Below are 57,671 nucleotides of genomic sequence, written 5' to 3'. Positions count from 1 at the left end.
TGCTCTACGTTGCGGTGATCGCGAGCATCTTCTTTGCCTTCATCAACGTGTTCATTGGCACATCGGGTTACTGAGGTCTACAGCAGAAGGGGCCCATGTTCACGTGAACTCTTCACGTGAACATGGGCCCCTTCTGGCATTGGCGTGACTACGCGCCGAACCAGATCTTGATCTCACGCTCGGCGGAATCCACCGAGTCGGAACCGTGCACCAGATTCTGCTGCACAGCCAAGCCCCAGTCGCGGCCGAAGTCGCCACGAATAGTGCCGGGCGCCGCCGTCGTCGGGTCCGTTGTTCCGGCAAGGGAACGGAAGCCTTCGATCACGCGGTGGCCCTCGAAGATGGCAGCGACAACCGGGCCGCTGAGCATGAACTCGACCAGCGGCTCGTAGAACGGCTTGCCGAGGTGCTCTTCGTAGTGCTGCTCAAGCAGTTCACGGGTGGCGTTGACCTTCTTCAATTCGGCCAAGGAGTATCCCTTGGACTCGATGCGGGCGAGGATGCTGCCGCTCAAGTTGCGGGCGACGCCGTCGGGCTTGATCAGTACAAGGGTGCGCTCAATGCTCACGGTTGCTCCAATGTTGAGTGTGTGGGTTTCCCAGCCAGTTTACGGGGTTTGGCTCACACGGACTGACCCGTGGCGTCTTCCCCGTGCGAAGCGTTCCACTCGGCTTGCTCGCGATCGCGCTTGGCGTTGTCGCGGTCAATCCTCATTCCGGCGCGGATGCCGTACCACCAGCACGCCGCAAACAAGATCCCCACAACGAACATCGTGGGCTCGGCGAATCCAGTAAGGACAAGGACCAGCTGCAATGCCCAGCCAACTCCGACGCCCCACGGCTTGCTGAGGACAGCACAGGCCAGGACCAGAACCACGCTCAAAGTAATGCCAAAGGTCAGTATCAGCGCCGGCGAGACTTCGCCACGTTTCAGGCCGAAGACCGCCAAGGTGGCGAAGAACGCGACGAAAGCTTCCAGGAGCAGCACGGTCGAAGCGAACATTACCTTCGTGGAGCGGCGCTTCTTGGGCATCCCCGGGCGCCATTCACGCTGGGCTTTGGTGAGTTTGGCCATGGTCAGGAACCTGCCTTCCCGAGGAGCATGCGGGCTTCGGCCACGACGGTGATGGAACCCGTGACAAGTACACCGCCAGCCAGGTCATCGTTGGCTTCGGCACGTTCCACGGCCCACTCGATCGCGTCATCCAGCTTCTCGGCAATGTGGACGTTGTCCGCACCAAAGCCAAGGTCGACGGCGAGATCGGCCAGTTGTGCGGCCGGGATGGCCCGCGGCGAACTGGACTGCGTGAAGCAGAACTCCTCTGCCAGTCCGCCCAGTGATTCCTTGAGCTGTCGGAGGATTTCTTCCGCGTCCTTTTCCTTCAGGACCCCGAGGACCACTACCAGCTTGCTGAAGCTGAAGGCCTCTTCGATTGCCTCGGCTGAGACGCGGATGCCATCGGGGTTGTGGGCGGCATCCACGATGATCGTGGGAGCGGTACGCACCACCTCAAGACGGCCGGGCGACGTGACGTTACCGAAGGCCTCGCGCAGGAGGTCGCCGTCGAGCTCTTTTTCGCCTCCGCCGAAGAAGGCCTCCAGGGCAGCGACGGCGACTGCGGCGTTCTCGGCCTGATGGGCGCCGTGCAAGGGCAAAAGCAGGTCCTCATAGCGGCCGGCGAGGCCCTGGATGGTCAGCACTTGGCCACCGACGGCCACGCTGCGGGACTCGACCCCGAACTCGACACCTTCGAAACGGAACGGCACATCAACCTCGCGCGCCTTCTCCAAAAGCACCTGCGCGGCGTCCACGGGCTGGGCCGCGCTGACCAGGAAACCGCCAGGCTTGATGATTCCGGCCTTCTCGCGGGCGATGTCCTCGGTGGTGTCGCCGAGCAGATCGGTGTGGTCAAGCGAAATCGGCGTCACCACGGAAACCTGGCCGTCGCCAACGTTGGTGGCATCAGTGATGCCTCCGAGGCCCACTTCGATCACGGCGACATTGACGGGCTGGTCGGCGAAAATCGCAAAGCCCAGGATAGTCAGGCACTCGAAGTACGTAAGCCTGGGCTGGTCTTCGTCTTCGAGTTCCTTGTCCACGATCTCGAGGTAAGGCCGGATCTCGTCCCAGATCCGGACGAAGGTCTCATCCGACACGGGCTCGCCGTCGATACTGATGCGCTCGGTGACTTTCGCCAGGTGCGGGCTCGTGTATCGGCCGGTGCTCAAGCCGTGGGCTCGAAGCCCTGCCTCGATCATGCGGGCGGTCGATGTCTTGCCGTTCGTTCCCGTGATGTGGATGATCGGGAACGCCTTGTTGGGCTCCCCCAACACGTCCATCGCACGGTACAGGGGCGCGAGCCGCGGCTCCATCTTGTTTTCCGGGGCGCGGCCCAGGAGTTCGGCGTAGACGCTTTCTACGGAGAATTCATCGCTCATGTACTAGGCCTCGATCTTTGTAACGGTGATCTGCGGCTCGACGGCATCGCCGGAGACGACCGGGTCGAGCTTGAGGGACAGGGTTTCGGTCTTGACCAGGTCTTCATTGGCGCGGAGGGCGTCAACAACGTCGTGGACAGCCAGGACCGTGGTGTGGATGCGGTCGCTGACGTTGAGTCCGGCGTCCTTGCGGGCCTGCTGGATGGCACGGACCATGTCGCGCGCCAGGCCTTCGGCAGCAAGTTCCGGGGTGACCTCGGTGTTCAGGACCACGAAGCCACCGCCCGGAAGGACAGCGACGGCGGCGGACGAACCGTCTGCCGACTCCGCGACCACGGTCTCCAGGGTGTACTCCTGCGGTTCCAGTTCGAGGCCTCCCGCCGTGACCACTCCGGCATCGGAAACTGACCAGTCGCCGGACTTGGAACCCTTGATGGCCTGCTGGACGTTCTTACCCAGGCGCGGGCCCGCCGCGCGGGCGTTGACCACGAGTTTCTGCTCGATGCCGAATTCCTCCGGTGACGCCGTGGCGGCGTCCAGGAGCCGGACAGAACGCAGGTTCAGTTCATCCGCGACGACGGCGGCGAAGCCTTCCAGAGCGTCCGCACCGGGCGCCACCACCGTAAGCTCCTGCAAAGGCAGGCGAACGCGAAGGTTGGCGGCCTTGCGCAGGCTGGAACCCGCGGAGCAGATCTGCTGGACGCGGTCCATGGCCTCCACGAGACCCGGGTTTGCCGGGAACAGCGAGGCCTCGGGCCAATCAGCCAAGTGCACGGAGCGCCCGCCGGTCAGGCCGCGCCAGATCTCCTCGGAAACCAGGGGCAGCAGCGATGCAGAGACACGGCAAACGGCCTCAAGTGCCGTGTAGAGGGCGTCGAAAGCGTCGGCGTTCTCGTCGAAGAAGCGCTGCCGGCTACGGCGCACGTACCAGTTGGTGAGCATGTCCAGATAGCTGCGCAGTTCGTCGCAGGCGCCGGAAATGTCGTAGTCGTCCAGGCTGGAAGTGATGTTGCGGACGAGATCCCCGGTGTTAGCCAGCAGGTACTGGTCCAGGGTGTCCGCGTAGCCGTCATAGCGCAGTGTGGCGTCATAGCCCTGGCCACCGTTCGAGGCGTTCGTGTACAGCGTGAAGAAGCTGTACACGTTCCATAGCGGCAGGATGACCTGGCGGACGCCGTCGCGGATTCCCTGCTCGGTGACCACGAGGTTGCCGCCGCGAAGGATGGGGCTGGACATCAGGAACCAGCGCATGGCATCGGAGCCGTCACGGTCCAGGACCTCGGAGACGTCCGGGTAGTTGCGCAGGCTCTTGGACATCTTCTGTCCATCAGAGCCCAGGACGATGCCGTGGCTGATCACGTTGCGGAAGGCAGGGCGGTCAAACAACGCCGTGGACAGGATGTGCAGCATGTAGAACCAGCCGCGCGTCTGCCCGATGTACTCGACGATGAAGTCGGCAGGGTTGTGGGTGTCGAACCACTCCTCGTTCTGGAACGGGTAGTGCACCTGGCCGTACGGCATGGAACCGGAATCGAACCAGACGTCCAGGACGTCCTCGACACGGCGCATGGTGGACTGGCCCTCTTCAGGAGAGCGCGGATCGTCCGGGTTGGGCCGCGTCAATTCGTCGATGAACGGGCGGTGCAAGTCAACCTGTCCGTCGTTGTTCATCGGAAGGCGACCGAAATCGGCTTCCATCTCGGCGAGCGAGCCATAAACGTCGGTGCGGGGGTATTCGGGATCGTCCGACTGCCATACCGGGATGGGCGAGCCCCAGTAACGGTTGCGGCTGATGGACCAGTCGCGGGCGTTGGCCAACCATTTGCCGAACTGTCCGTCCTTGACGTTGCCCGGGATCCAGTTGATCTCCTGGTTCAGTTCGGACATCCGGTCCTTGAACTTGGTGACCTCCACGTACCAGGAGGACACGGCACGGTAGATCAAGGGGTTGCGGCAGCGCCAGCAGTGCGGATAGCTGTGCTCGTAGCTGGCCTGACGGACCAAACGGCCGCCGGAGCGGAGTGCCTGCGTGATCGGCTTGTTGGCGTCGAAGACCTGCAATCCGGAGATTTCGGCAAGGGGTCCGTGCGCGAACAGGTGGAGGAACTTGGCGCCTTCGTCAACGGAGAGCACCACGGGGATACCCGCATCTTCGCAGACTTTCTGGTCGTCTTCACCGTAGGCAGGGGCCTGGTGGACGATGCCCGTACCGTCCGTGGTGGTGACGTAGTCCGCCACGAGGAAGCGCCAACCGTTCTGCGTGCCGTACTTCTCGGTGTCGGAGAAGTAGTCCCAGAGCGGCTCGTACTCAAGGCCCGCCAACTGGGAGCCCGTATAGCTGGCCGTGACGGCAGCGGTGGCGGCAGCTACGTCGTCGTACCCGAGATCCTTGGCGTAGGTGCCAAGCAGATCGGCAGCCAGCAGGAAGCTGCCCGACACCGGAGCCTCCGCGGAAGCGGCCTTGATGCCGTTCGGACCGGCCGGAACCACCGCGTAAGAGATGTCAGGCCCGACGGCGAGCGCCAGGTTGGTGGGCAGCGTCCACGGGGTGGTGGTCCAGGCGAGCGCCTGCACGCCCTCAAGGGACTTGGAGAGCTCCGATTCCCCCGCCTTGATGGGGAAGGTTACGGTGACGGTCTGGTCCTGGCGGTTCTTGTAGACATCGTCGTCCATGCGCAGCTCATGGTTGGACAGCGGAGTCTCGTCTTTCCAGCAGTACGGGAGGACGCGGTACCCGTTGTAGGTGAGGCCCTTCTCGTGCAGCTGCTTGAAGGCCCAGAGGACAGACTCCATGTACTCGACATTGAGGGTCTTGTAGTCGTTATCGAAGTCCACCCAGCGGGCTTGGCGCGTGACGTAGCTCTTCCACTCGTCCGCGTACTTCATGACGGAGGCACGGCAGGCGTCGTTGAACTTGTCGATGCCCATGGCTTCGATCTGGGTCTTGTCCGTCATGCCCAGTTGCTTCATGGCTTCCAGCTCAGCGGGCAGGCCGTGCGTATCCCAGCCGAAGCGTCGCTCGACGCGCTTGCCGCGCTGGGTCTGGTAGCGGCCCACGAGGTCCTTGGCGTAGCCGGTCAGGAGGTGGCCGTAGTGGGGCAGGCCGTTGGCGAAGGGAGGACCGTCGTAGAAGACGAACTCGTTGCTGCCAGGGTGCCCGCCGGGAGCATCGGCGCTGCGCTGGTCGATGCTGGCTTGGAAGGTGCCGTCTTCATCCCAGTACTTGAGGATGCGCTCTTCGATCTCCGGGAACTTCACGGAGGCGGACACCCCCGTTGCGGTGCCGGACGGAGCTGTGCTGGACAGCGTTGCGGAGGCCTTGGGGTAATACGTCATCTCTTCATCCTGGGTTGAGCCGGTGAACACAAAGTTTCATTCAGGATGCGAGGACGGYGCCAGCCCGTTGTTTCCAACAGTGCCGGTACCGCGGTACCACCTCACTTACCGCCGCTGGCGCGGCCCCTTTGAAGAGGAGCTGTTTCGGCGTCGGCCGCTCATTGCTGCTGTGACGGGCTTACCCGTCCGGTTCTACTGACCCACATGGTGCCGGGGGTGTTCTTCCGGAAGCTCACCGGTGATTGCCGGGTCGAAGCTTGTGCCACAAGTCTAGCGGCAGCGGCGCCGCGAGCTCTACTTGAACTCGCCCCGCGCATGCGGCGGTTGTCCACACCCGCTTAGACTCGGGCACATGACTGTCCCTGATCACCCCCAAGCTGCCTCGCGGTCTGGTCGACGGCAGGCCTTGGCGGTTCTGGCGGGCGTGGCGGCGCTGCCCGTGGCTGTGCTGTCGGTGTTTCGCGCAGTGCCGCTCGAATGGCCGTTGCCGATAGTCCAGGTGCTGTCTTTCACACCGTGGCTCGTGATCCCGGCCGTGCTTGCGGCTTTGCTTGGCCTGATCTGTCGGCGCCCCTGGATGGTTGCGACGACGGCGTCCCTCCTGGCCGTGCAGCTGTTCTGGCTGTTTCCGCTCGACGGCGGTCGCTATACACCCAGCGCCGGTGTCCGGCTGCTGGAACTGAAAGCCATGAACATCAATTCGGAGTTTGGCGGGGCGGATCCTGACGAAATCGTGCGCTTAGTCAAAGAGAACGGAATCTCGCTGTTGAGCGTCCAAGAACATTCACAGGGACTCCAAGACGGACTCGCGGCCGCAGGATTGGCTGAGCTGTTACCCAACAGGATCAGCGATCCCACGGACGATGCGGCCGGCAGCGCCATATACTCCTCGCATCCCTTGCAGTCGCTGGGGATGGTGCCCGATTCGCCCTTCCAGATACCCACGGTCCGGGTAACCATCACATCCGGTGACGCCACGGCTGTGCTGGACGTGACCAATGTCCACGCGCTGCCGCCGGTGGACATCCGCATCGCCCAGTGGCGACGTGATCTCGCCGCGGTGGGGCGTCTGGCTGCCCGGCCGGGCAATCAGTTGCTCATCGGCGACTTCAACGCCACGTACGATCACATGGAGTTCCGGCGACTTGTGGACGGAGGCCCCAACGGTCAAAAGCTGGTGGACGTCGGTATTGCTTCCGGGGGTCGCTTCGTGCCCACCTGGCCTATGAAGGGGAGCAAGCTACCAGGGATCGTGCTCGACCATATGGTCACCACCGCGCGGATCAGCAGCAGCGCATACGCTGTTCACCGCGTCCCCAAAACAGACCACGCGGCCATCCTCGCAACCTTGGGGATCCCGGCAGCAACCTAGCCCTTGCGGATCAACTTGTGGGTAGCAGCCTGCGCCACAGGGCGGACGATGATCTCGTCCAGGTTGATGTGGTGCGGCACTGAGACCGCGTATTTGACAACGTCGGCGACGTCCTCAGGCGTGAGCGGCTTCTCGACTCCGGCGTACACTTTGGCCGCCGCAGTAGCATCCCCGAGGCGGTTGAGTGCAAATTCCTCCGTACGGACGAGACCGGGTGCCACCTCGATCACGCGGATGTTGTTCTCGGCTTCCTCAAGGCGCAGGGCACCGGTCATTGCGTGCTGGGCAAACTTGGCCGCGTTGTAGCCGCCGCCACCTTCGTAGGCGGTGAAGCCGGCGGTCGACGTCAGGTTCAGAACGGTGCCCTCGCCGTTGGCCCGCAGCATCGGAAGAAACGCGCGGGTCAGCTTCAGGGTACCGAGCACGTTGACTTGGTACATCCAGTCCCAGTCTTCGCTCTGCGCATTGGCCACGGTATCCGCGCCCCGTGCGCCGCCTGCAATGTTGATGAGGGTGTCAGCGCCCCCTGCTTCGCTGACGGCAGAGAGCAAGGCGGCGACGTCGTCGTCCTTGGTGATATCCGCTGCGAAAGGCACAGCGCCGGTCTCGGTGCCGAGCGCTTCGAGCCGTTCCGCACGGCGGGCGACGGCGAACACCCTCCATCCGTCTGCAGCGAGGGCCCGCACCGTGGCTTCGCCGATTCCCGTGCTGGCGCCGGTCACTACTGCAGTCTTCGTCTGTGCTTCCTCAGTCATGGCACCACCCTAACGTGGTTCGCCGGGAGAAATCGCGCGGCCAAGCCAGCCGGAAGCCTGCGCGGGTTCTCGGTGCCGCCGCGCAACTTTTGTCTCGGGTAACACCCGGTCGTAGGCCCGCGAAAAGCGCGGATGCTTCGGCGTTATTTATCAGCCGACCCGGCGCCCAGCAAGAATTCCAGCAACACGCGGGCATGGTTGATCTCTGGGTCCCTGGCTCCGTAAAGGAGCGTCACACGCTTCTTGCCTGCCGCCAACTCCAGCAACTGCTCCACGGCGGGGTTCCGTTCCAGCTCGGCTTGGTACGAGCGGCGGAAGTCCTCGAATCGCTCCCGCATATGGGCAAACTCGGTGCGCAGCGGAGGCGAGGGCGCGATCTCCTTCAGCCAGAGATCCAAACTGGCGCGTTCCTTGGATACCCCTCGCGGCCAGAGCCGGTCCACCAGAATCCGGTAGCCGTCGTCGTCGGCTGCCTCGTCATAGATGCGCTTGATCACCAAAACGTCCCTGAGATCCGCCATGGAGTGCATGCTAGTGCAAGAACCTGTGCAAGAAGATGAAACAATTGGCCCATGGCTGAATCAACGCAGGGTACAGACACGCCCGCCACCGCCCCCATCAACGTTCCCGACAAGCCGGCCCTTGAAGGCCTCGAGGCTGCCCTGACGCAGCGCTGGCTGGATGAAGGAACCTACAAGTTCAACCCGGACACCACCCGGGAGCAGGTCTACTCGATCGACACTCCCCCGCCTACCGCCTCGGGTTCGCTCCACGTGGGCCACATGTTCTCGTTCACGCAGACGGACGTCCAGGCCCGCTACATGCGCATGACCGGCAAGAACGTGTTCTACCCGATGGGCTGGGACGACAACGGCCTGCCTACCGAGCGCCGCGTCCAGAACTACTACGGTGTCCGCTGCGATCCCGCCATTCCGTACAACGCCGGCTACCGGCCGCCGGCGGAACCTGCGAAGAACCAGCGGGACTTCGACGTCGTCTCCCGCCAAAACTTCATCGAACTCTGCGAGGAACTCGCCGTGGAGGACGAGAAGGTCTTCGAGAACCTGTTCCAGACCCTCGGCCTCTCCGTTGACTGGGACCTCACGTACCGCACTATCGATGACACTTCCCGTGCGGTGTCCCAGCGCGCCTTCCTCGCGAACCTGAACGCCGGCGACGCCTACATGGCCGAGGCTCCCACGCTGTGGGACGTGACGTTCCGTACCGCCGTCGCGCAGGCCGAACTGGAGGACCGCGAGGTTGCCGGTGCGTACTACCGCTACCCCTTCTTCACTGCCGACGGCGAGAAGATCTTCATCGAGACAACGCGCCCGGAGCTGCTCGCTGCGTGCGCGGCCTTGGTGGCAAACCCCGACGACGAGCGCTACCAGCCGCTGTTCGGCAAGACAGTGACGTCTCCCCTGTTCGACGTCGAGCTTGAGGTCAAGGCCCACCCGCTCGCCAAGGCGGACAAGGGCTCCGGCATCGCCATGGTCTGTACTTTCGGCGACTTGACTGACGTCACCTGGTGGCGCGAGCTGCAGCTGCCCACGCGCGCCATCATGGGCCGCGACGGCCGCATCATCGCCGAGACACCTGAATGGATCACCACCGACGCCGGCAAGGAAGCCTACGCCGCGATTGCCGGCAAGACGGCGTTCTCGGCCAAGGAAGCCGTGGTTGAGCTTCTCGCTGCCGCCGATCTGCTGGATGGCGAGCCAAAGAAGATTACCCACCCGGTGAACTTCTTCGAGAAGGGCGACAAGCCCCTTGAAGTCGTCACGTCGCGCCAGTGGTACATCCGCAATGGCGGGCGGGACGAGGACCGCCGCGAACGATTGATCGCACGCGGACACGAAATCGAGTTCCACCCATCCTTCATGCGCTCGCGTTACGAGAACTGGATCTCCGGCCTGAACGGTGACTGGCTCGTTTCTCGCCAGCGCTTCTTCGGCGTGCCGATCCCCGTCTGGTACCCGCTTGATGCCCAAGGCAACCCGGACTACGAGAACCCGATTCTCCCATCCGACGAGTCCTTGCCCGTGGACCCCGCAGCGGACGCGGCCCCTGGCTTCGACGAATCCCAGCGCGAGCAGCCCAACGGCTTCATTGGAGACGCCGACGTCCTGGACACCTGGGCGACGTCTTCGCTGACCCCGCAGATCGTGGGCGGCTGGAGCCGTGACGAGGCACTGTTCGGCAAGGTCTACCCCTTCGACCTCCGTCCGCAGGGCCACGACATCATCCGCACCTGGCTCTTCTCCTCCGCTGTCCGGGCAGACGCCCTCCAGAACAGCGCGCCGTGGAAGCACGCAGCCATCTCGGGCTGGATCCTGGACCCGGACCGCAAGAAAATGTCCAAGTCCAAGGGCAACGTGGTTGTTCCCACCGACGTCCTTAACGAATTCGGCTCCGACGCCGTCCGTTACTGGGCCGCGTCCGCCAAGCTCGGTGCTGATACCGCCTACGAGATCGCCCAGATGAAGATCGGGCGCCGCCTGGCCATCAAGCTGCTCAACGCCTCCAAGTTCGTGTTGAACCTGGGCGCGACGGAGAACTCCGTTGTCGGCGCGGACCTTTCCGTCCTGAGCAACCCCCTGGACCGTGCACTGCTCGCCCAGTTGGCCGACGTCGTGGCCCAGTCCACCAAGGCGTTCGACAACTACGACTACGCCCGTGCCCTGCAGATCACGGAATCGTTCTTCTGGCAGTTCACGGACGACTACGTGGAGCTCATCAAAGACCGCGCCTACGGTGCTGCCGGCGAGACCGAGCAGGCATCCGTCCTTGCTGCCCTTGCCACCACGCTGGATTCGTTGTTGCGCCTGTTCGCGCCGTTCCTGCCCTTCGCCACCGAAGAGGTCTGGAGCTGGTGGCGCACGGGTTCAGTTCACCGCGCGGCGTGGCCTGCAGCCGTGGAAATCGTCGACGGCGACACCACCATGCTGGGCACCGTCGGCATCGCGCTGAGCGGCATCCGCAAGGCGAAGTCCGAGGCAAAGGTCAAGCAGCGCACCGAAGTTCTCTCCGCAACCATCACGGCTACCGAGTCGTTTGTTGCCCAGCTGGAAGCTGGACTGGGAGACCTGAAGGCCGCCGCCAACGCACAGGAGATTTCACTGGTGGCCGCTGACGGCGAACTCACGGTGAGTGACGTGGTCCTGGCACCCGCCGAAGAGCCCGCGCAGGCCTAATTTCGAATGACCGGGAGTTTCCGGGCAAACCCGGGAGTTTCCGGGCAAAGGGGAAGCCCCATCAGCGTTTAGCCGTTGGTGGGGCTTCGACTTTTCGGCTGTCCGGTGACGTCTTGACAGTCTGGCGGAATCCTCAGACTTTCAGGTCTTCCTACCTCGTCACTGGTAGCTTGTATCCAACTTTGCCGAAGGCTGCGTCAGATACATATCACTGAATCTTTGGTTTCCGTGTCCCACTTCTTTCGAAGTGGGTAAGTTCTATTCTTGACCCGCTCCCCGGTCAGCACAACCCCTCTTCAGGAACTACTGGCATGTAATTCAGGGCCTCCGTGACTGGCCTGCGGGGTTCTGGCGGCTGGGTGCTTTGTGGCACAGTGTTGCTATGCCAGAACTTCCCGAAGTGGCCGGGCTAGCCGCCTTCTTGGGCAGGAATCTTCTCGGTGCCGAACTGACGAAGATCCAGATCACCTCGTTTGCAGTGCTCAAGACCGCCGATCCACCGTATTCGTCCCTGGAGGGTCGCAAAATCCTCCGGGTGGAGCGCTTCGGCAAGTTCGTCAGCCTCGACCTCGGGGGGATCCATTTCATTTTCCACCTCGCCAAGGCCGGGTGGCTACGGTACACCGAGCAGCCGTCGCAGACCCAGCTACGGATGGGCGGCAGCAATATTGCCGCCAGGCTCAGCTTCTCCAAGAGCGATGGCTCAACACACCTCGGCGTGGATTTGACGGAGGCGGGCACGAAGAAAAGCCTGGCCGTATACGTGGTGCGAAGCCCCATGGACGTTCCGGGCATCGCAACGCTGGGTCCGGACCCGCTAAGCCCGGAATTCACTGTGGAAACTTTGACCGGGATCCTGGCCACAAGCTCACACCAGATCAAGGGACTGCTCAGGAGCCAGAGCGTCATCGCTGGCATCGGCAACGCCTATAGCGACGAGATCCTCCACGCCGCCAGAATTTCACCGTTCGCGATCGCCAAGTCGCTGGACAGGAATACCACGCAGGTCCTTTATGAGGCCATCGAAACTGTCCTGGGCGCGGCTGTTGCCGCCGCAACCGGGAAAGCCTCCAACGAACTCAAGGACGCGAAGCGGAGCACCATGAGGGTGCACGGCAGGGCCGGGCAGTCATGCCCGGCGTGCGGGTCCACGATCCGCGAAGTGTCCTTTGCCGACACCGCTTTGCAGTATTGCCCGGGCTGCCAGACAAACGGAAAGATCCTGGCGGACCGCAGAACGTCGCGCTTCCTGAAATAGCCGTGCCAGCGGTCGCGTCAAGCGCCAGCAGCTCAACCACGAGCCCGAATCGGGCCTAGTTGAATTCGGGGCTTTCGGTCCGGCTGCGCTTCAGCTCGAAGAAGTGCGGGTAGCCGGCCAACGTGACCGTGGCGTCCCAGATACGGCCAGCTTCTTCTCCACGGGGAATGCGGGTCAGGACCGGGCCGAAGAACGCAGTGCCGTTGACCGCGACCACCGGAGTCCCCACGTCCTGGCCCACCAAGGAGATGCCGGATTCGTGGCTGGCACGCAGCTGGACATCGTATTCTTCAGAATCGGCAAAGCGGGCCAACTCGGCGGGCAGGCCGGTTTCAGCCAGTGCCTTGGAGATGACCTCGGCGAAATCCTTGATGCCTTCATGGTGGATGAGGGAACCCATCGCGTCGTACAGCGGCTTGATGCACTCGGTTCCGTGCAGCTCGCGGGCGGCAATGATGACACGCACAGGTCCCCAGCCAAGCTCCATCTTCTCGGCGTACTCGGCCGGCAGTTCGCGGCCCTCGTTGAGAACAGACAGGCTCATGACGTTCCAATTGGTCTCGATGCCACGCACGTCTTCCACTTCGCCAATCCAGCGCGATGTCACCCAGGCAAAAGGGCACATGGGGTCGAACCAGAAATCAACCTTGTTTGCGGTCTGCTCGGGCACAGGGAACTCCTCGGATAGGACGTACGGGGGCGCGGCTAGCCGGAAGAATGTGCGTCCGGCACCGACTATGCCAACCTTGGGCTAGGCCGACTTATTCCGCCGCTTCGCCACGACCTCGTGCGCGATCATGGTGGGCTGGCCCTTCTTGTTCACGGCGTCGGCAGTGATGACGACGCTGGCGATGTCGTCCCTGCTGGGCAGGTCGAACATGACCGGCAGCAGCACTTCCTCCATGATTGCACGCAGTCCGCGCGCTCCGGTGCCACGTTCAAGGGCTTGGTCCGCAATCGAGTCAAGGGCGTCGTCGTCGAACAAAAGCTCGACGCCGTCCAGCTGGAACATCTTCTGGTACTGCTTGATCAAGGCGTTCTTGGGCTTGGAGAGAATCTGGATGAGCGCGGAACGGTCAAGGTTGGACACGGTGGTGATCACCGGCAGGCGTCCAATGAATTCAGGAATAAGCCCGAACTTGAGCAGGTCCTCCGGCATCACCTCGCCGTAGCTGTCTGCGTTGTCCTTGACCTCGTTGAGCGGGGCCCCGAAACCAATGCCCTTGCGACCGGACCGCGATCCGATGATGTCCTCAAGTCCGGCAAAGGCACCGGCCACAATGAACAGCACATTGGTGGTGTCGATCTGGATGAATTCCTGATGCGGGTGTTTACGACCACCCTGCGGCGGAACCGAGGCCACCGTGCCTTCGAGGATCTTCAGGAGTGCCTGCTGCACACCTTCGCCGGAGACGTCGCGGGTGATGGACGGGTTCTCACTCTTGCGCGAGATCTTGTCGATCTCGTCGATGTAGATGATGCCTTGCTCGGCCTTTTTGACGTCGTAGTCAGCGGCTTGGATGAGCTTCAGCAGGATGTTTTCGACGTCCTCGCCCACGTATCCGGCCTCCGTAAGCGCGGTGGCGTCCGCGACGGCGAAGGGGACGTTCAAGCGGCGGGCCAGGGTTTGTGCGAGATAGGTCTTGCCGCAACCGGTAGGGCCAATCAACAGGATATTGGACTTGGCGATCTCCACGTCCTCGTGGTGTCCGCCTTCGCCAAGGCCGGTCTTTGGTGCGTGACCTGCCTGGATGCGCTTGTAGTGGTTGTAGACCGCGACGGCGAGGGAGCGTTTCGCCGGCTCCTGGCCAATGACGTACTCCTGGAGGAAATCGAAGATTTCCCGCGGCTTGGGCAACTCGAAGCTGCCCAGATCCGACACTTCAGCGAGTTCTTCTTCGATGATCTCGTTGCAGAGTTCGATGCACTCGTCGCAGATGTACACGCCGGGCCCGGCAATCAGCTTCCGAACCTGCTTCTGGCTCTTTCCGCAGAAAGAACACTTCAGCAGATCCGTGCTCTCGCCAATCCGAGCCATGTGGGAATCCCTTCGTTTCATGCGGGTGGTGCAGCCCCGTACCTATCCGCCAATTTCGCGAGATCGCAGCGGGGGCGCCACCATGACAACTTCCACTGTAGGACACAATGGGCTGCTTGGGTTGAAACAGAACGCCGATGCGGTCCATATTTCCTGAACCGCACCGGCGTCGAGTTTTGGCCAGTTACCTGGCGATCGCCTGGGGCTTGATCTTGCGGGAATCGAGCACCTGGTCGATCAATCCGTAGTTCATCGCTTCAGCGGCGGTGAGGATCTTGTCGCGTTCGATGTCATTGTTGACCTGCTCAGAGGTACGGCCGGAGTGGTGGGCCAGCGTGTCCTCAAGCCAGGTGCGCATGCGCATGACTTCGGCCGCCTGGATCTCGAGGTCCGAGGCTTGTCCGCCCTGGCCGCCGGACAGCGCCGGCTGGTGGATCAGGACGCGGGCGTTCGGCAGTGCGAGCCGTTTGCCGGGAGTACCGGCAGCGAGCAGCACGGCTGCGGCGCTGGCCGCCTGGCCCAGGCAAACAGTCTGGATCTCGGGACGGATGTACTGCATGGTGTCGTAGATGGCAGTCATGGCTGTGAACGAGCCACCTGGGGAGTTGATGTACAGGGTGATGTCCCGATCCGGATCCGTAGACTCGAGCACCAACAGCTGGGCCATGATGTCGTCGGCGGAAGCGTCGTCAACCTGCACGCCGAGGAAGATGATGCGGTCCTCGAACAGCTTCGTGTACGGGTCCTGGCGCTTGAAGCCGTAAGGGGTGCGCTCCTCGAACTGCGGGAGGACATAGCGGCTGGACGGGAGATTACCGGCAGACCATCCAAAGTTGTAATTCATGTTCATTGCTCCTGATCTGAATGTTTCTTGTGCCGGTTACTTCTCGGAATTCGAGGAGTTGGCCGTTCCGCCCCCGCCAGCGACCGATCCAGCGTGGGCTGAGATCTTGTCGAAGAAGCCGTATGCAAGGGCCTCAGTGGCGGTGAACCACTTGTCCCGGTCGTTGTCCTTGAGGATGGTCTCGACGGTCTGCCCGGTCTGTTCAGCGGTCAGCTCGGCCATGACCTTCTTCATGTGAAGGATCAGCTCGGCCTGGATCTTGATGTCCGACGCCGTGCCACCGATGCCGCCGGAAGGCTGGTGCATGAGGATGCGGGCGTTGGGCGTGGCGTAACGCTTGCCCTTGGTGCCCGAGGAAAGAAGGAACTGTCCCATGGAGGCCGCGAGTCCGGTGGCGACCGTCACGACGTCGTTCGGAATGAACTGCATGGTGTCGTAAATGGCCATGCCGGCAGTCACGGAACCACCAGGAGAGTTGATGTACAGGTAGATGTCCTTCTCCGGGTCTTCAGCCGAGAGGAGGAGGAGCTGGGAGCAGATCGCGTTGGCGTTCTCGTCACGGACTTCAGATCCGAGCCAGATGATGCGCTCTTTCAGCAGGCGGTTGTAGATGTAGTTGTCCTGGGCCGCGGGATCGACGGTGGCCATCCTGGGTGCCTCTGCGTGCTGTGACATAAGTACTTACCTCTCGCTGGTGACAGGGCCATTGCTGAACTTGCCATCCCTGATCTTCACTACTTGGACACTAACCGTTTTCGATGGCGTTTTGTTCTCCCAAATCGCGCTGTTCGCTGACGGCGCACGATTGCGGAGCGTCCGGCTTTTCGGCGCTGGGGCGGCTTAAACCAAGCCGCCCCCGGATCGAAGGATCCGGGGGCGGCAAGAGGTAAAACTAGAACTTCACTGCGGCAGGGTCATCGCTCGGAACGACGGCTGCTTCTTCGGCCTCTTCGACGCTGACGGTCTCTTCACCGGCGGGGCGCACGAAGTCGCTGAGGTCAACCTTGTTGCCTTCGGAGTCGACAACCTCGGCCTGACCCAGCACAACTGCGAGGGCCTTGCGGCGGCGGACCTCGGAAACCATCATGGGAACCTGGCCGCTCTGATCGATGATCTGGGCGAATTGGTTCGGGTCCATGCCGTACTGGCTTGCCGTGGAGACGATGTAATCGATCAGTTCGTTCTGGCTGACGTTCACTTCTTCCTTGTCGGCAATAGCGTCAAGGATGATCTCGTTCTGGAAAGCGCGGGCGGTGTTGGCCTTGACCTCGGCGCGGTGTTCCTCGGTGTCGTGCTCGCCTTCACCGTGGGCGTTCTCCGGGTTGAAGTGCGCTTCGAGCTGCTCTTCGACCACGGAGTCCGGGACCGGGACCTCGATGAGCTCGACCAGCTTGTCCAGGACCTTGTCGCGGGCTTCGACGCCCTGGCCGACCACCTTGGACTCAGCAGCCTGCTTGGCAAGGTCTTCACGCAGTTCAGCGAGAGTGTCGAACTCGGATGCCAACTGGGCGAAGTCGTCGTTTGCGTCAGGAAGCTCGCGCTCCTTGACGGTCTTGACAACAACCTTGACCTGGGCGGCCTCGCCGGCGTGCTCGCCGCCAACAAGCGTGGTGTCGAAGATTGCTTCTTCATCGGCAGACAGGCCGGTGACGGCTTCGTCCAGGCCTTCGAGCATGGTGCCGGCGCCAACCTGGTAGGACAGCCCGGTAGCGGAGTCAATCTCTGCGCCGTCGATCGTGGCGGTGATGTCGATGGTCAGGAAGTCACCATCGGCAGCAGGGCGGTCAACCGACTTCAGGGTGCCGAAGCGGCCACGGAGTTCATCCAGGGCCTTGTCGACGTCCTCGTCGGAGGACTCTGCGGCAGCAACCTCGATCTTGATGCCGGCGTAGTCGGGCAGTTCAACCTCGGGGCGGACATCGATCTCAACCTGGAACTTCAGCTCACCGTCGGTTGCGGACGGGTCCGGAACCTCGGTGATCTCAACCTCGGGACGGCTCAGGGGGCGGAGGCCAGTTTCCTGGACGGCAGCCTGGTACCAGCCATTGAGGCCATCGTTGATGGCGGTTTCCAAGACGTAGCCACGGCCGACGCGCTGGTCGACCAGCTTGGAGGGAACCTTGCCCTTGCGGAACCCGGGAACCTGGATCTGCGAAGCAACGGTCTTGTAAGCGGCATCGATGCTCGGCTTCAGTTCCTCAAAGGGAACCTCAACGTTGAGCTTGACCCGCGTGGCGGTGAGGTTCTCGACAGCGCTCTTCACAGTCTAAGTACTCCTGGTTTTGTGGGATGGGGTTCTGCCGCGTCCCGGATCGGGACAGGCACACAGAGTCGGGGTGACAGGATTTGAACCTGCGACTTCCTGCTCCCAAAGCAGGCGCTCTAGCCAAGCTGAGCTACACCCCGTGAATGCACAGGACAGTCTACGGGCATAGCGCCGAAGAATGCACATTTGACACTTGGCCCCTGAATTAGGTTTAGTTATATCCGGCTTCAACAGCCGCCGGAAAGATGCGCGGAACACCTCCAAGGGTGCATGCAGTCTCGCCCGGGGACGTAGCTTAATGGTAAAGCCTCAGTCTTCCAAACTGATTACGCGGGTTCGATTCCCGTCGTCCCCTCCACAGAACGAAGGGCCCCTCAATCGAGGGGCCCTTCGTGTTTCCGCAGGTTTGCAACCGCCAAGGGCGAACTTTAGTCCTGGCAGCCAGGGCACCAATAGAGCTTGCGCGCGCCGATTTCAGCCATCCCCACTGCTTCGCCGCATCGCCGGCACGGCTGGCCCTGGCGTTTGTAGACAAAGTGCGCCTCGCCGTCGAGCGCTCCTGCGTTCCCGCCGGTCCACAAAGCCGTTGGGGTCGTAACAATCCGCCCGTCCCGGACGCCGTCGTTCATGGCGGCCACGGTGTCATCCCACAGAAGTCCGGCAGTTTCGGCGTCCAAGGCGCCGCCCGTAGTCCACGGATCCACGCCCTGCCGGAACAGCACCTCCGCCCGATAGATGTTCCCGATTCCGGCCACAACGGACTGGTCCATCAGGAGGAGCCCCACGGCCGTCTTGCGGCGCCGCAGCCGCCGAATGAACTCGTCCCGGTCGCCCGGGAGGTTGTGGAGGGGATCGGGACCGAGCCGTGCCAGGACAGCTGCCGCCTCGGCCTCGGTGATCGCCGCACACGTGGTGGCGCCTCGCAGGTCCGCCCAGCCGTTGGCCGAGACAAGGCGAACGCGGACAGCCCCCACCGGTTCGGGCGGCCCCGCGTAGCGACTTTCCACATCCGCCGCATCGGGTCCCGCCTCCTGCTCTGTGCCTTGTGAATAGCTCTCCCGCTCGCCGATTCGCCGAGGCGCCCCGATGCTCGAGGCCCCGCGGAAAGATTCGTCGCCGCCAAAGTTCCATGCACCATAGAGTCCCAGATGGACATGCAGAATCACGCCATGGTCAAAACGGAGGAAGAGCTGCTTACCGTGTGCTCTCGCTTCCTGCAGCTTGTGGCCGTCCAGAAGCGCGGCACCCGCCGTGAAACGGCCCTGCGGGCTGGACAGTTCCAGTGTTTGACCGGTAAAGACATCCTGGAACTGACGCGCCAGGCGATGGATTGAATGCCCCTCAGGCACTATTCGACGATTTCGCCGGTGGTCTCGTAGGTGGCGATTTTTCCGATGCGGCGCACGTGGCGTTCGTCGTTGCTGAAGGGTTCCTGCAGGAAGGCCTCAATCAGTTCGGTGGCTTCATCGACTGTGTGCTGGCGGCCGCCGACGGCGATCACGTTGGCGTCGTTGTGCTCGCGCGCCAGTTTCGCGGTGGAAAGGTTCCACGCCAGCGCGGCCCTGACGCCTTTGACCTTGTTTGCGGCAATTTGTTCACCGTTGCCGGATCCGCCCAGGACAATGCCCAAAGCATGGATACCGGCGCTCTGGTCGGCCACAACGGCAGCGGCCGCGTTGATGCAGAACGAAGGGTAGTCATCGAGGGCGTCGTACACCTTGGGACCGTGGTCAACCACGTCGTAGCCTTTGGCCGTCAAGTGGCTTACCAGGTGGGCGCTGAGCTCCATGCCGGCGTGGTCAGTAGCGATGTGGACGCGGGGTGTGGTCACAGGAAGTCCATTCAGTCTGGCACGCGAACGCGGCGAGGCCGGGCGCGGCGGTAAGGGATGCGGTTCCTAGATTACTAGGATCGGACCGTTGCTCACGTCTTAAGACGAAACCGGCAGACGCGGCAAAACTTCGGACCCTCAGGGGGCAGGAGGCTGCTCTCCGCGCTGCGCACGGGCAGCGACGCGGTTCAGGATTCCTGCGAGCCTGTCCGCCGTGGCGGAGGTCCCGGCGCTGAACGCGACCCTGCGGCCACTGACCTGGCGGACGACGACGGCGGGTCCGCTACTCACGAGGACGGCGGTGGCTCCGGCGTGGTGCCGGAGTCCCCAGCCGCCAAAGTCAGCGGCCCTGACTTCTTGTGCGGCCGCTCCGGCGATGTCCACGGCGGGCACGGTCAAAACCTTTAGGACGCCGGCAACGAAGACCTGCACTCCTCCCCGGTCAGCACGCACCCGATCGAAGAGGAAACACGCTCCGATGACTGCGGCCGCCGCGAGCAACGCGCCCAGCCAAGGGAGCGCAATCGCGATCAACAGGGCAGGAAATAGAGTGGCCACGCAGATCATGACGAACACCGAGCTTCTCGCGTGAACCCACAGCAACATGGAATCTTCCGCCAGGCCGGGGTCTTCCTTCAGGGTTACTTCGGCTTCGAGGGCGGCGTCATCCTCCGGCGTCCAGCGTGGATCAGGTTTGAAAACCATCATCATGACCACGCCCAGGGGCAGGGCCGCACCGGCACCGAGCGCGAGGACGGTGGCGTCAACGTGGGAATTGCGGGCATCGGCGAGGCCCGTTTGTCCCACGAGTCCGGCGGCTAGCACGGCGGTAATGAAGAGCGTCACCATGAGACCCAGGCCCATCATGAACCGACGCATGATCACCGGCCTGGCAAGGGGTACGGCTTGGATGAAGACCAACCACCCGGTCAGGACCATGAGGCCGGTTCCTCCAAACACGTAGGCGGCGAACGGCGCAAAGCTGCTTCCGCCGTCGGCGTTCCACGCAATGGCGACGGGCTCGGGAAGGTTGTTGCGCAACATGAGCGCGCACACGGCGAATGCGGCGGCGAGCAGCAGCGGAAATGCCACTGCAAAGCGGAGAGCCCGGAGGTCCAGCGAGTCGCGCATCTTTCCCATGTTCCAACGCTACCCCCGGCCAGCGACACTGTAATCCAGCGTCCTTGCCAAGCCGCGATCAAATGAAAGAATGACTTCACAGCGCCGGCGTTGGCTGAAGTCAGCCGGCTTCCTGCAATCCCTTCTTGGAGGCACCACCTTGCCAGGCCTGAACCTGACGCGCGCCGAAGCCGGGCAGCGCGCAGAACTGCTCACCGTGACCTCGTATGACGTCACGCTCGACTTGACGAAGGGCGCCACGGTCTTCGGCTCCACCACGGTGGTGAAGTTCTCCGCCGTCGAAGGTTCCTCGAGCTTTATCGACGCGATCACGGAAACCGTCCACAGCGTGACGCTGAACGGCACCGAGTTGGATCCCGCAGTTGTGTCCGACGGCGACCGCATCCAATTGCCCGGGCTCGCCGCCGAGAACGAGCTCAAGGTAGTTGCCGACGCCCCTTACATGAACACCGGTGAAGGCCTGCACCGATTCGTGGACCCGGTGGACAACGAGGTCTACCTGTACACCCAGTTCGAGGTACCCGATTCCCGCCGTATGTTCGCTGTGTTCGAGCAGCCGGACCTGAAGGCGGCATTCACGTTCACGGTTACTGCGCCTTCGCACTGGGATCTCATTTCCAACTCCCCCACTCCCGTACCGGTGGAAACCACCCCCGGGGACGACGGCGGTGCTCGCTCGGTCTGGCATTTCGCCCCCACTCCCCGAATCTCCTCCTACGTCACCGCCCTGATCGCGGGCCCGTACCAAGCGGTCCGCAGCAAGGTCACCAGCTCAGATGGCCGGACCATCCCCCTGGGTGTCTTCGCCCGCAAGTCCCTCATGCAGTACTTGGACGCCGATAACATCTTTGAACTGACCCGCCAGGGTTTTGAGTTCTTCGAGGCCCAGTTCGGTTTCCCTTACCCCTTCGAAAAGTACGACCAACTGTTCGTCCCCGAGTTCAACGCCGGCGCCATGGAAAACGCAGGCGCGGTGACGATTCTCGAGGGATACGTCTTCCGGGGCAAGGTCACTGGCGCCCAGATCGAACGCCGGGCCATCACAGTGCTGCACGAGCTGGCGCACATGTGGTTCGGCGACCTCGTCACGATGCGCTGGTGGAATGACCTCTGGCTCAACGAGTCCTTTGCCGAGTACATGTCCCACCTCGCTGCAGTCGAAAACACCGAATTTGACCGGGCCTGGACCACTTTTGCCTCCGTGGAGAAATCCTGGGCGTACCGCCAGGACCAACTCCCCACCACGCACCCGATTTTCGCCGAGATCAATGATCTCCAGGATGTCGAGGTCAACTTCGATGGCATCACCTATGCCAAGGGGGCTTCCGTCCTGCGGCAGTTGGTTGCCTGGGTAGGACCGGAACAATTCATGGCCGGCGTCCGCGAGTATTTCCAGAAGCATGCTTGGCAGAACACCGAATTGGTAGACCTCATGAAGGAACTCGAAGCTGCCAGTGGCCGTGACTTGGACCAGTGGGGCAAGCTCTGGCTTGAGACCGCCGGCGTTAACACGCTTGCCCCGGAGCTCAAGGTCGATGCGGACGGTATCATCACTTCGTTTTCGATCCTGCAGACAGCTATCGACGAACAGCCCACTCTGCGTCCACACCGCCTCGCTGTAGGTTTCTACAACCTCTCCTCCGATGGCAAGCTTGAGCGCACCCACAGGGAGGAGCTCGACGTCGACGGCGCCCGGACCGATGTCCCCGCCCTTGCCGGGCTGGAACGTCCGGACCTGGTCCTGCTCAACGACGACGACCTCGCCTACGCGAAGGTCCGCCTCGACCCCACATCCTTGGCCACCGCGAAGGCCCACCTGAAGGACTTCGCCGGCAGCCTGCCCCGCACCTTGGTTTGGGGCTCGGCGTGGGATGCGGCGCGCGACGGCGAGACTTCGGCCCGCGGCTACGCCGAACTGATTCTGGCGAACATCGCGTCGGAGACCGACTCTTCCGTGATCCTGGTCCAGCTGCGCCAGTTGGCCACGACACTGACCTACTACGTCGCAGCAGAACACAAGGTTGCCGCTACAGTGTCTGCCGCGGACAAGCTGTGGGAACTCTCTTCTACTGCGGCTGCCGGATCGGACGCCCAGCTCCAATTCGTGAAGTCGTTCGCGCTTCTCGCCGCCAGCAGCTCCCAGCTGGACACCGTCCAGGCGCTCCTGGACGGCCGCACCGTCCTGGATGGCCTGACCGTTGCCCAGGACTTGCGCTGGGAGCTCCTCACCTCACTCGTGGTGGGCGGCCGCGAAGGCCAGGACCTGATCGATGCTGAACTTGAGCGCGACCACACGGCCAACGGCCAAAACGCCGCAGCATTGGCGACTGCTGCCCTTCCCACCCCGGAGGCCAAGGCCACTGCGTGGAAGAAGATCGTTGTGACCGGCGAGCTTTCCAATGCCATCCAAAGCTCCGCCGTCGCGGGTTTCACTCGCGTGCTGGACACCTCCCTGCTGGAACCGTACGCCGAAAAGTACTTTGAGGCCGTCCCGGAGATTGTTGCCAACCGCACCCATGCGCTGGCCCAGCAGATCGTCGTCGGGCTCTACCCCGCGCAGCTGACCACCCAGGCCACCGTGGACCGCACGGACAAGTTCCTGGCTGAACTGCCGGCGGACAGCAGCGCACTGCGGCGCATGATGCTCGAAAACCGCGACGGCGTGGCCCGCGCCCTGAGGGCCCGCGCAGCAGACGCCTAAACCGCGAGGCCCCGGTTCCGTATTCCTGGAGCCGGGGCCTCATGGCACGCCTGGCCCGAGTGCCGCCGTTAGACTTTCCGCATGAGCTTGGACGAACACCACTACTCCCTGACAGTGCGCTGGACCGGAAATCTGGGCAGTGGGACCTCCAGCTACCGCGGCTATGCCCGGGACCACGACGTCGAGATCCCCGGGCTGCCCGTCCTGAAGGGATCCTCGGACCCAACGTTCCATGGAGACCGCAACCGGTATAACCCCGAACAGTTGCTGCTCGCCGCCCTGTCCCAGTGCCACATGCTGTCCTTCCTGCATGTCGCGGTCAAGCACGGCGTTGTGGTCACGGACTATGTTGACCACGCCGAGGGGATGATGCGCCTCAACCGCGATGGCAGCGGACAGTTCGAGAACGTCACTTTGAAGCCACAGGTCACCGTTGCCGACCCAGCGCATCTTTCCCTCATGGACGAATTGCACTATGAGGCCAACCAAGTGTGCTTCATCGCCCGGAGCGTCAACTTTCCGGTTCTGCATGAACCGAGCACGACGACGGCGGTCAGCTAAGACGGCTGCCGTCAGCTAATTCGTGCCACCCGCCTTCGCGGCGGATTTCCCGCGGTCGCCGAGCTCCCGCAATTCTTCGACCAGCCGCTGCTCCCTCGCTGGAGTCAGGCCGGCCTTGCGCTCCCTGCCCAGGCCGCGGACGCGTTCGTCCGCCAAGGCGTCGCGCAGGGTTTCCTGCCACGGACGCAGGGCCAAGCCCCTAGCAAGGGCCGCGGCATTCGAGCGCATCGAAAATCCTTCGTAGCCAGGCGGCAGCCAGAGCGGGAAYGACTCGGGACCAGACCAGTACCGGACACCACGCGCCACCAGCCATTCCTCGTCGGCAAACGCTGTCTCCCCCAGCACTCCGGCCTCTTTAACCGCTCCGGCCTCCCCAACCACTCCGGCAAGGCGCCGCGACTCATCGATGTATTCACCAAAAGGGACCACCGTGCCCGTGGCATTGAAAACACCAGTAAGTCCTTGTTCAGCAGAAGCGAGTATCCAGGCGGCGAGATCCCGAACATCGATCACCTGGGTGCTGCGGTCCGGGATGTCCGGCAGGAGAACAGGTTCCTGGGAGGCAGCAAAGCGGGCAGGCCAGTACCCGTAGCGGTCGGACGCATCGCCGGGCCCGCCGATAAGTCCGGGCCGGACAATGAACACTTTCGGCCCGGCCATCCGGGTGGTCAACTGCTCGATAGCGGATTTCGACTCACCGTAGTTTTCGCGGGTAGCAGAGGCGCCAGCCGGCAACGGCGGCAGGAGCCCGGTGTCCTCGTCCGCTCCGGGAGTCGAGTGGTCGGCGTAGACCGAGCAACTGGAAACGAAGCCCCAGTGGGCTGCACGCGGAGCGAGCGCTTCCAAGGCCTCCCTGGCTTGTTCGGGGTCCCGCGCCACGTCCACCACGGCGTCCCAGGTGCCGCCCACCTCGGCATAAGCCGAAACGCCGTCGGAACGGTCGGCGCGGACCCAAGTGGCGCCGACGGGCGGTTGGACGGTTGTGCCGCGAGCAAGGCACGTGACCTCATGCCCGGCTGCAACGGCCTGCCGAGCAATTTCAGATGACAGAAAGGCCGTTCCGCCAAGAATCAGGATGCGCATGCCGTCACGCTACGGCGATAGGGTTGGCTGTGGACAGAGTGTTCAGCGCCCGGCGAAAAGGGCCCGGCGAACAAGTGGATCCAGTGAGGAGCATTGCCCCAAATGAACGTCGCCTCGTCGACCGATACCATCGTGGCCGATGCCGCCAAGATCGATTTCGCGTCAATCTTCGTGACGCTTGGCATTGGATTGGTGGTCTGGGTTGTGGCCCGGTTCATCATTCTACGGATCACCCGCCGCGTAGCCGAGGGCACCAGTTTCTTCAAGAAACCCCATTTCAAGTGGGTCCAGCCGGCCTTCCGGGCGCTGGACCACGAACGGCGATCCCAGCGTGCGCACACCATTGGTTCATTGCTCACGAGTGTCCTCAGCGTCGTGGTGGTGGTCATCGTCATCATCTACGTGCTCAAATTCCTCAACGTGGACATTGCGCCGCTACTCACGAGCGTCGGGATTTTGGGTGTGGCCATTGGCTTCGGCGCCCAACAACTGATCCGCGATTTCCTGTCCGGGATCTTCATCACCATCGAGGATCAATTTGGAATCGGCGATGTAATCGTAACCACCGAAGTGATCGGTACCGTTGAATCCGTGGGACTTCGGATCACCCGGCTCAAGGCCGAAGACGGCGCCATCTGGTACCTGCGCAACGGAGAGATCCTGAGGGTAGGCAACCGTTCGCAGGGCGACTACGTTCCGGAGGAACCCGCTTCACCGGACGACGTTCCGCCTGCACCTCCCGGTACCGCGCCTGCCGAAGCCGCGGCATCCGGTGCGCCTCAATCTTCAAAGGAATCTCTCAAGATTCAAGAGCAGAAAGCCAGTGAGTAACATGGGCGGCCAGCCAGAATCCGCACCACCGCAGCCGGCCGAACGGCGGCAGTTGATGCAAAACGATCCGTTCAGCCAGCCTGCCTATACCGACAGCTTCTATGAGGCCATCGGTGGCCACGAGACTTTCGTGAAACTCATCGATGTCTTCTACGACGGCGTCGCCCGAGATCCGTTGCTCCGGCCCATGTACCCGGAAGAAGACCTCGCTCCGGCAAAGCGGCGATTCCTCATGTTTCTTGAGCAGTATTGGGGCGGCCCGAGCACCTACAGCGAGGAACGTGGGCACCCCCGCTTGAGGATGCGGCACATGCCGTTCCAGGTGACGCCCGAAGCCAAGGACCGCTGGCTCTACCACATGCGCGCGGCAGTGGATTCCCTCGGCTTGTCGCCGCTTCACGAAGGCACGCTGTGGGACTACATGGAGCGGGCTGCCCTCACCATGGTGAACAGCCCGTCGATCCAGCAGCCCTGAGCATAGGCGGCCGGGCCGTGTCGGCTCGGAGTTGGCTAGGGCTCAGTGAGCCTGGAAGGCCAGACCTGATCCGGATCGTGCCAGGATATGGCCCCGGCTTCCGCTGAGCCGGAACCACCGGCCGTTGCGGAAGAGGCGGTGTTCCCCATCGCCAAGGAAGCCGAGCGCCATGGCCGCGAACGCTGCACCTGCGGGCACGCCGTCGAGTCCCGGAATCTCCCGCCCCCACACTGCTGCCCTGGCATTGTTGACGATCAACGCGCCAGGCTGATCCGGAACAATCCCGGCTACCTCGGCGATGCCGGCATTCGCGACAGACTTGAGTTCGACATCGGGAACCGAACCCAGCGGCTCCCAGCCGCTGCGGGGCGCCCCGACTCCCGCCCACGATTCGGAAACGGTCGACGGCGGGATCGGCAGCTCGACGTCGTCGGCGCCGGACCGCGCTAGGCGGTCCAGGACCGAGGACAGCGTCACTGTGACATCCGCGTTTGCGTCATCCGCCAGGGCGATGGTGCGCAGCCCGAGGATAGTGGGGGTCGATTCGCCCAGGAGGCGCGGCCTCAGGACACACACATATGCCGCCAGGACGCGACCGGATGCCTGGAGCCGAATCGCGCCGTCGTCAATGCTCTTGGCACGCGTGACATAGGTGCGCAGATCCGCCAGATCACGGGGATCGACGAAATGGAAAGACTGGGTGAGTACATCGGACACATCATCGACTCTACCGGCATGTCCGCGGTTGAGAGGGGTCGGGGCGGCGTCTAGAGTCGAACCATGACTGACGCGCACGCCGGCCTGGAACATCAGGTTGCCATCGAGGACCCGACATCCACCCTCATCGAGCTGTTGTCCCTGGCCGATTTCGACGGCGCGAGGACAGCCGAGGACATCTTCCTTGGGCCGTCCCAGAAACAGCCGCGACATCGCGTCTTCGGCGGTCAAGTGCTGGCGCAATCACTTGTGGCCGGTATGCGAACCGTGGAGGAGGGCCGAACCGTCCATTCGATGCACGGCTATTTCCTTCGTCCCGGGGACGCCAACCAACCCATCACTTTCAGCGTGGAACGGCTGCGCGACGGACGCTCGTTCTCGGCGCGCCGGGTGCACGCGTATCAAGAAGGCAAACCGATCCTGTCAATGATCGCTTCCTTCCAGACGGAGGCCGAGGGCGTGCAGCACCAGACCGCCATGCCAGCGGGGATCCCGGACCCCGATTCCTTGCCAAGTACGGCGGAACTCCTGCAGAAGTACGACCATCCGCTGGCCCGCCACATGTCCTTCGAGCGACCCTTCGATGTCCGCCACGTCGATCCGGCTTTGTACGTGGAGGCGCCCAAGGACCGGAAGGCCAGCAATGCCGTCTGGATGAAGACCTTTGGCCCGATGCCGGACGACCCCAACCTTCACTTGGCAGCCCTGGCCTACGCAAGCGACTACACCATCCTCGAATCGGTGCTGCGCAAGAACGGATTGAGCTGGATGACGCCGGGCATGAGCGTAGCCAGCCTTGACCACGCCATGTGGTGGCATCGTCCCGTCCGCGTGGATGAATGGCTGCTCTACGTCCAAGAGTCCCCCAGCGCCCAAGGCGCCCGTGGACTGGCTACCGGCAAGATCTTCAGCCGTGATGGCCAGCACGTCGCCACGGTGGCGCAGGAGGGCATGCTCCGGATTCCGTCGTAGTTGCTTGCCTTGCTGCCACAATGCAGCCGAGATCGTCCCAACAAGGAAGGCCGGCGCCCCGGAAGATATCCAGGGGCGCCGGCCTTCTGCGGTTTTTCGCTTAGTCGCGGGTCAACTTGCGGTGCGTGACACGGTGCGGCTTGGCAGCGTCCGGGCCGAGGCGCTCCACCTTGTTTTCCTCGTAGGACTCGAAATTACCCTCGAACCAGTACCACTTCGAGGGGTTTTCCTCGTCGCCTTCATAGGCCAGGATGTGGGTGGCGACACGGTCGAGGAACCACCGGTCGTGGGAGACCACTACTGCACAGCCGGGGAACTCGAGCAGGGCGTTCTCGAGGCTGCTGAGTGTCTCGACGTCGAGGTCGTTGGTGGGCTCGTCAAGCAACAGGAGGTTTCCGCCCTGCTTGAGGGTCAGTGCCAGGTTCAGACGGTTGCGCTCGCCACCGGAGAGTACCCCGGCTTTCTTCTGCTGGTCTGGACCCTTGAAGCCGAAGGCCGCGACGTAGGCGCGGGACGGCATTTCAACGTGGCCGACCTGGATGAAGTCGAGACCGTCGGAGACGACCTCCCAGAGCGTCTTGTTGGGGTCGATGCCGCCGCGACTCTGGTCGGCGTAGGAGATCTTCACGGAGTCTCCGACCTTGAGGTCGCCGCCGTCGAGCGGTTCCAGCCCGACGATGGTCTTGAACAGGGTGGTCTTGCCGACGCCGTTGGGGCCAATGACGCCAACAATGCCGTTGCGAGGGAGGGAGAACGAAAGCCCGTCGATCAGGGTCCGGTCTTCGAAACCCTTTTGCAGGTTCTTCGCCTCCAGGACCAGGCCACCCAGGCGGGGTCCCGGCGGAATCTGGATTTCCTCGAAGTCGAGCTTCCTGGTGCGGTCAGCCTCGGCTGCCATTTCCTCGTATCTGGCCAGACGGGCCTTCGACTTGGTCTGGCGGCCCTTGGCGTTGGAACGCACCCATTCAAGTTCTTCGCTGAGGCGCTTGGCCTGCTTGGCGTCCTTCTTGCCCTGGATTTCCAGGCGCGCGCGCTTCTTCTCCAAGTACGTGGAGTAGTTGCCTTCATAGGGGTAAAGGCGGCCGCGGTCGACTTCACAGATCCACTCGGCGACGTGGTCCAGGAAGTAGCGATCGTGGGTAATGGCGAGGACCGCGCCGGGGTAGGAAGACAGGTGCTGCTCCAACCACAGGACACTTTCGGCATCCAAGTGGTTGGTGGGCTCGTCAAGGAGCAGGAGGTCAGGCTTCTGGAGCAGGAGCTTGCAGAGAGCTACGCGGCGGCGCTCACCACCGGACAGGACAGTCACGTCGGAGTCGCCCGGCGGGCAGCGGAGTGCGTCCATGGCCTGTTCGAGTTGGGAATCGATGTCCCAGGCATCTGCGGCGTCGATCGCTTCCTGGAGGTGGCCCATTTCCTCCAGCAGGGTGTCGTAGTCGGCGTCCGGGTTGGCCATTTCCTCGGAGATCTCGTTGAAGCGCTGGATCTTCGAGTAGATCTCGCCCACGCCTTCCTGGACGTTGCCCAGGACGGTCTTTTCCTCGTTCAGGGGCGGCTCCTGCAGGAGGATGCCCACGGAGTAGCCGGGGCTGAGGCGGGCTTCGCCGTTCGACGGTGTGTCGATGCCAGCCATGATCTTCAGGATCGTGGATTTACCGGCCCCGTTGGGTCCAACGACGCCGATCTTCGCGCCAGGGAAGAACGACATGCTGACATCGTCCAGGATAAGTTTTTCGCCAACGGCCTTGCGAGCCTTGGTCATCGTGTAAATGAATTCCGCCATGCCGTTAAATCTAATGGGTGGCAAGGCATAACTCACATTCGGCGGTACTAGCGGGAGTCCCCGACGRAGCATTTGCCGCTGGCCAGCACGGGCAGCACGGACACTGAAACCTGGCCGTCCCTGATTTCGCCCATGACGCAGTCCTTGTCCAGTTTGGCCGCCGCCTCGATGGCATCGACGTCCAGTCCTGTGGGCGTCTTGCTCGCGGACACCTCCAAGGTCGAGGCCGGAATGCCTGCTGAAACGAGCTGCGATCGCAGTGCATCTTGTGTCGGCTTGGGGGACGCCGCGGCCAGGGTCCTGAGCGCGGACTCCACGGTCTGCTTCAGCATCGCCGTGCCCGGGCTCAGTGAGTCCGAAACCGTTGCTGAGGGGATTCCCGCGCTGGGACCGGCGGTAGCCAGACTCGACGCGGAAGTCGAAGAAACCGGACCGTTTCCCGACACGACAGGAGTCGGCGCGGAACAGCCGCTCGTGAGTCCGACCACAAGCAGCGGCACCGCAAGCAGCAAACGTCGACTTCCCGCTACGTGGCGGTGTCCTGATGGTTGTCCCCGTGTTCCCCTGCTCATCACCCGGCCATTCTGCCATGCGGCGCACTGCCTGCTGCGCCGCATGGCAATCCGCGGATGCCCAAGGCGACCTGATTCAAACACCCACGTCCACAAGCTCTCCCGTATCAGCATCAACAAGAACGGGCTCGTCACCTTCTCCGGCTGGAAGAATCACTCCCCGCTCGGCTGCGGCACTTGCGTCCTCGTCGTCGTGCGGGCCGCCGTCACTGTCGTCTCGGGGGCCGCCGTCACCGTCGTCTTCCGCCGCGGGCCACTGATTCTCCGGCGCGTCCGCGGACGCGGGAGTGCTTTGTGGACTCGTACCGCTTGTGGTCCGAATGAAGTTCGCCGAGCCCCACATGAGGTCGTGCCCTACTGACTCGGCAATGATTTCGGCAACATGGTAGACCTTGCCGTCGCGCTCCCATTGCCTCAACTTGAGTTTGCCAACCACGATGATCCGCTGACCCTTCTTGACGCTGCACCCGATATTTCCCGCGAGATGCCTGAAGGCTTGGACGGTAAACCAGTTGGTGTTGCCATCGATCCAGACATCGTTGGCGCGGTCGAACCTGCGCTCCGTGGAGCCCAGGCGGAACGATGCAGTCCCGGTTCCGCCCGGCGTCGTCGAGCTTCTGATTTCCGAGGCCACGAATCCCCGGACAGTGATGATGTCGTTCATGGTCTTGTCCTAACCTGAGTTGAAAGTGCCTGTCTGGCCCTTTCAGCTTCGCGTGCCGCCCAGATCAGCGGCAGTACGCAATTCCCGTATGTGCATAGCCCCACCAAATAGTCGTCTGTGGAGGAAGGGTCACCGCCGTGACCGACCTGACAACACAGGCAGCCGCCACAATGTAAACTCTTGATGGCGCCTTAGCCACGAGCTGTTCATGCGCCGCCAGCCTCGGTAGCTCAGAGGATAGAGCAGGAGCCTTCTAATCTCTTGGTCGGGGGTTCGATTCCCTCCCGGGGCACTCAAAGAGCGGCTCTGACCTGCGGAAACGTAGTTCAGAGCCGCTCTAAGTACTAATTTATTACAGAGCTACCAACCCCCTACCGGGCTCGTTGCCAGGCACAGGATGGTGCGCTTTCCGGGTTTCGCTACGCGCCTAGTGGCCGCCGGAGGGGCTTGTGCCTGCCATCATTCCCTGCTGCCAGTCCTTGTCCAGACGCGAACCGACCGTGAAGAGACTTCCTGTATTTGCTTGGAACGCAACTTCAAATCCAACGGCGCTGCCCCACGCGGAGACGCTTGGGCTGGTCTTGTTCATCATTCCAAGCCCCCAGTTCCTGATTCCGGACGGCCCTGCGGTGTACAAATCGCCGGTGTTGGCCTGGAATGCCGCTATGAACGACCCGTCACTGAGGGTGGTGATGCTGGGGCTCGTGTCTTTCATCATGCCCAACTGCCAGTCCTTATTTCCGGCTGCACCATATGTGATGAGGCTCCCCGTGTTGGCTTGGAAAGCGATCTGGTATTCGTTGCCAATAGCCGTGATCGCCGGACTGGTTCCGGCCATCATGCCTTGTTGCCAATCCCTGGTTCCGTCGGGTCCAAGTGTAAAGAGACTGCCTGTGTTTGCCTGGAAGGCGATGATGGTGTCACCGTTAGCCAGCGTGGCGATGGCTGGACTCGTTCCTGCCATCACGCCCTGGCGATAGTCCCATCCGCCTGCGCTTCCGTAGGTGCAGAGGGATCCGGTGTTGGACTGCAGTGCCACCTTGTATGTTCCATCGTTGAGAGCGGTAAGGGCGGGGCTGGTCCCGGCCATCATGCCGATCTGTCGGTTGTAGGTGCCACTGGCGTCGACCGTCCACAGTCCGCCGGTATTCGCATGAACAGCGAAGGCGTTGATTCCTGATGTCAACTTAGCGATGGACGGGCTCGTGCCAGCCCGCATTCCCAACTGGTGATCTTTTGTGCCGTTTGGCCCGACCGAGAACATGTTTCCCGTGTTGGCTTGGAATGCGACGGTGTCATTGTTAGGCAGAGGCGATCCCGGAGGCGCAACTGGGCCGACGAACTGCTTAGGACGGAGGTATCCGGCGATGCCGGACTTTGTTGTCTGCTGAACCGCACAGTGGCGGTCTGGCCAGCCGTTCTGCTCGAAGACCAGGACATTGGAGCCTCGATCTTCGAGGACCACGGCCACGTGCGACGTTGCGTGGTTGTAGGCACCCCATTGCCACACCGCGACGTCGCCCTTTTGTGGCGCGGACCCGGCATCAATTTTATTGAAGTAGCCTCCGCTACCGTTGTAGTCAAAGCCATCCCATATGGCACATGCATAGCCAGGGTGGCTGCCGTATTGCGTTGACAAGACATTTTGGAAGCCGACGACCTCTCGGCAGTAATAGACCCACAGGTCAAAGCACTGCCAGGGCCAATCGGTGGGGTAGCCGTCGTAGTCGATGAGCGCACCATTGTGCCTGCTGACGAACGCGTCAACATCCGCGATGCCGGCAGCCCGTGCCGGGCCCGCAGTGAGTCCCGTCAGTGCAGCTCCACCAAGTGCTACGGCCATCGACAGGGTCGTCCTGCGAGCAATCTGAACCGTCATTGGAGATATTCCCCCTGTATCTCGCGCCTCCCTGCTGGAGGCGATAGTGAGAGGCTAGGCGGTTTATCGAATGAATCGATGAACCTTTGCGAAACTCTTCATATGTGAAGCGGGTCACTCTTTTTGACTTCTGTTGGGGCGTTCGATGATGCATCATTCAGCCCTTTGCCGGCAGCCGAAGACCCAAGGCCGCAAAAGCACGCCTACCCATGCCTTCACGCCCACTGCGATCTACGCTGTTCCCATGGTCCCGAACGTCCTAGGCTCCGCCGCCATCACCACGCGCCCCGCAACCTGGCCCGACGTCGAAAGGCTCTTTGGCGTCCGTGGCGAGCCGTCGCGCTGCTGGTGCCGGTGGTTCGCCCTCCCCGGTCAGGATTGGAAGACCACTCCCCCCGAGGCGCGGAAAGAGCAACTCAAAGCCAAGTTCGACGGCGGCGACCCCGAACCCGGAGTTCTCGCGTTTCGAGGCGGCGAAGCGGTGGGCTGGTGCGCCGTCGAGCCGCGCCAATGCTATCCACGCATCGAACTATCCCAAGTCCTCAAGGCCGCAGGAACGGCCGCCCACGAAAACGCTGGGGTTTGGTCGGTCAGTTGTTTTGTGGTTTCTCCCGGCCACCGCAAGAGCGGAGTGGCCGCAGCATTGCTGGCCGCCGCCGTCGGGCATGCTTTCGCCCACGGCGCCGAAATAATCGAAGGCTACCCCGTGGATCCCGTGCTCCGACCGAAGGCCGGTTCGGCCGATCTCTATCAGGGGACGGTCAATTTGTTTACAACGGCCGGCTTCACGACGATTTCCACGGCGGTGCCCGGAAGGGCGGTCATGCGGCTACGGCGCTGAATTCCTGAAGACCACGCCGAGGCAAGCCACTTATGGCAGTGTCAAGATCACGGGGCCGTCTGCGGTGATCGCGACGGTGTGTTCGCTGTGCGCCGCCCGGCGGCCGTTGGCGGAGCGGAGCGTCCATTGATCGTCATCGTGGTAGTAGTCGTCGCTGCCGCCCAGAATCAGCATCGGCTCAATGGCGATCACCAGACCCTCCACGAGCTTCACCCCGCGGCCCGGCCGGCCGATGTTCGGAACGTTGGGTTCCGCGTGCATGGTCCGGCCAATGCCGTGTCCCCCATGATCGGCGAGGATCCCGTAGCCGCTGCGTTTCGCGTCCCCGCCGATGGCGTACGCAAGATCGCCCATCTTGTTTCCAATCCGGGCGGCCTCGATTCCGCGAGCAAGGGCGGCATCCGTGGCATCGATCAATTCCTGGTCCACAGGATCCGCAGTGCCCACAATAAAACTGACGGCGGCGTCCCCGCACCATCCCTCGACGAATGCCCCGCAGTCGACGCTCAACAGATCTCCGTCCTGCAATACATATCCGTCCGGGATCCCGTGCACAACGGCGTCGTTGACACTCGTGCAAATGACCCCGGAGAACGGCGTGGACGCCCATCGCGGACGGTAATTAAGGAATGCCGGCTTGGCTCCCGCGGATTCAATGAAAGCGGCAGCAACCTCGTCCAGTTCCTTGAGCGACACTCCAACTTCGGCTTGCGAACGAACCGCGGAAAGTGTGTTGGCAACCACCCTCCCGGCTTCGCGCATGAGTGCAATCTCGTCTGGCGTCTTCACCATGGACAAAGCGGCCTCCAAAGCACTAGGAACAAGGGGCCCGGGCCGGCCACCGGATGAACTCCCTCCACCCCACTCTATGGGCGCTCTGGTGCTAGTCAACCGGGTGGCGCACCGAGCCCGGCGCGGGAGGGCCTCGCCCCAAAGGTGTCCCCCGCAAGACTGTCTTAGAGTCGCAGTATGGAACATGGAAGAATCGCCGCCATCCGGGACCGCCTGTATGCGGAAGCAGATCCGGAGCGCGCGAAAGCGACGCAAGCGTATATGAAATCATCCATGCCGTCCCTCGGCGTCAGGGTTCCCACTGTCCGTCGCATGGTTCTCACGACCGCGAAGGAACTGCCTTTCGGGTCTGCGGCGGAACTGCGCGACGACGTCAGGCTGCTGTGGCGGGAGGCCACATGGAGGGAAGAACGCTACGCAGCCATCGATCTGACCTCGCTCAAGTTCGTGGCCAAGGACCTGGAGATGTTGCCGCTGTACGAAGAAATCATCCGGACAGGTGCATGGTGGGATTTCGCGGACGGTGTCTCCGACCGCATTTGTGCCCTTCTTCAGCACCACCGGCGTACGCTGACCCCGCTGCTGAAGAAGTGGTCAAGCGACCCGGACTTCTGGATCCGGCGCGCCGCCATCACCTCCCAGCTGAAGGCAAAGTCGGCGACGGACCAGGAACTTCTCTCCAGTGTGCTCGACGCCAATCTGGCCAACAGGGAGTTCTTCATCAGAAAGGCAATCGGCTGGGCACTGCGTGATTACGCCAAAACGGATCCCCCATGGGTGCGGGACTATGTGGAAACCCGACGGGCCGGCCTGAGCCAGTTGTCATTGCGTGAGGCGATGAAACACCTCGGCTGAATTCGGTTCAGGACCTGGGCTTGGGCCTGAGCTGCAAGATGCCGCGACGCGGGCGGAACAGTACGTGCGTCTTCTTGTCATAGAACACCAAGTAGGCAATAAAGAGGACCGCAATAGCGATCGCCACTCCTCGCACCACGGCAAGAGGAATCCACTGGAAGACACTTAATTGGTCCGTCAGTGCGATAAGGGTGAAGAACGCCGTCAAATAGAAGACGGTCCGGAGCTGGGGTCCGTCCGCGATGCCCGTCACAGTAAAGAACACCAGTAGCCAGACCATGTACCAAGGTTGAATCACCGGCGCCAAGACGACGACGGCGGCAAAGGCCCAGGCCATCCTGCGAAGCACAGTCTTGTTGAACCCAGGTTCGTCGTCGATCGGCGCGGGCATTCCGATTCCGCGACCCGGCGTGCGGACGGCAAACCAGACGATAGCAAGGGCAGAGACCGCCGTTCCGATGGTCTGGATGACATCCGTCACAGGGACTCCGGGACCGCCGAAAAGTCCGACGGCGAAGCCCGCCGTATGTGCCAGCAGGCCCACTGGCGCGTACCAGATCCACACGGCGCCAGGAGTCTGCAAGGCACCGAGCCAACCGAATCCCAGTCCGTTGACGAAGCCCGCGGCGGCCAGTAACCCCAGGGATAAGCCCAACGTGGCCGTCCAGCAGAACATCCTGCGGCCCCAGCCGGCGCGGGACCCTGCCCACAGAAGGCCAGCAAAAGGCAAGGCAATCAAAGTAATTGGCTTGATGGCGATCGAAGCGGTGATCAGCACTATTCCAAGCACGGGACGTTTGACCGAGGCGTAGTACAGCCCGGTGACAACCAGCCCCAGCATTAAGGAGTCATTGTGCGCGCTTGCAATGAAGTTGATCAGGAGAACCGGATTGAGAACCCCAAGCCAAAGCGCCCTGTCCGGGTTCACTCCATGAAGTGCGGCCAATCGCGGAACGTAGACGGCGAGGAGCAAGACCCCGCCGAGTGCCGCCAGCCGGAAGGGAATCAGGGCAAGCTCGGGGATGCCTGCATCGAAGATTCCTGTGCTTACCCAAACGGCACCCTGTTCGATCCACAGCCACAACGGACCGTACGGCGTGGGGGCCTCGGTCCACAAAGTGTCCGGACCGAGGGAAAAGTAGTTACTCAAGGCGGAGATGCCGTTGGTATATGGATTCAAGCCTTGCAGCATAAGCCGGCCCTGGCCGATGTACGCATAGGCATCCCTGCTAAACAGGGGCAGCGCGAACATCAAGGGCACAGTCCACATCCACAATGCACGCCGGAGCACAGGACGTGAGGAAGAGTTCCACCCACCGATCCGCTGCGCAAGACGCAACCATGAGCGCAGGAGCAGCAGCGCACCGAGGCAGAGCATCACAGTGCACAGGATCACTCCCACAGGAGATGTCCGGGCCATGATGAAGAGGGGCATTCGGATCAGGGCGCCGCTGGTTGTTGCCAGCCAGCCGACTCCAACCGAGCCGGCCACCATGAGCAAAGATCCAATGAATCCTTGAAGGATCGCCGTCCTTGCCGCTTTGGCGATAGCAGTTCCGTGTCGTGGGGCGTGGGAGCCGTCAAGCGCCTCTGGATGAGCCAACGAACTCCTCACCTCACGCTCGCGAAACTTCGACGTCACCATCAAACAAAATCCTGTCCGGTTCCCTGCCGCAACCGGGCCAAAGTGGTAGTGCCGGGTGCCATGGATTATTGCAACTGTAGCATCGCCGCCCGCGGCAGCCCGGGGCCCTCCGGACCAAGGGGCGGACTGCGAAAGTTGCCTGAGATAGGATGAACAGGGCCCTGGTCTGATGCCGAAGGCCCACAGCCACGCCGGTTCCGCATGAATTTCAACGGAACCGATGTTGTTCTGGAGCGGCTCCCGCCGCAACGGCTCGCGGCACCCTGTGACGACAACTACCTGACAAGGATCCTCCCATTTCCACGGACTCATTCTTCAGCGCGCTCACACGGTTCCGTCATCGTGTTCTTCCGTCTTCCTTGGAAGAAAGGCTCAACTCCCCCAAGGGTCTGCTCGCGGGCTTCTGCGTTGTGCACTTGGTTTTCCTCGTGTTCGCTTTGATCGTCTCCTTGCGTGGCGAAGCTTTCAGTGACACCTTCATCTATCGGGACTGGACTATTGCGGGGTTCCGCGATGAGAACCTCAGTGGCGGGCCTAGTCCGTGGGTCTACCCCATCCTCGCCCTGATACCGATGGCCATCGCAGGCGTGGCTGGTCCCGGACCGTTCTTCTTCCTATGGGTGCTCATGATCACAGTGCTCGACGCCGTGGCTCTCGCCAAGCTCACCGGGTGGGGACGTCGTCGGGAGGCGATTCCCGCAGCATGGTGGTGGCTTGTCTTCGTGTTCATCATGGGTTGGCTGGGTTTCGCCCGCGTGGATGGATTCACCGCGCCCATCGTGCTTATCGCCCTGGCCTATGGGGTAACGCAGCCTTTCATTGCCGCCACCCTCCTGAGTGTTGCCACCTGGATGAAGGTCTGGCCGGCCGCCGTCCTGCTTTCCTTGTTCACTGTGGTCAAGCAGAGAACCCGCGTGGTGGCGGCGGGGATCCTGACCAGCGCCTTGGTGGTCGCCCTCGCGGCGGCGGTGGGCGCGCTGCCCAAACTCCTTAACTTCCTGACCCAGCAAGGCGATCGTGGCATGCAACTGGAGGCCACCTTCACCACTCCTTGGTTGTGGCTCTCGGTCCTCCATGTTGGTGACTCCAGGATGTACATGAACACGGACATCAACTCGATGCAGGTGGATGGCCCGGGTACACCCTTCATGTCACAACTGATGCAGCCCCTCCTTGTCTTGGCTGCGCTCCTGGTCGCTGCCCTGACTTTCTGGGCACTTCACAACGGCAAGCGAACCGGCGGGACGGACCGCACGGAGCTGTTGCTGGCTGGTTCCCTGACCATGGCCACGGCCTTCGTAGTCTTCAACAAGGTCGGATCCCCGCAGTTCATGGTCTGGCTCGCGCCAGCTGTCGCAGTGGGGCTCGCGCACAGCTGGAAGGAATGGCGGGTCCCTGCGGCCATGCTCATAGCCATTGCCGTGGCCACGTACTTTATCTACCCCCTCTTCTACGACGCACTGAGCCACAACAACCCTTGGATGGCCTTGGTTTTGACCATCCGCAATATCCTGCTGGTGGTGCTCTTCTGCTGGTCTGTGCGCCGCCTGTACCTTTTGGGCAAAAAGATCCCGGCCAACGAACCGGCCGCCACTGCCAAGGAGTCCTGAGATTTCCGTTCGATTCTTTGACAGGCTGGTCCGCGTGCGCGACGCCGCCCTGCCGCCTGCCGCCGTCGCATGGTTCAGCCGTCCTTCCAGCGTGTGGTGGGGTTTTGCCGCCGTCCATGTGTACTTCCTCGGCTGGATGGCGAGCTTTTTCATCTCGGGGAACACCTTCAGCGACACAGAGCAGTACCGCCAGTGGGCAATGAACGGTTACAACCCTGCGGATCTCAACGGCACGATCAGCCCTTGGGTCTATCCAGTGCTCGCGCAGATTCCGATCTTCCTGGCCAACATCGCGGGCCCGGGCCCGTATTTGCTGGTCTGGACGCTGATCATCACGGCGCTCAATGCCGCCGGCTTGTTCATCCTGACACGGGGACCGCGCCGGAAAACAGGCATTGCGCCCGCTTGGTGGTGGCTGTTCTTCACCGCCTTCATGGGTTACCTCAGCTTTGCCCGGGTGGAGGGCATCACCGCGCCCATCGTGTTGGTAGCCCTCCTGTATGCAGCCACGCGTCCCGTAGCAGCGGGCATCCTCCTCAGCATTGCCACCTGGATCAAGGTCTGGCCGGCTGCCGTCTTGGTACCGATCGTCATCGCGAGTGGCCGCAGGCTGCAGATCATCGCCTGCGGTGCCGCAGTCACAGCGGTCGTCGCGCTGGGTACTTACGTTTCAGGCGGGCTTCCGCACATCCTTGACTTCCTGACGAACCAAGGTGAGCGCGGTATGCAATTGGAAGCCACCTTCTCAACTCCGTGGGTCTGGCTCAGCGTGCTCAACATCGGCGGCTCCAAAATCGCCGACAACGTCACCATTAATTCCACGGAGGTATACGGACCGGGCGCGAATGTAGCTGCATTCATGATGCAGCCCCTCCTGGTGCTTGCCGCCGTCGCGGGCTCAGTCCTCTTGGTTTGGGCACTTCGGCGCGGAGCCGAACCGGAAGAGCTGTTTCTTGAAGGTGCACTCATGATGACCACCGCGTTCATCGTGTTCAACAAGGTGGGTTCGCCGCAATTCATTATCTGGCTGGCTCCGGTGGTTGTAGGCGGCCTGACCCACGACTGGAATCGTTGGCGTGTTCCTGCAGCCCTTCTCATGGGCATCGCCATGACGACTTTTGTGATCTACCCGCTCTTCTACACGCCGCTCATACACGCCAACCCCGTGATGGCGGCAGTGCTCACCACGCGTAACGTGCTTCTGGTCGTCCTGCTCTGGTGGTCCGTACAGCGATCCCTCGAGCTAGGCCGTAAGTCCGGCGCGGCGGCCGCTATTCAGGGCGCCTGAGCCTTCGCTCGAGCCTGCGGAGCAGTTCCATGGGCGGGGACTGGATCAGCAATCTACGGGTGTGCACGTCCAGGACCATCAAATAGACCGTGAATCCCACCGCCACCACGAAGGCCAAGGAAGACACCTTCACGTTCAGCTCCACAAAGGACAACACCGAAATCTGGTCCTGCGCGCCGAAGGCCACGAAGAAGGTGATGGCGACGTAGAGCGACTTGATCTGCCAGTCGTCCCTGATGCCTGTGACCGCGAGCAACGGAATGAACCACAGGATGTACCAAGGCTGGATGATGGGGGAAAGCATGACGACGGCGGCAAACCCCAAGGCCGCGCGCCGTACCAGCCGCGAATAGTCGCCGCGGAACATCAGTACCACCACCAGCGCCATTCCGGCCCACTTCATGAGCGCACGGAGTCCGGTTGCCACGGCCGGCCCGGGCAAGCCCAAGAGGTTCGCGATCACCTCGACCTGCTGGCCCAGGAAGCCGGAAGGCGAATATCCGGTATAGCCGGGGGTGGGATCGAGGATGGCCCAGACCCACCCAAAGCCAAGGTTGTAGGGGATTCCGCTGATGGCCAGCACGCCAAAGCTGATGGCGGCCGTTGCGCCCCAGAACAGGAACTTGCGGGTCCAGCTCGCGGCCGGTCCTGCCCACATGAGGCCGATGAAAGGTAGGAGAAGCACGGTGATCGGCTTGATTCCAACGGAAGCCGTGACCAGCAGGAGACCGGTGATATGGCGGCCGGTTGCGGCAAAATACATTCCTGCGACCGCCAGGCCCACCATGAGGGCATCGTTATGGGCGCTGGCCACGAAACTGATGAGGAAGAGCGGATTGGCCACAGCGATCCACAGCGCACGGCCCGGGTTAATCCCGTGGAGCTCTGCCAGCTTGGGAACGTACACCACACAAAGCAGCACGCCCACTGTCGCCAAAACGCGAAAGAGCAAGACGGAGAGATCGGGCTGGGCGTCCGTGATGCCTACTACCCACCTCGCAAGCCACAGGAAATATGGCCCATAAGGGGTCTTGGCCTCAGCCCAGGCCGGGTCGGCACCGAGGGAAAACCAGTTGCTGAGGGTCGAAATGCCGGCGGTGTAGGGGTTTTGGCCTTCCAGGACCAGCCTGCCTTGGCCTGTGTAGGCGTACACGTCGCGCGAATAGATGGGCACGGCGAACATCATGGGCGCGGCCCACGCCGCAACCGCCACGACTACGGATCTGAGCGAGCCTGGTCCCCAGTCTTTGAGCCTTTGCCCAAGGCGCAACCAGGACCGGACCAAAAGCATGGCCCCGGCTGTCAGCAAGATGGTGGAAGTGGTGACGCCCCAGCCCTCGGTGCGCAAGGCGATGACAACCGGGTGCCTGAACATCGGTGATCCGTTGGCGATCCAGCCAGCGCCGATCGAACCGGCGAAGATCATGAGGGATCCAAAGAAGCCTTGCCAGATGGCTACATAGGCCTTGACTTGGCTGGCGGTACCGGCACTGGTGTGCGGCGCATTATGCGGGGAATAGAGACCCCGGGCGATCGTCCCAGACGGCATGTCGGGTTCCTTTGCCTCATCCCGGCTGTTTGAGGTGCCCACGCCCGATCCGCCTGCCGTCATGATATTCCAGTCCCTACGTACATTGATCCAGCTCATCGAGGCAAGCAACAACCGCTCGACAACGGCCCAGTTTACCAGCCGGAGTGCGTCGCAATCGCGGAATCGAGCGCTCCGCCACGCGTCCCACGCGGCCGAACGGTAGGCTGGAACGCGTGCCTATTACTAATGAACGCATCGTCTGGATCGACTGTGAGATGACCGGCCTGGACCTCGAAAATGACGCCCTGATCGAGGTGGCGGCCTTGGTCACAGATTCGGAGCTCAACATCCTGGGTGATGGCGTAGACGTCGTCATCAAACCGGAAGACGCTGCTCTTGAACAGATGAACGACTTCGTCCGCGACATGCACACCCGTTCGAAGCTCTTGGACGAGCTCCCCCACGGCAAGACCATGGCCGAAGCCGAAGCAATCGTCCTTGAGTACATCGAGAAGTGGGTACCGGACCCCAAGAAGGCACCGCTCGGCGGAAACTCGGTGGGAACAGACCGGATGTTCCTCGCCCGGGACATGCCCAACATCGTTGAACACCTTCATTATCGGGTCATCGACGTCAGCACCATCAAGGAACTCTCGCGCCGCTGGTTCCCGCGCGCCTATTTCCAGTCTCCCGCCAAACATGGCGGCCACCGCGCGCTTGGGGACATCAGAGATTCCATCGACGAACTGCGTTACTACCGCGAGGCAGTCTTCGTCCCGGCGCCTGGGCCTGACACGGCTACGGCACAAAAGATTTCCAAGCAGATTGCGGCCGCCCCAGAGACCCCGCCGAGCGCGTGATCTGCGGCACGTTTTCGGGAAATTTCACCTAAACGGTCAAAAGTGGCAAAAGCACCCCCAAACACGGGGTATAGTTTTTGTCGTTGCCTTCGCAGCTGACGGGTCATTCCGAAAGCGGTCAAAGGCGCATGGTGGGCGTAGCTCAGTTGGCAGAGCGCCTGGTTGTGGTCCAGGAGGTCGCGGGTTCAACCCCCGTCGCTCACCCTCATGAGATCGGTTGAAGTTTGCCGATCGCAGCCAAAGGCCGTACTGGTTATCCAGTGCGGCCTTTGCTTTGTCCGGGCCTCTTCCGGCCACCCTTCCAGACCCGAAAGCCAGAGGAGCACCTGACATGACCGTCCTGCCAGTCACCATCTGGGGCGAACCCGTGCTTCACCGCCGGGCGAGCGAGGTCGAAGAGTTCGACGACGAACTACGCACCTTGATTGCCGACATGTTCGAAACGAACGAAGCCGCCAACGGCGTTGGACTGGCTGCACCCCAGGTGGGAGTCGGCAAACGGATCTTCATTTTCAAATACGCCAATGACGACGACGCACCCGACGAAGGCGTTCTGGTAAACCCGGTTCTCACCCTCTCCAAGATCCCCGGAGCCCTTCCGGACCCCGAGGAAGACGTAGAAGGCTGTTTGTCTTTCCCGGGTGAGCATTACCCCCTGCAGAGAGCCGAGTGGGCTCGTGTCCAAGGGTTCGACGGTGACGGAAAGCCTGTGGATTTTGTGGCGACAGGCTGGTTCGCCAGGGTCATGCAGCACGAGTTCGACCATCTCGATGGCAAGCTCTATGTGAATCGCCTCGTTGACCGCTATGCCAAGAAAGCCATGAAGCAAGCCAAGAAGAACGGCTGGGGAGTCCCTGGCTTGAGCTGGATGCCGGGCGTCGATCCGGATCCCTTCGGGCACTGACTGATGAGCGGCATCGCGCAGGACGAATTGTTCAGGCTCCTCGACATCCATGGCGAGGACGCACAGGAGTGCGCCGCGCTGCTGGCGTCACCTCCAGGAGACGGTACGCGGCGGGCTCTTGCCATCCTGAACGCCCGTCTGGGCACCTTTCCCACCGAGTCCGCCTCAGCGGAGGGCTGCACGGAAACGGACTGGATCGAGGCGCTCCTGCGCTTTGCGCCTGTGGTCACCAACCATCATCTTTCCCTTGGCATCCCCCGGGAATCGTCCGCCGCGATCCTGGCCGACGTCGGGCTTAACCTTCGCATCAACCGGCGGGTGCATGGACGCTTCGGCTTGGACACGTGGGCCTGGCTGACGCTGCACATGGCGGGAAACATCTTCCGGATCGGCCGTTTGCAGTTCCACCTTGTCCGCGGCAACGGAGAAAGTTCCCCAGCTGCACATGGAGAATGGGTGCTAGGCGTACACATCCCCGAGGATGGCGGCCTCTCCCCCGCCCTCGTGGACACCAGCTTCAGCCAGGCCAGGGAGTTCTTTGACCGCTTCTTCCCGGACAAAACAATTGCCGTAGCGAGCTGCGATTCCTGGATGCTGGATCCCTATCTTGCCCGCAAGCTGCCAGACAGCAACATCGCGGCATTTGCTCGCAGGTTCACCCTGGACCGCTGTTCGGACGCGCCGAGCGACGCCGTCTACTTCACCTTCCGGCACCGGGACATGAATAGCCTTGCCGAGCTGCCCCGCGAGACGTCGCTTCAGCGCGTGGTCCTGGAAAGGATCGACGACGGCGGGGTCTGGCAACTTGGACATGGCCACGTGGTGCTTCCGCCGGCTCCAGGGAACCACTCCTGACGGATCCGTTCCTGTGTCCTCAGCCCGCTACTTCGCTGTGATGGTCTGCTGGCCTGGGCACGAGTCCAGGACACGCTTCATGGCGTCTTTCTCGGCCTGGGTGACCCAAAGCCGGTACGCGGCCTTGACGGAGATTTGGCGTGCCACGTAATGGCAGCGAAATCCCTTGTTCGCGGGTAGCCAGGTGGCTGTTTTAGAGCCGCCTCGGGGTTTGTGTCAGCCGATCTGTGTCAATTAGAAGCGTTCAAAGCACCCGGCATGCCCGTTACATATGGGTGCCTTATGTTCGGTGTCCGCAACGCGCAAGATGACCCAATGTGTCAGTTTCGCCGGACCGTCAGCACCGAAAACACTCACGGGCCTCCGAATGTCATGCAAGATCCCCGTAGCTGGCACGCTATCTGTCCGTGAGTAGAGACGGTCGCCCCTTAGTCGAGTGCGTCCCATATTCAGGTGGGACTGTGTCGGACCAGGCGGGACTGTGTCGGACTTTTGACAGGCATTTATGGCTTTACTCTCACCCAGTTACGCTGTCCGGAGGAAGTTCGATCGCGGTTTACAATTCCCCGACCATTTCCTAGAAAGGTCTGAGTTTGTACCTCCTGCGCTGTCGAGCGCGCTGTGGGTAGGGAAGGGATGCCGGCGCCGTGTCTATCTGTCTTTCTAACACGCGGATCCACTTGCGCTGAGACTCGATGACTTCCGTGAGTTTTGCGATCGTGTCGAGCAATTCCGAGATGGCCCCGCGAGGGTTTGCCTGGAGGGGGTCGGGATCGAACTCGCTGGAGTCCGTCGGTCGTCTGCGATCAAACGCGGCTTCAGCCAGCTCGAGTTGACTCTTCACTTCGGGATGGTGTTGAAGCACCCGGTAAAACGTCTTGTGCGCGACACCTGATTCTGCGATGATTTCAGCTTTGGACGGGCGTGTGGCGCCGCCATTGCGATAGACGGTCCCGATCGCGGCGATGATCGCATCGACGTTCTGCTGCCGAGCCACGTCACTCGCCGTTTGTCCGTAGCTGGGTACGCAAATTCTTCGCTGTATTTTCGAGGACTGCGCGTTGTTGTGAGGGCATGTCTGGAATGCCGAGCCACTCTACCGTCCGGTCCAGCCGGTACTGGTATACGAACTGCTGTTGTGGAATGAGCAGTACGTTTCCACAGGTCTGCGGGTGGCAAAGACCCTGCACGGGTTCTTGCTTGTCAGTGCACTCCATCTCTTGCAAGTAACGCAGGCAGTGAGCGACTGTCCCCGGGTAAAGAATCTGTGCGGTTGATTTTATCGCTGCGGCCAGCTCAGGGACGGACATCACCTGAGTCATGAACTGCTCGACTTCTGCGACCTCTGCGTTGGGATCGAAGGGCGCAATAGGGAGGCTCGCCAGTAAGTCCCGCACGGTGCGGGTGAACTCCCGGCCTGCATGCCCCGCCAACTGACTTTCGCCGGTCCAGACTCCTATATATAGGTCAACTGCTTCGGCCGTTCGGTGCTGGGCTTCCTCATTTGCGAGGGTGTTGAGGATGGTCCCGATCCACGCATCAGTTCCGCCGTTGGCCTGGTACGAGTGAGTCATTGCGATTCTGGCGTGTTTTGCCTGCTGCTGAAACGCAGCATCTCCCAGTGCGACGAAGTTGGAAATCGATGCGAGAGTGAAGCGGAACTGGCGGACACTGACGGAGGGTTTGGACTCATCATTGCCCATGGTACGGTCGGCACGCAGCCGCCACCCGGCATCGATCGAATGGAAACCGTGAATATGCTGATCGGTGTTCATCCGCGCCACGAAGTGCTGAATGGCCCTGTAAGATCGAGCATCAATCTCCTTTCGCTGACCAGCTGGGACACCTTTGGTACGACCCTTGCCCATAAGCAAAAATGGCGCGTCAGGGGCTGCTAGCTGTTCTAAGATTTCGCACGCCCGCACGACCGGCGGGGTTGCCCACCACTTCATGGCTTCGCCGTACGCGTTCTTTACTAGCGGTGCCGTGATGGCGTCGGCCCCCATCCAAGACGTGCGCCAACAACGACTCGGAATGCGGGCCATTTCGCCGTCCCGCATGGCTGTAAACGCTGCAATCACAATGTGACAGGCGTTGCCTAAGGTTTCTTCTTCCACTGCGATCGACTGCCAGCACCACGGATCCCGCCATGGTCCAACCGTGCCGTCGGGCCGCTGAATCTCAGTGACCGGTATGGGCAGGCCGCCCGAGACTTTTGGCGTTCCTGCGGTAATTCGGCCTTGGATGAACTGGTGATCTAGGCGGCCCTGCGCGCGGAGAGGCAATCCAGCGGCTGTCCGCAGCGTCGCTAGGCACACATCACTATTCTCAAACAGCGTGAATGCGTTTTTCCCGTGCCGGGTTACGGTCGCAGTGGGTATTCCACCTATGGCCTGGATCACGTTGTGGAAGTTAAGCAGTCGGAAACTGGTGACATCTGGATACCTCGCCCGCACAGGATGGTCCTTCGCGATTTGGTTGCCGGGACTCGCGTGTGAAGGACGGGCCAGATGCTGGTCGCGCCAAAGCCGAGCGGAAAGGATGTCAGGAGCGCACTTTTCCACATAAGTCAGTGCGTCGCCAACGAGCGAATGGAAAACCTTTGGTGGTATGGCTTCGGAAGCCAAGTCACGAGTCACCGCGGTGTCGCCCGCCCACCTCTTGGCGGCGCCGTACTCACGTGTCGGATCATGGCCGAGCCCGCCGAGCGTCAGGGCCCCGCGCATCATGTACAAGGCCTGAACGACAATGCCCAAGCCGGAGTTGGGGCATTCCGAGACAATGTGATCACGCAACGCGTCCGTCGACTCTTCCGTCCACGTCAACGGCAAACCAATGCCGAGAAGGTCGGCAAGTTCGGCGAGACGACCGAGGTGGCTACGCCAGTTGTAAATCGTCGCGGCACGAAAATCTTGATAGCGGCTCGACGAACCGGTAACGGTTGCGAGATGCCGGACCTTCCGAAGGTTCGCGCGCCAGTACAGAACTTCCCGGATTGTCAGGCTCCACTCCGGGGAGAGATCAAGGAAGCCGATTTCCCATGAGGTACGCTTCTTTGTCGGATCCGCACCGGTTATCTCCCACACGCCATCACCAAAACGCGGTCCAGGACGCTCGCTGAACCATAAGCCCGTGAATACCGGTTCGAAGTCGGAGATGTGCATGCTGGGCAAGCGCACGCTGGCATCACCAATAAGATCCCCCTGATTAACGAGCGGTTCTAATCCTGTCATTTTGGTCCCGACTCCATCCCAAGGTCGAAGAGTGCGTTGTCTCCGACGGGAAGCAATTCCCAGTCAGGATCCATCTGCGGGACGATCCACATGATCCAACGCACAGTGCGGCCCCAGTGCAGGTCCCACTCCGGTGGCGACATCGAAGCCGAAGCCCGCTCGGCGAGCAGCAGGTAAGCCTTCATTGCGGGGATGTCATCGGGAGTCACAACGCTGCTTGGGCAGAAGAAGCACGATCTGTTGGCCGCGCTGCACACCCGCCCAGACCGCTGGCCCGGAAGGGGTGAATGAAATACGTCTCTGCACCCACTTATCCCGATACTCAATTCACCTTCGAAGGCCCTATGCGCTAGTTCCCGGCTGATCGGAAGTCCGCTTATGACCTCGCCATGACGATTCAGCGCGGTGGGCCGAAGGCCGCGGGCGACTTCATCAGCCAAGCCAGGGATCTCCTGCCATGCCTCCGCGAGGTCACGCATGGCAACCTGTGAGTTGAGATAGTGCGATGACAGGACCTCAATGGTGTTGTCATCGATCAGCTCGGATAGCAACAGACCCTTACCTGTCGCTGTGAATCGGGCCCACTTCGCAGCAGGCCGGATGGCCCGGAAATGTAGGATTTCCGGGCTGTTTGAACGCGTGTACTGCTCCGGGATTTCGATTCCCAAGCCGGCCTTGCGGGGCTTCTGGCACCAACGAAGGAAGCCGCTGCGCCTTGGCGATAGGAAGATGCCGGTAATGTGTGAAACGACCCCTTGGGGATCGGAATAGATGATGCCTTTTGCCGTGCCGGCTGAGCGGGTGAAGTCTCCCTCGTCGGCGCAGATCCAAGGATACTGACGCCAGGACTCGTGCGCCACGGCCCGGGTCGCACCGGTTGCATCGCGCAGTCGCCGAAGCAGCGAACCGGACCGCCAGTCCTTGTCGGCGAGGAACAGCGCCACGGAGCCCAGCCCGCGCGCCCGGGGCTTGAACCAGCGCACGCTGACGCGCATCCGCCCGTTGCCCCAGTCTTGGACCGACGTCGGCTCGTCTGGATCAAACGACAGCGACTTGATGACATCGGGTGACTGACTCCACTCCATGCACAAGAGAATGAAGAATGCCACTGTTTCGTGCCGCTGTATCAGCGCTGCATTGGGCGGGGCGGAAATACCGTCCCAGGCGGCCTTTCGGATGCGGTGCTCGGCTTGTGATATGTCATACATGGCTGCGCGCAAGACGTCCCTGAGCATCCCAGCTGGGAGTGCCTCAGTGGGGGTCATCCTGCGGTCAGGTACATTAGCGGGAGCCTGGACGAACTGTCTCACGTCGGCAGTCATGGCGCCGTTGCGGGAACTTTCCCGTACGTGGCGTAGGTAATCCCACACAATGAGCGCATTCTGATGGCCGCTCTTGGAGTGTTGAAACTGCCGCTCCAAGTCTTCAAGCACCTCCACGGTGAGTTCGCTCCAGCGGCGAATGCCATGGCGATTCAACACGGGAAGCAACTTGCTAAGTGCGTTGCGCTGCTGTCTGGCGGTTGTAAGCCGACCATTGTTGTTCCTCGCTTGCCAAAGATGCCCGAGCTCGCGGGCCAGCGGTTCCCCAGACCCGGCAGCAGACACATCGAAGGAAATCGTGGATAGCCCGGGTCGTCTTATGTCGGTTCCGGTAACGACAACGGATCCGATTTCCGGGAGTCGCCGTTCCGAGGAGGGAGAGTGTGCGCGTCCACGGTGTGTCCGACGTTCGCCTGGTTTAGGTGAGGTCATGGCGCGCTGCCGATGAAGGATTCGATCCAGGAGTCGCCTCGCATGAACGAGGTCTGCTCCTCCCGCATCAGGTAGTCGATATACACCAGGGTCGTTTCGAGGCGCCGATGACCGAGCAACCTCATCATTCGCACAAGCGGATTCATGTGCCGTCGCCGCAGCGCAGCACGGTCACCCTGCACGAGAGCATTGGCAAAATCACGATCATGTTCGGAGATCCGGTCCAGTTCTGCAGACAGCCACTCGGTTGCGAATGTGTGCCGGAGCATGTGCGGAGTGATCCGTCGGGGTGCAGGGGAACCCTCCGATTTCAGGACGACGTTCACACGGGAGTTGGCTTCGCGAAACATCATTGACCAGGCCTCTGGCGCCAGCATCGGCGCCCGAACACCAGGAAACACGGCGAGCGACACCAGCCAGTCGTCTTCGACCGACTGAATCCCCCTGCCCATTCCGGGCTCCACGGCGAGATCGCGGGCGATTTCGGCCGTGCAGACAAGTCTGCGTCGCTGCTCCTTCGACAAGTTCACGAGATTTCGTTCGCCGATTCCCCGGATCGTCAGTTTACTGTTGCGGCCAAACCTGTCAGTTACCTTCGTCACAACGAGCAGCTCGCCGTCTCGGTCCAATCGCCGCAGGTTCTGTTGCGCTTCGTCCGTCGTGGTCAGCCATTCAGAGTCGTGATAGCGGCCCAGCCGCTTTACCCAGGCAGCAACTTCCTCGAAATCCCGCCCCGATCCCCATTTGCAAATGTTCGGTGGCAGGTAGCCGATGTTGCGGGCATAACCGTCGCGACGCAGCGGAAGATCGAGCATGGTCAGGTGAGCCGCTTCTGCGCGGCGGGTTCCGTGCAGAACCAGAAAATCAGCGAACAGCGAATCCCGAAGCAGCGTCTTGATCGAATGACTCGTGCGGGTCATTCTGCCATCCAGAGACAACGCCTGGATTCCCACAGCGCGAAACCGTCTGTACTCATGCGGATCCACGACACGTGGCCAAGTCACACTGGTATCAGCTAGCCGCAACGACTTCCAGTCGCCTGCAGGAATGTGCTCCATGAGTCCGGCGGCATGGCAGGACTCAGCGAACCATTTCAACGGAACAAGGTTAAGGTTCCACGTTCCCCCGGAGACACCGTCGAGTTCAAGCCGCACATCGTCGCGGTACTCGAGCAGAGTATCGAAATTCATTTCGAGCGGGTCAGCGCCGTGCGATGTGCAGGACTCGACCCACATGCGAACGGCACTGGCATAGACGGCTTCCGTGCCCTCATTTCGGGCGCTGGTGCGTTGCAGGAACTTGTTTCCGGCATCAAAAGGAAACCCCTTGGGGCCCAAGAAAACGCGCCTCATACGCACCTTTACGGGCTTTCGTGTCTGCGGATCAACTGGCACGGCGCCCAACGCGTTCTCCACTCTTTCGCGCAGTCCTACTGGGAGGATCGATGTCTTCGGGGCGCGGCCCCTGATCTTCCGCACCATCGGCGGGACGACGTACGCCTGCTCTCCGACGACTCCATCAATCGACATACGACGGACCCTAGCAGGGCAATGTTCTTCTTGATGTTTACCAACGATCAGCGCCTCAGCGTGTCGCGCTACACCCTGGGCAGCAAAATGTCAAGTATCATGTCTGGTGGGGTTCCTGACCTGATAGTTAGGACTCGTCGTGGCTTGAAGTTCGAGCGCGCAATTGCACGTCCAGATGGCCCATCGATTTATGGGTTCGACGATCGCTGGGCGGAAGATGATCTTGTCGGGCGGGTCGCAACGGGATACGACAGGACACCAGGTCTCGTTGCATGCCGGCCCCGGCCTGGGGATGCTTTATTCGTATGCCTATTCCATCAAGGTCTAGGCGATGCAACGTTTTTGGCATTTTCCAGGCCTTCGTTAAACCGCCAATGGCCGTCGAAAAGCGAGCCGCTGCGAGTCGGAGCTGCAGTCGCATGTGTCGTTTGGAACGATACGCAGGAGGGCCCACGATGACGCCGTGGGTGGGGAAATCCTTTCTGGGGTCGGCCAGTGACGGTTCCTTGCCTGCCTGGATTGGCTCCGAGGGCTTGACCGAACCCTGTAGATTCCCATGTGTGTGGATTGGTGAAGTGAATGTGCCGCGCGAATTGGTGGACGGCGGCCGCAGAGGTCAGCTTGTGCTGTTCGTCGGAGCGGGAGCCTCGATTGATGCGCCATCGAGCCTCCCGAGTTTCGACAGGCTGACCGAGGACATCGCTGCAAGGGCCTCGAAGCCCCTCCATGAGGGTGACCTCAAGCATCCCGACAGGTTTCTCGGGCTCCTCGAAGACGAAGGAGTTAGAGTCCGCGAGATGGTCAGTGGACGTCTCGGGCGTGCGGACTCTCAGCCGAACCGGCTTCACCACGCGATCATGGGACTCGCAGCAACGTGCCCATCAGCGAGGGTCGTGACCACGAATTTTAACCGCCATCTCAGCGCCGCGTTAGCAACAATTCCGATCACCATGGACGAATACATGGCCCCGGCATTGCCGATGGGCGACGACTTTGAGGGTCTGGTGTACCTGCACGGCAGCCTGACGCAGGGGGTACGTCGACTTGTCCTCACGGACAAGGACTTCGGAACCGCCTATCTGCACGATGCGTGGGCGGCGCGGTTCTTGGAGAGGATGTTCAGGACCCGGGTTGTGCTCTTCATCGGCTACAGCCATAGCGATGTTGTGATGCAATACTTCGCTCGTGCTTTGGGCGGAAACACCTCACGGTATGCCCTCACGCCCAACCCCGAAGATCGGAGCTGGCAGACATGGGGCATCACCCCCGTCGGCTACCGAGTCGACGAGGGATCCCATGTGGCACTTCCCATCATCTTAGAGAAATGGGCTCGGCTGGCGTCGATGAAACGACTGGAGCACGTCGACCGGACCCAAGAAATCATCTCCACTGGGATTCCAGCCGTCCCCGAGGAGGTTTCCTACCTGGAAGACGCCCTCGCGGACCCCGAACAGGCCAGGTACTTCACCGAGGCAGCGCGCGGTACAGCATGGCTCCAGTGGGCCGCCGACCGACCGGAATTCGCGCGCCTCTCGATCGGAGAAGCCGACGACGAGCTCGCACTGACACTGGCAAGATGGGTCGCGATACACTTCACCATCGTCGACGAGAAACTGTCCAACGCGGCGCTCGAAGTCATGCGTGTGCGGCTCTGGAATGCCCAGACTTGGCGGGTCATCGTCCACGCGGTATGCGTGTTCAGCCTCACGGAGGGGGTTGTCGAGTGGATCCGACCATGGTTCGCACTGCTCATCGAGCGGGATCCCGGAGCCTCTCAGGATCCCGGAGATTTCTTAACCACGCTCCTGGCGAGCACCGGATGGAGAGAGGACCCCGACACTGCGCTGATGCTGCTTGATCATGTGACCCAGCCGCGGCTCGTCACCCGACCAACCCTCGGCTTTGTCCAGGAGCCGAGATTCGATGTGATCCTACGTGGCACCGAAATGCAGCTGGCCAGCGCATGGAAAGACCGCCTGCCTTCGCTCTTTCCGACGCACCTGTCGGCGATGCTGGCCATCGTTGACCACCAACTTAGAGGAGCCTATCGGCTGTCCGTCGCCGCGAATCCGACCATGACTTTCGACGGAATCAGCTACAAGCGGGTCGCTATCGAGACGATCGGGCCAGACACAGTTCACGACACTCTCGACGTCCTCATCGACGCGGCCCGTGATCTCCTCCTTCAAGCGCTGGAAACCCATCCCGCGTTGGCACAGCACTATCTGGACACCTGGGCCGACGCTCCTGAAACGGTCCTTGTCAGACTCGCCGTCCACGGCTGGCATTGCCGCAATGATCGGACATTCTCGGAGAAGCTCGCGTGGCTAGCGGCCCGACAATGGCTCTATCGTCCCGGCATCCAGTACGAGCTGTACCGCCTGTTGCAGGCCGCGATGCCGGAAGCAGGTCTCGAAGAGGCAGGCCTCATCGTTCAGCAGGCGCTGGAGGGACCCGGTGACGCGGCCATGGACCCCGAGCGCTGTGCCAGGAGCCGATTCGACATGGTGAGCTGGCTCGCTCAATCGGCTCCGAACGCGCCGGGCATCGCCGAGGCGTACGGCGCTGTCAAAGGAGAGCATCCAGACTGGGCGCCTGATGCACCGGCAAGCATCAACGCTGGGAGGACGCAAAACCCGTTCCAACGTCTAAGGCCGTTCACTGTCGAGCAGTTGCATTCCTGGATTCGGGCCTCAGCTTCGGGCGCAGTTGCCAGACTTGAAGAATTGTTGGACAGCGAGCGGGGCTGGGGCGGCCCCGAGTTTGAGGAGGCACTGCGAGTCCTTGAACAATGCACTGCTGATTACCCTGATGACGGCGTTTCACTCCTCCCTCCCCTCACTAAAGGAGCAGATGCCCTTGGCTGTGCAGGCCGTGATCAACGGGTGGGCCGAAGCCTCTCTGGAAGACGCAGCGGCCGGCCGTGTCCTGGAAGAGCTCGCCGGATTGGACCGAAGCCGCTTCGGGCCTGCGATTGCCGGGCTTCTGGCCTCTGGCGTCCGAGACGGGAACCAGACCGAATGGCATCGCTTCGATGGTGCCCGCTCACTCGCTGCGGAGGTCTGGGCGGTCCTCGCCCAACCCGCACCGCTCCGCGGGCGGGACCTTTTCGTGGAGGCGCTCAACAGCCCTGTCGGCCGATTGACAGAATTCTGGATCCGCGCCGTTTCCCGACTTGGAGATCACCCGGGAAGAACTGGACATCCTGGCACTGGACGTCACCCACCACCTCATCGACTCCTACCAACCGCTCCTCGAACCGCTCGGCCTCACCAAAGCCCAAGACCTCCTGACCCTGCGCAACGGCTCCACAGTCCTCGTCGCGGGGATCCGGGTCGCCACCCAGACCCCGCCCATGAGAGGCGGAAAACGCGTCGTCTTCATCAGCATCGACGACGGCACCGGCTGCGTCGACGCCACCTTCTTCAGGGACGCCCAGGAAAAAGTCGCCCCGCCCATCCTGTTCTCCACCAACCTGCTGCTCATCGAAGGCACCACCCGCCGCACAGGCCCACGCGGCATGTCCCTCCAAGCCAGCAACGCCTGGGACCTCGGCGCCTCAGCCTCAGGACCCGATTCTCAGCGGCATGACCTCTGGCCTCCCGCCTTCCGCCCATTGGACAAGAACGGTGTTTCCGCCCCATGATCCCTCATGGGCGAGGACGTGAGCGGCCGTGAGGGTGCCGTCGCCCCAGGCAAGCTCTTGGCTCTTGCGCTGGTGCCAGTGTCCGGAAAACAGGAGCGTGGGTTGCAACACCTCAACCGTTCTCTGAAGCAGTCCTCGCGTGCGTTCTGCAGCAAAGGCGATGTCTGGCGGGAGTGCGAGCCCCTTGAGTCCCTGGAAGCTGGCCGGGGCGTCGTGCGTCAGAAGCACGTCAACTGGAGCAGATGCTATGAGCCGTTCGGCTTCCTCCGGTGTGGGTTCTTCAAGGGCGGCCCAAAGGTCTTTGCCCTCGGTTCGCCATCGCCGGTCAACGCTGTATGCGCCCCCTAGGCCCCCGATGCGAAGGCCGTGACGCTCGATGACTGTCCCCCGCGGCAGGTAGCTCATCCGATTCGACAGCCTCCTGGTTCCGTCAGGGAGGGGGTTAAGCTCGCGGAGATCCTTGTGGTTGTCGTGGTTGCCGTCGATGAAGAGGAATTCGATGTCGGCATCATTGAGCAGCTGGCCGAGGCGCTTGTCGAAACGGCCCTTCTTGGGTCCGGGCCATCGTACGGCTAGGTCGCCGACGTGAAGGAGCAGGTGTATGTCCTCGCTTATTAGCGTTCGGATGACGCCTCGGGCGATGCTGAGGTCGCCGTGCCAGTCGCCGGCCACGGCGAACCTGACATCGTTCACTCTGCGAGCCTTCGGATAGCGCACACGGGCGTTGTCGTTCTGGTCGTCTCGATACCATCGCCCCGGACGTCGATGCGAAAGATCGCCCGACACCCGAGCTGAAGTTGGATGATTCCGAGTAAAGGCACAGTCCCCCCGTCCCGTCGCAGGGGTGCCGACTCCCATTCGCCCAAGGTCTGGCGGCATGAGAAGCGGACGAGTGAGCTGCAGTCGGGTCCAACTACCAGAACGTATGCCGACGCTGAGGCGGTTAGGACTAGATAGCGGCCGAAGTCGAGGTCGGTGACAGCCCCTACCGGTTCGGCGTCAATGCTCCGGGCGCTCACGGGCCTTTTCGCGTGGTCGGAGTGCGACGGCTGCGTCATGCGGCCTGGCTGCCCGGCGCCGATTCGATTTGCTGGATTGCGGAGGGGAACTCGACGGCGAGGTAGACGACCGTTTCCTCCTGCACGTAGCGATAGCGCAGGTCCTTCGTTTCGTCGACGTACTGCGGCACGCAGTTGAGGAAGGTGCGAAGATCGCGGATGGAGACTGAGTTCGAAAGGTCGAGTCTGACCTGTACTGCCAAGGGTGATACTCCTCGTTTGAAAGGTGATTTAGGTCCCATGTCCAACTAGTTGGACAGACAACAATGTCCCATCTTAGTGACATTGAACGATGCCCGTTCCCCGTAAGTCCTCCGCCGAGCAGCTAGAGCTTTGGAGTGCGCGTCGCAAAGCGGTGGGAGCTCGGATACGCGAATTGCGATTGGAACGAAGTCTGACGCAGGAGGAGCTCGGAAACGCTGCAGGAATGGATCGGAAGATGGTCCTCTACGTCGAACTGGGCCAAAGGAGTCTGGGCTATGAACGCCTCTGGGACATCTCTGCGGTGCTTGGCGTTGACATCGTCGATCTCTTTGTTCCACCTGAAACCATGCCCCAGAGAATCATTTATCGGGGTGGCCGACGTCGGCACAGAGACCGGAACATAAGTCCTCGAGAGCCGGCGCCCGAGCCGTAGCGGGAAGCAGACGTGGGATGGGCCATAGGGCGGCAGACCTGGCCACTTGGAGCAGGGCGACCCTGTGACGCCGTCAGAACGAACCCGCCCAGGTCGTGAGCACGAGGCGAAGCAGGGCCCCGTCTAAGCTGGTCTCGTGAACTTACATAACACCGTGAGCAGCATCGACGTGGCCATCCATGCGGAGCCCGCCGAGTGGTGGCAGGTTGTGGTGACCCTCACACCACTCGTGGCGCTTCTGATTGTCGTGTTTGTGCTGCTCACGTTGTACCGATCGACAACAGCGCCCGCGGCTGGATCGGAAAGCCATGTCGAATTGTGGAGCAGGGCTGAGTGGTGGGGCAGAGCTGAATGGGCCATGGACATGGCTTTGGACGACAAGCCGGAACGACGAAAAGTCGGGCTCGCAGTATTGGACCAACTAAGTACAGACCGCTTTGTGGGCAAAGAGGATGCCCGCATTGTCGCCCAAGCCCGGGCGTTGTTAAACAAGCGTTGACCACCTATGTCTGACAGACATCGAGGGTCCGACCTCAAACTCGATGCGTCTCACAGATGACTGGCGCAAACGAAAATGAGGCGCCAGCGGAACTTGACTTTCACCCAAGCGGAAGCATCTATCCCAATGGCCGATTGCCCTCGCAGGCTCCGCTCCTATCGGAGTGTCCCTCACCCGTCACAGCAGGTTAGATAGATCTAGTTAGGCCGACGATGCGGCCCTGCTCCTTCGGACCAACCCTGAGGAGCATAGAATCGCGATTGTGATTGAACCTTGGGCCGACTCGCCTCTCAAAGATCCAAGCCGAGACAAACTCGACCGCGGCCCCTTCGTTGAAATGGTGGCCCAACTGGTGGAGCACCTAGCTGACAGCAATGACAGCACTGTCCTAGGCCTAGTGGGCGCATGGGGCTCAGGAAAATCAACAAGGTGCAATCCTGCAGGCGTGGGTTCACGCGTGTAGGTGGAACAGTTGTTCATCTTGCCGGGCGTGGCGGGCATTGTCGCGGCCCACCACGGGCTTTCCTCACCGATGCCTTCGATGATGGACACCGTGCCGTCACGTCCGATGAAGCACTGTTGCTCCCCTACCCCGCTTGGAGTTCCGGGATCGGTGAAGGCCCGTTGGGCGTCTGCGAGTAAAACGGCGCTCTCGGCAGGCCGAACCAAGTCGGGGGACACGCGCCGGGATCTGGCTACGGTCAGGTGGGTGTGATGGCGGCGGCGGCTTGGTCGAGTTCGCCGTGGCAGCGGTCGAGCCAGGCTTCGCCCCAGAAGAAGTTGCAGCTGGTCTGGGCTTGGAGGAGGTGCCGGCGGGCCAGCTCGAGGCCGGGGTCGGACGGGCCGCTTCGGCTGGCGGCGGCGTGAAGTTGGCCGCTGACCTGCCGGACACGCGCGAGGGCGTCACGCTGGGCGGGGCTGCCGGTCCATTGCGTGAAGCCGCTGCCGTCGTGCCAGCCGGTGTTCCAGGCCCCGTCGCGCACTCGTACTTCGCCGTAGGGTGGGTTGCGGTCGAGGTGGTCCCCTATGAAGGCGGGGGCGATGCCGCCTGCGGTGCCGCTGCGGGCCCGTTCGAGGAGGGGCTGGTAAAAGGATGTCCAGAAGTTGGCGCTGGCGGTCGTGTTCCTGAACCATCCGCCGTTGTCGCCGTCGGTGGCGGTGGTGACCAGGGGCGTGAACTCGCAGTGCCGGGTGCGGGCTTTGACCTCGCGGATGAACCAGTCGGGGTCCATCCCGGACTCCTGGGCATCGGAGAGTTCCCGGTCGCGCACGACCACGGTGATCTCGGCGCCGCCGTGGCGGGCGACATGCGTTCGGTAGCGCAGCTCGTCCCAGCGCATCGGGTCGACCGCCTCGACGTGGTTGGAGTCGACGAGCACGTATCGGTAACCCATCGTCTGCAGGAGTGGGATGAGCTCCATGGT

General features: G+C 62.0%; 49 protein-coding genes, 4 tRNA genes and 2 pseudogenes (2 of these 55 running past the window's edge). 23 read left to right on the top strand and 32 right to left on the bottom strand.

Going from position 1 to position 57,671, the window contains the following annotated elements; all coding sequences use genetic code 11:
- Positions 1–74 carry the final stretch of a vitamin K epoxide reductase family protein gene (locus AC1DLO_RS15585; RefSeq protein ID WP_476890662.1) on the top strand. 640 nt of this gene lie to the left of the window's left edge, so 74 of the gene's 714 nt are visible here — the last part of the coding sequence; the start codon falls outside the window, past its left edge; its stop codon occupies positions 72–74.
- A gap of 74 nt (positions 75–148) precedes the next feature.
- Here the strand turns inward: AC1DLO_RS15585 and ndk are convergent, their stop codons facing one another.
- Genes ndk through ileS form a run of 4 tightly spaced genes read right to left on the bottom strand, consistent with a single transcriptional unit; the run spans position 149 to position 5,774 of the window.
- Positions 149–568 carry a nucleoside-diphosphate kinase gene (gene ndk / locus AC1DLO_RS15580; protein ID WP_184741677.1) on the bottom strand — a complete coding sequence of 140 codons (420 nt, stop codon included), beginning with the start codon at positions 566–568 and terminating at the stop codon, positions 149–151.
- Positions 569–621: 53 nt separating this feature from the next.
- Positions 622–1,074, bottom strand: a complete 453-nt coding sequence (locus tag AC1DLO_RS15575; protein ID WP_476890661.1) for a DUF4233 domain-containing protein — start codon at positions 1,072–1,074, stop codon at positions 622–624.
- 2 nt (positions 1,075–1,076) lie between these two features.
- On the bottom strand, positions 1,077–2,438 hold the full coding sequence (locus AC1DLO_RS15570; RefSeq protein ID WP_476890660.1) for a bifunctional folylpolyglutamate synthase/dihydrofolate synthase: 1,362 nt from the start codon (positions 2,436–2,438) through the stop codon (positions 1,077–1,079).
- A gap of 3 nt (positions 2,439–2,441) precedes the next feature.
- Positions 2,442–5,774, bottom strand: a complete 3,333-nt coding sequence (gene ileS / locus AC1DLO_RS15565) for an isoleucine--tRNA ligase (protein ID WP_476890659.1) — start codon at positions 5,772–5,774, stop codon at positions 2,442–2,444.
- A 352-nt stretch (positions 5,775–6,126) separates the two neighbouring features.
- Between ileS and AC1DLO_RS15560 the strand changes: the two genes are divergently transcribed.
- A complete protein-coding gene (locus AC1DLO_RS15560; RefSeq protein WP_476890658.1) occupies positions 6,127–7,146 on the top strand; it encodes an endonuclease/exonuclease/phosphatase family protein in 1,020 nt (339 codons plus the stop codon).
- Here AC1DLO_RS15560 and AC1DLO_RS15555 read toward each other — a convergent pair.
- Complete coding sequence (locus tag AC1DLO_RS15555; protein WP_184741672.1) at positions 7,143–7,901, bottom strand: SDR family oxidoreductase; 759 nt, start codon at positions 7,899–7,901, stop codon at positions 7,143–7,145. The two genes, AC1DLO_RS15560 and AC1DLO_RS15555, sit on opposite strands and share 4 nt — an antisense overlap.
- Positions 7,902–8,044: 143 nt before the next feature.
- Positions 8,045–8,422: a DUF488 domain-containing protein gene (locus tag AC1DLO_RS15550; protein ID WP_476890657.1), complete on the bottom strand. Its 378-nt coding sequence runs from the start codon at positions 8,420–8,422 to the stop codon at positions 8,045–8,047.
- Positions 8,423–8,473: 51 nt separating this feature from the next.
- Here AC1DLO_RS15550 and valS point away from each other — a divergent pair, with 51 nt between their 5' ends.
- Together valS and AC1DLO_RS15540 are read left to right on the top strand one after the other, a co-directional pair.
- Positions 8,474–11,095, top strand: a complete 2,622-nt coding sequence (gene valS / locus AC1DLO_RS15545; RefSeq protein ID WP_476890656.1) for a valine--tRNA ligase — start codon at positions 8,474–8,476, stop codon at positions 11,093–11,095.
- A gap of 382 nt (positions 11,096–11,477) precedes the next feature.
- The gene (locus AC1DLO_RS15540) at positions 11,478–12,353 is read left to right on the top strand and encodes a DNA-formamidopyrimidine glycosylase family protein (protein WP_476890655.1); all 876 of its coding nucleotides are present in this window, start codon (positions 11,478–11,480) and stop codon (positions 12,351–12,353) included.
- A 55-nt stretch (positions 12,354–12,408) separates the two neighbouring features.
- Here the strand turns inward: AC1DLO_RS15540 and AC1DLO_RS15535 are convergent, their stop codons facing one another.
- The 6 genes from AC1DLO_RS15535 to AC1DLO_RS15510 all read right to left on the bottom strand — a co-directional run bounded on the left by AC1DLO_RS15535 (position 12,409) and on the right by AC1DLO_RS15510 (position 17,641).
- The gene (locus AC1DLO_RS15535) at positions 12,409–12,978 is read right to left on the bottom strand and encodes a mycothiol-dependent nitroreductase Rv2466c family protein (RefSeq protein WP_476890675.1); all 570 of its coding nucleotides are present in this window, start codon (positions 12,976–12,978) and stop codon (positions 12,409–12,411) included.
- A 126-nt stretch (positions 12,979–13,104) separates the two neighbouring features.
- Positions 13,105–14,391, bottom strand: a complete 1,287-nt coding sequence (gene clpX, locus AC1DLO_RS15530; RefSeq protein ID WP_184741668.1) for an ATP-dependent Clp protease ATP-binding subunit ClpX — start codon at positions 14,389–14,391, stop codon at positions 13,105–13,107.
- Between the two features lie 184 nt (positions 14,392–14,575).
- Entirely contained in the window at positions 14,576–15,235 is a 660-nt protein-coding gene (locus tag AC1DLO_RS15525) for an ATP-dependent Clp protease proteolytic subunit (RefSeq protein ID WP_018777832.1), read from the bottom strand.
- Between the two features lie 36 nt (positions 15,236–15,271).
- Positions 15,272–15,883 carry an ATP-dependent Clp protease proteolytic subunit gene (locus tag AC1DLO_RS15520; RefSeq protein WP_184741695.1) on the bottom strand — a complete coding sequence of 204 codons (612 nt, stop codon included), beginning with the start codon at positions 15,881–15,883 and terminating at the stop codon, positions 15,272–15,274.
- A gap of 244 nt (positions 15,884–16,127) precedes the next feature.
- Positions 16,128–17,498 carry a trigger factor gene (gene tig, locus AC1DLO_RS15515; RefSeq protein WP_184741667.1) on the bottom strand — a complete coding sequence of 457 codons (1,371 nt, stop codon included), beginning with the start codon at positions 17,496–17,498 and terminating at the stop codon, positions 16,128–16,130.
- Positions 17,499–17,566: 68 nt separating this feature from the next.
- Positions 17,567–17,641, bottom strand: a tRNA-Pro gene (locus AC1DLO_RS15510).
- 144 nt (positions 17,642–17,785) lie between these two features.
- On the opposite strand from AC1DLO_RS15510, the gene AC1DLO_RS15505 reads away from it, so the two are divergent.
- Positions 17,786–17,859, top strand: a tRNA-Gly gene (locus tag AC1DLO_RS15505).
- Between the two features lie 70 nt (positions 17,860–17,929).
- Here the strand turns inward: AC1DLO_RS15505 and AC1DLO_RS15500 are convergent.
- From AC1DLO_RS15500 to AC1DLO_RS15490, 3 genes are all read right to left on the bottom strand, one after another.
- A complete protein-coding gene (locus tag AC1DLO_RS15500) occupies positions 17,930–18,850 on the bottom strand; it encodes an Fpg/Nei family DNA glycosylase (protein ID WP_476890654.1) in 921 nt (306 codons plus the stop codon).
- Positions 18,850–19,332, bottom strand: coding sequence for a ribose-5-phosphate isomerase (locus AC1DLO_RS15495; protein WP_476890653.1), 483 nt, complete (start codon positions 19,330–19,332; stop codon positions 18,850–18,852). Before AC1DLO_RS15495 ends, AC1DLO_RS15500 begins: the two co-directional genes overlap by 1 nt.
- A 138-nt stretch (positions 19,333–19,470) precedes the next feature.
- Positions 19,471–20,472: a hypothetical protein gene (locus tag AC1DLO_RS15490; RefSeq protein ID WP_476890652.1), complete on the bottom strand. Its 1,002-nt coding sequence runs from the start codon at positions 20,470–20,472 to the stop codon at positions 19,471–19,473.
- Between the two features lie 139 nt (positions 20,473–20,611).
- Between AC1DLO_RS15490 and pepN the strand changes: the two genes are divergently transcribed.
- Positions 20,612–23,173, top strand: a complete 2,562-nt coding sequence (pepN, locus tag AC1DLO_RS15485; protein WP_476890674.1) for an aminopeptidase N — start codon at positions 20,612–20,614, stop codon at positions 23,171–23,173.
- Positions 23,174–23,254: 81 nt separating this feature from the next.
- Positions 23,255–23,734, top strand: coding sequence for an OsmC family protein (locus AC1DLO_RS15480; RefSeq protein ID WP_476890651.1), 480 nt, complete (start codon positions 23,255–23,257; stop codon positions 23,732–23,734).
- A 15-nt stretch (positions 23,735–23,749) separates the two neighbouring features.
- Here AC1DLO_RS15480 and AC1DLO_RS15475 read toward each other — a convergent pair whose 3' ends face one another.
- A complete protein-coding gene (locus AC1DLO_RS15475) occupies positions 23,750–24,817 on the bottom strand; it encodes an NAD-dependent epimerase/dehydratase family protein (protein ID WP_476890650.1) in 1,068 nt (355 codons plus the stop codon).
- A gap of 102 nt (positions 24,818–24,919) precedes the next feature.
- On the opposite strand from AC1DLO_RS15475, the gene AC1DLO_RS15470 reads away from it, so the two are divergent.
- Both AC1DLO_RS15470 and AC1DLO_RS15465 read left to right on the top strand, forming a co-directional pair.
- On the top strand, positions 24,920–25,648 hold the full coding sequence (locus AC1DLO_RS15470; RefSeq protein WP_476890649.1) for a mechanosensitive ion channel family protein: 729 nt from the start codon (positions 24,920–24,922) through the stop codon (positions 25,646–25,648).
- 1 nt (position 25,649) lies between these two features.
- Positions 25,650–26,123, top strand: coding sequence for a globin (locus AC1DLO_RS15465; protein WP_476890673.1), 474 nt, complete (start codon positions 25,650–25,652; stop codon positions 26,121–26,123).
- 42 nt (positions 26,124–26,165) lie between these two features.
- On the opposite strand, the gene AC1DLO_RS15460 is transcribed toward AC1DLO_RS15465, so the two are convergent.
- The gene (locus AC1DLO_RS15460; RefSeq protein ID WP_476890648.1) at positions 26,166–26,840 is read right to left on the bottom strand and encodes a DUF8185 domain-containing protein; all 675 of its coding nucleotides are present in this window, start codon (positions 26,838–26,840) and stop codon (positions 26,166–26,168) included.
- A gap of 63 nt (positions 26,841–26,903) precedes the next feature.
- On the opposite strand from AC1DLO_RS15460, the gene tesB reads away from it, so the two are divergent.
- A complete protein-coding gene (gene tesB / locus AC1DLO_RS15455; protein WP_476890647.1) occupies positions 26,904–27,812 on the top strand; it encodes an acyl-CoA thioesterase II in 909 nt (302 codons plus the stop codon).
- Between the two features lie 100 nt (positions 27,813–27,912).
- Here tesB and ettA read toward each other — a convergent pair whose 3' ends face one another.
- The 3 genes from ettA to AC1DLO_RS15440 form a co-directional block, all read right to left on the bottom strand.
- A complete protein-coding gene (gene ettA, locus AC1DLO_RS15450; protein ID WP_476890646.1) occupies positions 27,913–29,595 on the bottom strand; it encodes an energy-dependent translational throttle protein EttA in 1,683 nt (560 codons plus the stop codon).
- Between the two features lie 47 nt (positions 29,596–29,642).
- Positions 29,643–29,927 (bottom strand): DUF6993 domain-containing protein, encoded by a 285-nt coding sequence (locus AC1DLO_RS15445; RefSeq protein WP_476914518.1) that lies wholly within the window; start codon positions 29,925–29,927, stop codon positions 29,643–29,645.
- Positions 29,928–30,243: 316 nt separating this feature from the next.
- Positions 30,244–30,831, bottom strand: a complete 588-nt coding sequence (locus tag AC1DLO_RS15440) for a single-stranded DNA-binding protein (RefSeq protein WP_476890644.1) — start codon at positions 30,829–30,831, stop codon at positions 30,244–30,246.
- 219 nt (positions 30,832–31,050) lie between these two features.
- On the opposite strand from AC1DLO_RS15440, the gene AC1DLO_RS15435 reads away from it, so the two are divergent.
- Positions 31,051–31,123 (top strand) — tRNA-Arg (locus AC1DLO_RS15435).
- 135 nt (positions 31,124–31,258) lie between these two features.
- Here AC1DLO_RS15435 and AC1DLO_RS15430 read toward each other — a convergent pair.
- Positions 31,259–32,710, bottom strand: coding sequence for a CHAP domain-containing protein (locus AC1DLO_RS15430; RefSeq protein ID WP_476890643.1), 1,452 nt, complete (start codon positions 32,708–32,710; stop codon positions 31,259–31,261).
- A gap of 244 nt (positions 32,711–32,954) precedes the next feature.
- On the opposite strand from AC1DLO_RS15430, the gene AC1DLO_RS15425 reads away from it, so the two are divergent.
- On the top strand, positions 32,955–33,551 hold the full coding sequence (locus tag AC1DLO_RS15425) for a GNAT family N-acetyltransferase (RefSeq protein ID WP_476890642.1): 597 nt from the start codon (positions 32,955–32,957) through the stop codon (positions 33,549–33,551).
- A 30-nt stretch (positions 33,552–33,581) separates the two neighbouring features.
- On the opposite strand, the gene map is transcribed toward AC1DLO_RS15425, so the two are convergent.
- Positions 33,582–34,349, bottom strand: a complete 768-nt coding sequence (map, locus tag AC1DLO_RS15420) for a type I methionyl aminopeptidase (protein WP_476890641.1) — start codon at positions 34,347–34,349, stop codon at positions 33,582–33,584.
- A gap of 171 nt (positions 34,350–34,520) precedes the next feature.
- Between map and AC1DLO_RS15415 the strand changes: the two genes are divergently transcribed.
- A complete protein-coding gene (locus tag AC1DLO_RS15415; RefSeq protein ID WP_476890640.1) occupies positions 34,521–35,198 on the top strand; it encodes a DNA alkylation repair protein in 678 nt (225 codons plus the stop codon).
- Positions 35,199–35,205: 7 nt separating this feature from the next.
- Here the strand turns inward: AC1DLO_RS15415 and mptB (AC1DLO_RS15410) are convergent, their stop codons facing one another.
- A complete protein-coding gene (mptB, locus tag AC1DLO_RS15410) occupies positions 35,206–36,801 on the bottom strand; it encodes a polyprenol phosphomannose-dependent alpha 1,6 mannosyltransferase MptB (RefSeq protein WP_476890639.1) in 1,596 nt (531 codons plus the stop codon).
- A 338-nt stretch (positions 36,802–37,139) separates the two neighbouring features.
- Here mptB (AC1DLO_RS15410) and AC1DLO_RS15405 point away from each other — a divergent pair, with 338 nt between their 5' ends.
- Together AC1DLO_RS15405 and AC1DLO_RS15400 are read left to right on the top strand one after the other, a co-directional pair.
- Positions 37,140–38,453: a glycosyltransferase family 87 protein gene (locus AC1DLO_RS15405; RefSeq protein ID WP_476890672.1), complete on the top strand. Its 1,314-nt coding sequence runs from the start codon at positions 37,140–37,142 to the stop codon at positions 38,451–38,453.
- A gap of 34 nt (positions 38,454–38,487) precedes the next feature.
- Complete coding sequence (locus AC1DLO_RS15400; RefSeq protein WP_476890638.1) at positions 38,488–39,741, top strand: glycosyltransferase 87 family protein; 1,254 nt, start codon at positions 38,488–38,490, stop codon at positions 39,739–39,741.
- On the opposite strand, the gene mptB (AC1DLO_RS15395) is transcribed toward AC1DLO_RS15400, so the two are convergent.
- The gene (gene mptB, locus AC1DLO_RS15395) at positions 39,725–41,290 is read right to left on the bottom strand and encodes a polyprenol phosphomannose-dependent alpha 1,6 mannosyltransferase MptB (RefSeq protein ID WP_476890637.1); all 1,566 of its coding nucleotides are present in this window, start codon (positions 41,288–41,290) and stop codon (positions 39,725–39,727) included. The two genes, AC1DLO_RS15400 and mptB (AC1DLO_RS15395), sit on opposite strands and share 17 nt — an antisense overlap.
- A gap of 215 nt (positions 41,291–41,505) precedes the next feature.
- On the opposite strand from mptB (AC1DLO_RS15395), the gene orn reads away from it, so the two are divergent.
- The 4 genes from orn to AC1DLO_RS15375 all read left to right on the top strand — a co-directional run bounded on the left by orn (position 41,506) and on the right by AC1DLO_RS15375 (position 43,891).
- Positions 41,506–42,132 (top strand): oligoribonuclease, encoded by a 627-nt coding sequence (gene orn / locus AC1DLO_RS15390; protein WP_476890636.1) that lies wholly within the window; start codon positions 41,506–41,508, stop codon positions 42,130–42,132.
- 131 nt (positions 42,133–42,263) lie between these two features.
- Positions 42,264–42,336, top strand: a tRNA-His gene (locus tag AC1DLO_RS15385).
- A gap of 127 nt (positions 42,337–42,463) precedes the next feature.
- Complete coding sequence (gene def, locus AC1DLO_RS15380) at positions 42,464–43,036, top strand: peptide deformylase (protein ID WP_476890635.1); 573 nt, start codon at positions 42,464–42,466, stop codon at positions 43,034–43,036.
- A 3-nt stretch (positions 43,037–43,039) separates the two neighbouring features.
- Positions 43,040–43,891: an acyltransferase domain-containing protein gene (locus AC1DLO_RS15375; RefSeq protein ID WP_476890634.1), complete on the top strand. Its 852-nt coding sequence runs from the start codon at positions 43,040–43,042 to the stop codon at positions 43,889–43,891.
- Positions 43,892–43,918: 27 nt separating this feature from the next.
- Here the strand turns inward: AC1DLO_RS15375 and AC1DLO_RS15370 are convergent.
- The 5 genes and pseudogenes from AC1DLO_RS15370 to AC1DLO_RS15350 all read right to left on the bottom strand — a co-directional run.
- Positions 43,919–44,086 (bottom strand): annotated as a pseudogene (locus tag AC1DLO_RS15370) (HNH endonuclease family protein); the annotation flags it as partial.
- 382 nt (positions 44,087–44,468) lie between these two features.
- Entirely contained in the window at positions 44,469–44,888 is a 420-nt protein-coding gene (locus tag AC1DLO_RS15365; protein ID WP_476890633.1) for a hypothetical protein, read from the bottom strand.
- Position 44,889: 1 nt separating this feature from the next.
- Positions 44,890–47,124: a hypothetical protein gene (locus tag AC1DLO_RS15360; RefSeq protein ID WP_476890632.1), complete on the bottom strand. Its 2,235-nt coding sequence runs from the start codon at positions 47,122–47,124 to the stop codon at positions 44,890–44,892.
- Entirely contained in the window at positions 47,121–48,389 is a 1,269-nt protein-coding gene (locus AC1DLO_RS15355) for a hypothetical protein (protein WP_476890631.1), read from the bottom strand. Before AC1DLO_RS15355 ends, AC1DLO_RS15360 begins: the two co-directional genes overlap by 4 nt.
- 485 nt (positions 48,390–48,874) lie before the next feature.
- The gene (locus AC1DLO_RS15350) at positions 48,875–50,293 is read right to left on the bottom strand and encodes a hypothetical protein (protein WP_476890630.1); all 1,419 of its coding nucleotides are present in this window, start codon (positions 50,291–50,293) and stop codon (positions 48,875–48,877) included.
- Between the two features lie 386 nt (positions 50,294–50,679).
- Between AC1DLO_RS15350 and AC1DLO_RS15345 the strand changes: the two genes are divergently transcribed.
- Both AC1DLO_RS15345 and AC1DLO_RS15340 read left to right on the top strand, forming a co-directional pair.
- Positions 50,680–53,700, top strand: a complete 3,021-nt coding sequence (locus AC1DLO_RS15345; protein WP_476890629.1) for an SIR2 family protein — start codon at positions 50,680–50,682, stop codon at positions 53,698–53,700.
- Positions 53,592–54,053 (top strand): annotated as a pseudogene (locus AC1DLO_RS15340) (OB-fold nucleic acid binding domain-containing protein); the annotation flags it as partial. The gene AC1DLO_RS15345 and the pseudogene AC1DLO_RS15340, both read left to right, overlap by 109 nt.
- Here the strand turns inward: AC1DLO_RS15340 and AC1DLO_RS15335 are convergent.
- Together AC1DLO_RS15335 and AC1DLO_RS15330 are read right to left on the bottom strand one after the other, a co-directional pair.
- Positions 53,973–54,746, bottom strand: a complete 774-nt coding sequence (locus AC1DLO_RS15335; RefSeq protein ID WP_476890628.1) for a metallophosphoesterase family protein — start codon at positions 54,744–54,746, stop codon at positions 53,973–53,975. The pseudogene AC1DLO_RS15340 and the gene AC1DLO_RS15335 sit on opposite strands and share 81 nt — an antisense overlap.
- A 361-nt stretch (positions 54,747–55,107) precedes the next feature.
- A complete protein-coding gene (locus tag AC1DLO_RS15330) occupies positions 55,108–55,314 on the bottom strand; it encodes a hypothetical protein (protein ID WP_476890627.1) in 207 nt (68 codons plus the stop codon).
- An 89-nt stretch (positions 55,315–55,403) separates the two neighbouring features.
- On the opposite strand from AC1DLO_RS15330, the gene AC1DLO_RS15325 reads away from it, so the two are divergent.
- Together AC1DLO_RS15325 and AC1DLO_RS15320 are read left to right on the top strand one after the other, a co-directional pair.
- Entirely contained in the window at positions 55,404–55,748 is a 345-nt protein-coding gene (locus AC1DLO_RS15325; RefSeq protein WP_476890626.1) for a helix-turn-helix domain-containing protein, read from the top strand.
- A gap of 136 nt (positions 55,749–55,884) precedes the next feature.
- Positions 55,885–56,247: a hypothetical protein gene (locus AC1DLO_RS15320; protein ID WP_476890625.1), complete on the top strand. Its 363-nt coding sequence runs from the start codon at positions 55,885–55,887 to the stop codon at positions 56,245–56,247.
- Positions 56,248–56,948: 701 nt separating this feature from the next.
- Here the strand turns inward: AC1DLO_RS15320 and AC1DLO_RS15315 are convergent.
- A protein-coding gene (locus AC1DLO_RS15315; RefSeq protein WP_476890624.1) for a hypothetical protein crosses the window boundary here: on the bottom strand, positions 56,949–57,671 show its 3' portion. It continues 210 nt past the right edge of the window; only the last 723 of its 933 coding nucleotides appear in the window; its start codon lies off the right edge, out of view; its stop codon occupies positions 56,949–56,951.

The sequence above is a fragment of the Arthrobacter sp. 01T419 genome, assembly GCF_056398865.1.
This window is presented reverse-complemented; position numbering and strand designations above follow the sequence as displayed.

Coding starts and splice junctions, on each gene's coding strand:
- AC1DLO_RS15575 (WP_476890661.1), bottom strand. CDS start 1,074: ATGGCCAAACTCACCAAAGCCCAGCGTGAATGGCGCCCGGGGATGCCC.
- AC1DLO_RS15570 (WP_476890660.1), bottom strand. CDS start 2,438: ATGAGCGATGAATTCTCCGTAGAAAGCGTCTACGCCGAACTCCTGGGC.
- ileS (WP_476890659.1), bottom strand. CDS start 5,774: ATGACGTATTACCCCAAGGCCTCCGCAACGCTGTCCAGCACAGCTCCG.
- AC1DLO_RS15560 (WP_476890658.1), top strand. CDS start 6,127: ATGACTGTCCCTGATCACCCCCAAGCTGCCTCGCGGTCTGGTCGACGG.
- AC1DLO_RS15555 (WP_184741672.1), bottom strand. CDS start 7,901: ATGACTGAGGAAGCACAGACGAAGACTGCAGTAGTGACCGGCGCCAGC.
- AC1DLO_RS15550 (WP_476890657.1), bottom strand. CDS start 8,422: ATGGCGGATCTCAGGGACGTTTTGGTGATCAAGCGCATCTATGACGAG.
- valS (WP_476890656.1), top strand. CDS start 8,474: ATGGCTGAATCAACGCAGGGTACAGACACGCCCGCCACCGCCCCCATC.
- AC1DLO_RS15540 (WP_476890655.1), top strand. CDS start 11,478: ATGCCAGAACTTCCCGAAGTGGCCGGGCTAGCCGCCTTCTTGGGCAGG.
- AC1DLO_RS15535 (WP_476890675.1), bottom strand. CDS start 12,978: ATGTGCCCTTTTGCCTGGGTGACATCGCGCTGGATTGGCGAAGTGGAA.
- clpX (WP_184741668.1), bottom strand. CDS start 14,391: ATGGCTCGGATTGGCGAGAGCACGGATCTGCTGAAGTGTTCTTTCTGC.
- AC1DLO_RS15525 (WP_018777832.1), bottom strand. CDS start 15,235: ATGAATTACAACTTTGGATGGTCTGCCGGTAATCTCCCGTCCAGCCGC.
- AC1DLO_RS15520 (WP_184741695.1), bottom strand. CDS start 15,883: ATGGCCACCGTCGATCCCGCGGCCCAGGACAACTACATCTACAACCGC.
- AC1DLO_RS15490 (WP_476890652.1), bottom strand. CDS start 20,472: ATGGGAAAGATGCGCGACTCGCTGGACCTCCGGGCTCTCCGCTTTGCA.
- AC1DLO_RS15480 (WP_476890651.1), top strand. CDS start 23,255: ATGAGCTTGGACGAACACCACTACTCCCTGACAGTGCGCTGGACCGGA.
- AC1DLO_RS15470 (WP_476890649.1), top strand. CDS start 24,920: ATGAACGTCGCCTCGTCGACCGATACCATCGTGGCCGATGCCGCCAAG.
- AC1DLO_RS15465 (WP_476890673.1), top strand. CDS start 25,650: ATGGGCGGCCAGCCAGAATCCGCACCACCGCAGCCGGCCGAACGGCGG.
- tesB (WP_476890647.1), top strand. CDS start 26,904: ATGACTGACGCGCACGCCGGCCTGGAACATCAGGTTGCCATCGAGGAC.
- ettA (WP_476890646.1), bottom strand. CDS start 29,595: ATGGCGGAATTCATTTACACGATGACCAAGGCTCGCAAGGCCGTTGGC.
- AC1DLO_RS15440 (WP_476890644.1), bottom strand. CDS start 30,831: ATGAACGACATCATCACTGTCCGGGGATTCGTGGCCTCGGAAATCAGA.
- AC1DLO_RS15430 (WP_476890643.1), bottom strand. CDS start 32,710: ATGACGGTTCAGATTGCTCGCAGGACGACCCTGTCGATGGCCGTAGCA.
- AC1DLO_RS15425 (WP_476890642.1), top strand. CDS start 32,955: ATGGTCCCGAACGTCCTAGGCTCCGCCGCCATCACCACGCGCCCCGCA.
- AC1DLO_RS15415 (WP_476890640.1), top strand. CDS start 34,521: ATGGAACATGGAAGAATCGCCGCCATCCGGGACCGCCTGTATGCGGAA.
- mptB (WP_476890637.1), bottom strand. CDS start 41,290: ATGCCGTCTGGGACGATCGCCCGGGGTCTCTATTCCCCGCATAATGCG.
- def (WP_476890635.1), top strand. CDS start 42,464: ATGACCGTCCTGCCAGTCACCATCTGGGGCGAACCCGTGCTTCACCGC.
- AC1DLO_RS15375 (WP_476890634.1), top strand. CDS start 43,040: ATGAGCGGCATCGCGCAGGACGAATTGTTCAGGCTCCTCGACATCCAT.
- AC1DLO_RS15360 (WP_476890632.1), bottom strand. CDS start 47,124: ATGACAGGATTAGAACCGCTCGTTAATCAGGGGGATCTTATTGGTGAT.
- AC1DLO_RS15355 (WP_476890631.1), bottom strand. CDS start 48,389: ATGACCCCCACTGAGGCACTCCCAGCTGGGATGCTCAGGGACGTCTTG.
- AC1DLO_RS15345 (WP_476890629.1), top strand. CDS start 50,680: ATGCCGGCCCCGGCCTGGGGATGCTTTATTCGTATGCCTATTCCATCA.
- AC1DLO_RS15325 (WP_476890626.1), top strand. CDS start 55,404: ATGCCCGTTCCCCGTAAGTCCTCCGCCGAGCAGCTAGAGCTTTGGAGT.